This window comes from Sphingomonas turrisvirgatae, assembly GCF_001721295.1.
In the GTDB taxonomy this organism is placed as follows: Bacteria; Pseudomonadota; Alphaproteobacteria; order Sphingomonadales; family Sphingomonadaceae; genus Sphingomonas; species Sphingomonas turrisvirgatae.
On the sequence record NZ_MDDS01000011.1, the window covers coordinates 1 to 56,475 of the forward strand.

The 56,475-nt window shown below is 63.7% G+C and carries 55 protein-coding genes and 1 tRNA gene; 35 read left to right on the forward strand and 21 right to left on the reverse strand.

What is annotated here, in order from left to right:
• The first annotated feature begins 25 nt into the window (after window positions 1–25).
• From BFL28_RS04585 to BFL28_RS04600, 5 genes are all read left to right on the forward strand, one after another.
• Window positions 26–112: transfer RNA gene (locus BFL28_RS04585), tRNA-Leu, on the forward strand.
• Window positions 113–277: 165 nt separating this feature from the next.
• The gene (locus tag BFL28_RS04590) at window positions 278–1,252 is read left to right on the forward strand and encodes a tyrosine-type recombinase/integrase (protein ID WP_338152235.1); all 975 of its coding nucleotides are present in this window, start codon (window positions 278–280) and stop codon (window positions 1,250–1,252) included.
• The gene (locus tag BFL28_RS21770; RefSeq protein ID WP_338152236.1) at window positions 1,206–1,466 is read left to right on the forward strand and encodes a tyrosine-type recombinase/integrase; all 261 of its coding nucleotides are present in this window, start codon (window positions 1,206–1,208) and stop codon (window positions 1,464–1,466) included. Before BFL28_RS04590 ends, BFL28_RS21770 begins: the two co-directional genes overlap by 47 nt.
• Window positions 1,467–1,725: 259 nt before the next feature.
• A complete protein-coding gene (locus BFL28_RS04595; protein WP_069319439.1) occupies window positions 1,726–2,031 on the forward strand; it encodes a hypothetical protein in 306 nt (101 codons plus the stop codon).
• 85 nt (window positions 2,032–2,116) lie between these two features.
• Complete coding sequence (locus BFL28_RS04600; RefSeq protein WP_131818595.1) at window positions 2,117–2,491, forward strand: hypothetical protein; 375 nt, start codon at window positions 2,117–2,119, stop codon at window positions 2,489–2,491.
• On the opposite strand, the gene BFL28_RS04605 is transcribed toward BFL28_RS04600, so the two are convergent.
• From BFL28_RS04605 to BFL28_RS04615, 3 genes are read right to left on the reverse strand one after another with little or no spacing between them, the layout of a single operon-like run.
• Window positions 2,488–3,447 (reverse strand): alpha/beta fold hydrolase, encoded by a 960-nt coding sequence (locus BFL28_RS04605; RefSeq protein ID WP_158011623.1) that lies wholly within the window; start codon window positions 3,445–3,447, stop codon window positions 2,488–2,490. The genes BFL28_RS04600 and BFL28_RS04605 overlap by 4 nt on opposite strands.
• Window positions 3,444–4,187 carry a LytR/AlgR family response regulator transcription factor gene (locus BFL28_RS04610; RefSeq protein WP_069319441.1) on the reverse strand — a complete coding sequence of 248 codons (744 nt, stop codon included), beginning with the start codon at window positions 4,185–4,187 and terminating at the stop codon, window positions 3,444–3,446. The genes BFL28_RS04605 and BFL28_RS04610 overlap by 4 nt, the downstream gene beginning before the upstream one ends.
• Complete coding sequence (locus tag BFL28_RS04615) at window positions 4,184–5,251, reverse strand: sensor histidine kinase (RefSeq protein WP_069319442.1); 1,068 nt, start codon at window positions 5,249–5,251, stop codon at window positions 4,184–4,186. Before BFL28_RS04615 ends, BFL28_RS04610 begins: the two co-directional genes overlap by 4 nt.
• Window positions 5,252–5,467: 216 nt before the next feature.
• Between BFL28_RS04615 and BFL28_RS04620 the strand changes: the two genes are divergently transcribed.
• From BFL28_RS04620 to BFL28_RS04640, 5 genes are all read left to right on the forward strand, one after another.
• Window positions 5,468–6,376 (forward strand): hypothetical protein, encoded by a 909-nt coding sequence (locus BFL28_RS04620; protein WP_069319443.1) that lies wholly within the window; start codon window positions 5,468–5,470, stop codon window positions 6,374–6,376.
• A gap of 16 nt (window positions 6,377–6,392) precedes the next feature.
• Window positions 6,393–6,878, forward strand: coding sequence for a DUF3592 domain-containing protein (locus BFL28_RS04625; RefSeq protein WP_069319444.1), 486 nt, complete (start codon window positions 6,393–6,395; stop codon window positions 6,876–6,878).
• Between the two features lie 71 nt (window positions 6,879–6,949).
• A complete protein-coding gene (locus BFL28_RS04630) occupies window positions 6,950–7,873 on the forward strand; it encodes an ankyrin repeat domain-containing protein (RefSeq protein ID WP_069319445.1) in 924 nt (307 codons plus the stop codon).
• A 797-nt stretch (window positions 7,874–8,670) separates the two neighbouring features.
• Entirely contained in the window at window positions 8,671–11,298 is a 2,628-nt protein-coding gene (locus tag BFL28_RS04635) for a PAS domain S-box protein (RefSeq protein WP_420911753.1), read from the forward strand.
• Window positions 11,299–11,367: 69 nt separating this feature from the next.
• On the forward strand, window positions 11,368–13,125 hold the full coding sequence (locus tag BFL28_RS04640) for a histidine kinase famiy protein (RefSeq protein WP_069319487.1): 1,758 nt from the start codon (window positions 11,368–11,370) through the stop codon (window positions 13,123–13,125).
• 519 nt (window positions 13,126–13,644) lie between these two features.
• Here the strand turns inward: BFL28_RS04640 and BFL28_RS21285 are convergent.
• From BFL28_RS21285 to BFL28_RS04660, 5 genes are read right to left on the reverse strand one after another with little or no spacing between them, the layout of a single operon-like run.
• Window positions 13,645–14,178 (reverse strand): sulfatase/phosphatase domain-containing protein, encoded by a 534-nt coding sequence (locus BFL28_RS21285; protein ID WP_206599076.1) that lies wholly within the window; start codon window positions 14,176–14,178, stop codon window positions 13,645–13,647.
• Between the two features lie 8 nt (window positions 14,179–14,186).
• Window positions 14,187–15,305, reverse strand: coding sequence for a sulfatase-like hydrolase/transferase (locus BFL28_RS04645; protein ID WP_206599077.1), 1,119 nt, complete (start codon window positions 15,303–15,305; stop codon window positions 14,187–14,189).
• Window positions 15,295–15,939, reverse strand: coding sequence for a 2-dehydro-3-deoxy-6-phosphogalactonate aldolase (locus BFL28_RS04650; RefSeq protein WP_069319447.1), 645 nt, complete (start codon window positions 15,937–15,939; stop codon window positions 15,295–15,297). The genes BFL28_RS04645 and BFL28_RS04650 overlap by 11 nt, the downstream gene beginning before the upstream one ends.
• A complete protein-coding gene (locus tag BFL28_RS04655) occupies window positions 15,936–16,790 on the reverse strand; it encodes a 2-dehydro-3-deoxygalactonokinase (RefSeq protein ID WP_119184542.1) in 855 nt (284 codons plus the stop codon). The genes BFL28_RS04650 and BFL28_RS04655 overlap by 4 nt, the downstream gene beginning before the upstream one ends.
• 2 nt (window positions 16,791–16,792) lie before the next feature.
• A complete protein-coding gene (locus BFL28_RS04660) occupies window positions 16,793–18,427 on the reverse strand; it encodes a sodium/sugar symporter (RefSeq protein WP_241527214.1) in 1,635 nt (544 codons plus the stop codon).
• A 131-nt stretch (window positions 18,428–18,558) separates the two neighbouring features.
• Between BFL28_RS04660 and BFL28_RS04665 the strand changes: the two genes are divergently transcribed.
• Window positions 18,559–19,293, forward strand: coding sequence for a FadR/GntR family transcriptional regulator (locus BFL28_RS04665; RefSeq protein WP_241527215.1), 735 nt, complete (start codon window positions 18,559–18,561; stop codon window positions 19,291–19,293).
• 19 nt (window positions 19,294–19,312) lie between these two features.
• Here the strand turns inward: BFL28_RS04665 and BFL28_RS04670 are convergent, their stop codons facing one another.
• The 3 genes from BFL28_RS04670 to BFL28_RS04680 are packed head-to-tail and all read right to left on the reverse strand — an operon-like array spanning window position 19,313 to window position 23,071.
• Entirely contained in the window at window positions 19,313–20,470 is a 1,158-nt protein-coding gene (locus BFL28_RS04670; RefSeq protein WP_069319449.1) for an aldose epimerase family protein, read from the reverse strand.
• Window positions 20,471–20,489: 19 nt separating this feature from the next.
• Complete coding sequence (locus tag BFL28_RS04675; RefSeq protein ID WP_069319450.1) at window positions 20,490–21,344, reverse strand: SMP-30/gluconolactonase/LRE family protein; 855 nt, start codon at window positions 21,342–21,344, stop codon at window positions 20,490–20,492.
• A complete protein-coding gene (locus tag BFL28_RS04680) occupies window positions 21,344–23,071 on the reverse strand; it encodes an IlvD/Edd family dehydratase (protein ID WP_241527220.1) in 1,728 nt (575 codons plus the stop codon). Before BFL28_RS04680 ends, BFL28_RS04675 begins: the two co-directional genes overlap by 1 nt.
• 195 nt (window positions 23,072–23,266) lie before the next feature.
• Here BFL28_RS04680 and BFL28_RS04685 point away from each other — a divergent pair, with 195 nt between their 5' ends.
• Window positions 23,267–24,190: a Gfo/Idh/MocA family protein gene (locus BFL28_RS04685; protein WP_069319452.1), complete on the forward strand. Its 924-nt coding sequence runs from the start codon at window positions 23,267–23,269 to the stop codon at window positions 24,188–24,190.
• A gap of 3 nt (window positions 24,191–24,193) precedes the next feature.
• Window positions 24,194–25,624: a sulfatase family protein gene (locus BFL28_RS04690; protein ID WP_069319453.1), complete on the forward strand. Its 1,431-nt coding sequence runs from the start codon at window positions 24,194–24,196 to the stop codon at window positions 25,622–25,624.
• Between the two features lie 6 nt (window positions 25,625–25,630).
• On the opposite strand, the gene BFL28_RS04695 is transcribed toward BFL28_RS04690, so the two are convergent.
• The 5 genes from BFL28_RS04695 to BFL28_RS04710 all read right to left on the reverse strand — a co-directional run bounded on the left by BFL28_RS04695 (window position 25,631) and on the right by BFL28_RS04710 (window position 31,790).
• Window positions 25,631–26,530, reverse strand: a complete 900-nt coding sequence (locus BFL28_RS04695) for a formylglycine-generating enzyme family protein (protein ID WP_069319454.1) — start codon at window positions 26,528–26,530, stop codon at window positions 25,631–25,633.
• 68 nt (window positions 26,531–26,598) lie between these two features.
• On the reverse strand, window positions 26,599–26,754 hold the full coding sequence (locus tag BFL28_RS21050) for a hypothetical protein (RefSeq protein ID WP_173655677.1): 156 nt from the start codon (window positions 26,752–26,754) through the stop codon (window positions 26,599–26,601).
• Complete coding sequence (locus tag BFL28_RS04700) at window positions 26,738–27,871, reverse strand: endo-1,4-beta-xylanase (protein ID WP_069319455.1); 1,134 nt, start codon at window positions 27,869–27,871, stop codon at window positions 26,738–26,740. The genes BFL28_RS21050 and BFL28_RS04700 overlap by 17 nt, the downstream gene beginning before the upstream one ends.
• Window positions 27,872–27,903: 32 nt before the next feature.
• A complete protein-coding gene (locus BFL28_RS04705; protein ID WP_069319456.1) occupies window positions 27,904–30,645 on the reverse strand; it encodes a TonB-dependent receptor in 2,742 nt (913 codons plus the stop codon).
• A 92-nt stretch (window positions 30,646–30,737) separates the two neighbouring features.
• Window positions 30,738–31,790 carry a glycoside hydrolase family 43 protein gene (locus BFL28_RS04710; protein ID WP_173655679.1) on the reverse strand — a complete coding sequence of 351 codons (1,053 nt, stop codon included), beginning with the start codon at window positions 31,788–31,790 and terminating at the stop codon, window positions 30,738–30,740.
• An 87-nt stretch (window positions 31,791–31,877) separates the two neighbouring features.
• Here BFL28_RS04710 and BFL28_RS04715 point away from each other — a divergent pair, with 87 nt between their 5' ends.
• The 6 genes from BFL28_RS04715 (at window position 31,878) to BFL28_RS21055 (ending at window position 40,356) form a co-directional block, all read left to right on the forward strand.
• The gene (locus BFL28_RS04715) at window positions 31,878–33,443 is read left to right on the forward strand and encodes a sulfatase family protein (RefSeq protein WP_069319457.1); all 1,566 of its coding nucleotides are present in this window, start codon (window positions 31,878–31,880) and stop codon (window positions 33,441–33,443) included.
• Between the two features lie 77 nt (window positions 33,444–33,520).
• Entirely contained in the window at window positions 33,521–35,122 is a 1,602-nt protein-coding gene (locus tag BFL28_RS04720; RefSeq protein ID WP_241527216.1) for a sulfatase, read from the forward strand.
• A 23-nt stretch (window positions 35,123–35,145) separates the two neighbouring features.
• Window positions 35,146–36,267 (forward strand): hypothetical protein, encoded by a 1,122-nt coding sequence (locus BFL28_RS04725; protein ID WP_079246932.1) that lies wholly within the window; start codon window positions 35,146–35,148, stop codon window positions 36,265–36,267.
• A 5-nt stretch (window positions 36,268–36,272) separates the two neighbouring features.
• Complete coding sequence (locus BFL28_RS04730) at window positions 36,273–38,165, forward strand: family 43 glycosylhydrolase (RefSeq protein WP_069319458.1); 1,893 nt, start codon at window positions 36,273–36,275, stop codon at window positions 38,163–38,165.
• Window positions 38,162–39,595 (forward strand): sulfatase-like hydrolase/transferase, encoded by a 1,434-nt coding sequence (locus BFL28_RS04735; RefSeq protein ID WP_079246933.1) that lies wholly within the window; start codon window positions 38,162–38,164, stop codon window positions 39,593–39,595. Before BFL28_RS04730 ends, BFL28_RS04735 begins: the two co-directional genes overlap by 4 nt.
• Window positions 39,596–40,227: 632 nt before the next feature.
• Window positions 40,228–40,356 (forward strand): Arm DNA-binding domain-containing protein, encoded by a 129-nt coding sequence (locus BFL28_RS21055; RefSeq protein WP_131818596.1) that lies wholly within the window; start codon window positions 40,228–40,230, stop codon window positions 40,354–40,356.
• A 194-nt stretch (window positions 40,357–40,550) separates the two neighbouring features.
• Here the strand turns inward: BFL28_RS21055 and BFL28_RS04740 are convergent, their stop codons facing one another.
• Entirely contained in the window at window positions 40,551–41,459 is a 909-nt protein-coding gene (locus tag BFL28_RS04740; RefSeq protein WP_079246934.1) for a sigma-70 family RNA polymerase sigma factor, read from the reverse strand.
• Window positions 41,460–41,624: 165 nt separating this feature from the next.
• Between BFL28_RS04740 and BFL28_RS04745 the strand changes: the two genes are divergently transcribed.
• Genes BFL28_RS04745 through BFL28_RS04755 form a run of 3 tightly spaced genes read left to right on the forward strand, consistent with a single transcriptional unit; the run spans window position 41,625 to window position 43,029 of the window.
• Window positions 41,625–42,080: a carboxymuconolactone decarboxylase family protein gene (locus BFL28_RS04745; RefSeq protein WP_069319459.1), complete on the forward strand. Its 456-nt coding sequence runs from the start codon at window positions 41,625–41,627 to the stop codon at window positions 42,078–42,080.
• A 29-nt stretch (window positions 42,081–42,109) separates the two neighbouring features.
• Window positions 42,110–42,589, forward strand: coding sequence for a carboxymuconolactone decarboxylase family protein (locus BFL28_RS04750; protein WP_069319495.1), 480 nt, complete (start codon window positions 42,110–42,112; stop codon window positions 42,587–42,589).
• A 53-nt stretch (window positions 42,590–42,642) separates the two neighbouring features.
• A complete protein-coding gene (locus BFL28_RS04755) occupies window positions 42,643–43,029 on the forward strand; it encodes a nuclear transport factor 2 family protein (protein ID WP_069319460.1) in 387 nt (128 codons plus the stop codon).
• Window positions 43,030–43,066: 37 nt separating this feature from the next.
• On the opposite strand, the gene BFL28_RS04760 is transcribed toward BFL28_RS04755, so the two are convergent.
• Both BFL28_RS04760 and BFL28_RS04765 read right to left on the reverse strand, forming a co-directional pair.
• Entirely contained in the window at window positions 43,067–43,516 is a 450-nt protein-coding gene (locus BFL28_RS04760) for a globin domain-containing protein (RefSeq protein WP_069319461.1), read from the reverse strand.
• 51 nt (window positions 43,517–43,567) lie between these two features.
• Window positions 43,568–44,257 (reverse strand): alternative oxidase, encoded by a 690-nt coding sequence (locus tag BFL28_RS04765; protein ID WP_069319462.1) that lies wholly within the window; start codon window positions 44,255–44,257, stop codon window positions 43,568–43,570.
• Window positions 44,258–44,320: 63 nt separating this feature from the next.
• Here BFL28_RS04765 and BFL28_RS04770 point away from each other — a divergent pair, with 63 nt between their 5' ends.
• From BFL28_RS04770 to BFL28_RS04785, 4 genes are all read left to right on the forward strand, one after another.
• Window positions 44,321–45,889 carry a PAS domain S-box protein gene (locus BFL28_RS04770; protein WP_079246935.1) on the forward strand — a complete coding sequence of 523 codons (1,569 nt, stop codon included), beginning with the start codon at window positions 44,321–44,323 and terminating at the stop codon, window positions 45,887–45,889.
• Window positions 45,879–46,490 (forward strand): response regulator FixJ, encoded by a 612-nt coding sequence (gene fixJ / locus BFL28_RS04775; RefSeq protein ID WP_069319463.1) that lies wholly within the window; start codon window positions 45,879–45,881, stop codon window positions 46,488–46,490. The genes BFL28_RS04770 and fixJ overlap by 11 nt, the downstream gene beginning before the upstream one ends.
• Window positions 46,491–46,952: 462 nt before the next feature.
• Window positions 46,953–48,056: an isopenicillin N synthase family dioxygenase gene (locus BFL28_RS04780; RefSeq protein ID WP_206599078.1), complete on the forward strand. Its 1,104-nt coding sequence runs from the start codon at window positions 46,953–46,955 to the stop codon at window positions 48,054–48,056.
• A gap of 87 nt (window positions 48,057–48,143) precedes the next feature.
• Window positions 48,144–49,256 (forward strand): S-(hydroxymethyl)glutathione dehydrogenase/class III alcohol dehydrogenase, encoded by a 1,113-nt coding sequence (locus BFL28_RS04785; RefSeq protein WP_069319465.1) that lies wholly within the window; start codon window positions 48,144–48,146, stop codon window positions 49,254–49,256.
• 170 nt (window positions 49,257–49,426) lie between these two features.
• On the opposite strand, the gene BFL28_RS04790 is transcribed toward BFL28_RS04785, so the two are convergent.
• The gene (locus BFL28_RS04790; protein WP_338152237.1) at window positions 49,427–50,614 is read right to left on the reverse strand and encodes an extracellular catalytic domain type 1 short-chain-length polyhydroxyalkanoate depolymerase; all 1,188 of its coding nucleotides are present in this window, start codon (window positions 50,612–50,614) and stop codon (window positions 49,427–49,429) included.
• A gap of 299 nt (window positions 50,615–50,913) precedes the next feature.
• Here BFL28_RS04790 and BFL28_RS20670 point away from each other — a divergent pair, with 299 nt between their 5' ends.
• The 7 genes from BFL28_RS20670 to BFL28_RS20675 all read left to right on the forward strand — a co-directional run bounded on the left by BFL28_RS20670 (window position 50,914) and on the right by BFL28_RS20675 (window position 54,874).
• Window positions 50,914–51,111: a hypothetical protein gene (locus tag BFL28_RS20670; RefSeq protein ID WP_131818597.1), complete on the forward strand. Its 198-nt coding sequence runs from the start codon at window positions 50,914–50,916 to the stop codon at window positions 51,109–51,111.
• Window positions 51,112–51,224: 113 nt separating this feature from the next.
• A complete protein-coding gene (locus BFL28_RS04795; protein WP_241527218.1) occupies window positions 51,225–51,404 on the forward strand; it encodes a hypothetical protein in 180 nt (59 codons plus the stop codon).
• 36 nt (window positions 51,405–51,440) lie between these two features.
• On the forward strand, window positions 51,441–52,316 hold the full coding sequence (locus BFL28_RS04800; RefSeq protein WP_069319467.1) for a transglutaminase family protein: 876 nt from the start codon (window positions 51,441–51,443) through the stop codon (window positions 52,314–52,316).
• A 131-nt stretch (window positions 52,317–52,447) separates the two neighbouring features.
• Window positions 52,448–53,479 (forward strand): rod shape-determining protein, encoded by a 1,032-nt coding sequence (locus BFL28_RS04805; protein ID WP_069319498.1) that lies wholly within the window; start codon window positions 52,448–52,450, stop codon window positions 53,477–53,479.
• 519 nt (window positions 53,480–53,998) lie between these two features.
• Window positions 53,999–54,253, forward strand: a complete 255-nt coding sequence (locus BFL28_RS04810; RefSeq protein ID WP_131818598.1) for a hypothetical protein — start codon at window positions 53,999–54,001, stop codon at window positions 54,251–54,253.
• A gap of 198 nt (window positions 54,254–54,451) precedes the next feature.
• Complete coding sequence (locus BFL28_RS04815) at window positions 54,452–54,670, forward strand: hypothetical protein (protein ID WP_069319469.1); 219 nt, start codon at window positions 54,452–54,454, stop codon at window positions 54,668–54,670.
• Window positions 54,671–54,679: 9 nt separating this feature from the next.
• Window positions 54,680–54,874 carry a hypothetical protein gene (locus tag BFL28_RS20675; protein WP_131818599.1) on the forward strand — a complete coding sequence of 65 codons (195 nt, stop codon included), beginning with the start codon at window positions 54,680–54,682 and terminating at the stop codon, window positions 54,872–54,874.
• A 64-nt stretch (window positions 54,875–54,938) separates the two neighbouring features.
• Here the strand turns inward: BFL28_RS20675 and BFL28_RS20680 are convergent, their stop codons facing one another.
• Window positions 54,939–55,127: a hypothetical protein gene (locus BFL28_RS20680; RefSeq protein ID WP_131818600.1), complete on the reverse strand. Its 189-nt coding sequence runs from the start codon at window positions 55,125–55,127 to the stop codon at window positions 54,939–54,941.
• A 247-nt stretch (window positions 55,128–55,374) separates the two neighbouring features.
• Here BFL28_RS20680 and BFL28_RS04820 point away from each other — a divergent pair, with 247 nt between their 5' ends.
• Window positions 55,375–55,581, forward strand: coding sequence for a cold-shock protein (locus BFL28_RS04820; RefSeq protein WP_069319470.1), 207 nt, complete (start codon window positions 55,375–55,377; stop codon window positions 55,579–55,581).
• Between the two features lie 278 nt (window positions 55,582–55,859).
• A complete protein-coding gene (locus BFL28_RS04825; RefSeq protein ID WP_241527219.1) occupies window positions 55,860–56,423 on the forward strand; it encodes a spermidine synthase family protein in 564 nt (187 codons plus the stop codon).
• The last annotated feature ends 52 nt before the right edge of the window (window positions 56,424–56,475 follow it).

Consider the following 56,475-nt stretch of genomic DNA (forward strand, 5'->3'; position numbering starts at 1 on the left):
CCGTAGAGGCGCTCGCCTACCCCGTGCCCAGATGGCGGAATTGGTAGACGCACCAGCTTCAGGTGCTGGCGGTCGCAAGGCCGTGGAGGTTCGAGTCCTCTTCTGGGCACCATTTTCCTGTTCGCAAACGTTCGCGACGGTTGAAAAACCCCCAGAAATCCGCCAAAAACAAGCGTCGAGCTGACCGGGGTCGTTCGCCTCAATTCGCCCAAATTCGGGGGCCTTTGGGGGCTTTTCCTGGGGGCCCCGGCCAAGCCCCTTTAGAAAGGCCCCCAACGTGCCGCTGTCTGACTTGGCTATCAAAGCTCTGAAGCCCGGCCCCAAGGCTGTAAAAGTAAGTGATGAGAAGGGCTTATTTCTACTGCTCACGCCCAGCGGAAGCAGGCTTTGGCGGTTCAAGTACCGATTCAATGGCAAGGAGAAGAAGCTCGCTTTTGGCAGCTATCCTGAGATTCCGCTAAAAGAGGCGCGTCGACGTAGGGACGAAGCACGATCACAGATTGCTCATGGCATTGACCCGTCAGAAGCCAAGCGCGCCCTAGCGGATGCTGAGGCCGAGAGCGCTCGCAACTCGTTCTCCGTGATCGCTGAGGAGTATCTCGAGTTGATGGAGAAGGACGGCCGGGAGGCGGTCACGATCAAGAAATCTCGGTGGCTACTCAGTTTGATGGAGAAGGATCTCGGCGCCCGACCGATCACCGGGATCAAGCCCCCTGAGCTTCTTGCTGTCCTGCGGAAGACCTCTGACAAAGGGCATTACGAAACTGCGCGCCGGATGCGGTCGCTGGCGAGCAGGGTGTTTCGCTATGCGGTCGCTACGTCCCGGGCCGATGGTGATCCTACCAGCCTCCTGCGCGGCGCACTACCAGTGCCCAAAGTTAAGCATCACAGCGCCATCATCGATCCGAAAAAAGTCGGTGCTCTGCTACGCGCGATCGATGGCTTCGACGGGCAGCCACTGACCAAGATCGCCTTGCAGCTGACCCCACACCTTTTCGTTCGCCCAGGCGAGCTTCGCCGGGCGGAGTGGCCAGAATTCGATCTGGAAAAGGCGGTCTGGACGATCCCGGCGGAAAAGATGAAAATGAGGCGGGCGCACATGGTGCCGCTGTCGCGCCAAGCGCTTGAACCTCATACAAAACGCCCATGCGCTGAGCGCTCGACAGAGGTACGTGTTTTCGTCGCTTTACCCGGGCAATCGCCCCATGTCCGAAAATACGATCAACGCTGCTCTACGTCGACTGGGGTTTAGTGGCGACGAGATGACTGCTCACGGTTTCAGGGCAATGGCAGGTACCCTGCTTAACGAGTCGGGCCGATGGAACGCGGACGCAATCGAACGCGCACTTGCACATCAAGAGGTAAACGCTGTGAGGGCAGCCTATTTGCGCGGTCAGCATTGGGAAGAGCGGGTAGCTATGGCCCAATGGTGGAGTGACTATCTCTCAGATTTGGCGGCAGCTTAGCGCCTCAATACTCGCCATTCAGCCTGCGCGGGCATTATCCAGAAAGCAGCCGTCTGTTAATTCAGAGTTGAGTGACGGCTGGATGGTTTTTGAGTTCAAGGCTCAGGACCCCGGTGCGCTTCCATGCTGGGGAAAAGCGGCGCTGAAGTCCCCGTGCACCTTCATCTCGATTCAGGGCGGTTTCGTCGTTTCGTGCGGAATCCGTCCGCAGTGGTGACGAACAGCTGGTGCCGGTTGCAGTGCGTGGCATCGAACGACGATGACGATCTCATCCAAGGCATTTGTATTGCGCCGGTCCGCAAAGCTGGCCGGCTGGATCGGCTTCGCGTCGTTCGAACTTCTGGTTGTCGCGCTCGTCAGCCTCGTGGCTTCGGTCCGTTGTTGCGGCGCCCACAGTCCGGCCGGTCCTCAATCGCCGGGCGAGTGGCTCGCGCTCGCGCTGTTTGCCCCTGTCATGCTGCTGCTCGGCGCAGCAGTGGGCGGCGGGATCGCGTGCGCGTTGGAAGGCCTGCTGCGTCTTTTCGCCCGCATAGCCGAATCACGTCCGGACGGATCTTCGTCGTAAGCGCGGGCATTGCCGTCGCGGCCTGCTGGCCAAAACAGCGACCAGCGACCGACAAGGCATCCCTCACTTCAGCGAGGAAACCATCATGACTTCAACGCCTGTCAAGCTTGCCCTGGCCGGACTGGCCACAGCTGCCGCCATCGGCCTTTCCTCTCCCGCTCACGCGGGCACCGGGTGCAACGGCGTGGTCAACATTCTCGTGTGGGGCTGTGCCCCCTGGGACAACAACAACGGGCCGCAATACCCCTACTACAAGAAGAAGCAGGTCACGATCCAGGCACCGCGGGGCAGCCGGATCACGATCAAGGACGGACATGCAGTCGTGAACGTGAACGGCCGCGACTATCCGGTGGTGAATGGCGCCAGCGGCGTCATTGCGGCGGGCGGTGGCAATGTCGTGTCGGCAGGCGGTGGCAACGTCATTTCAGCGGGGGGGCTGAACCTGCGGGTCTGGACTTAGAACTGACGCGCAGGGGCGGCGATCGCGGCGAGAAAGTCGTCGATCGCCGCCATTGCCGCGCTCCGCACCGGCTCTCGCTCGCGCAGCAATTCGTGCGCCACGCCCTTGCCGAACCGACACAGGGTGACGTTCGGAAGCTGCCCGATCAGGCGTAGCGCGGCACCGCTGTGAGTCAGGCGGTCGCGATCGGCGACCATCAGCAGCAAAGGGATATGCAGGCTCCCGACCTCCGGGTTTGCGCGCAGCTTTCTGCTTGAGGAAAACGCTTCCGCCAACCAGCTCCAGCTCGGCGGCCCCAGGCGAAATGCCGGGTTCTCGTCCAGCCAGAACTGCTCGTCGAGATACCGCTCGAGGTCCCCCGTCATCATCGACATGCTGTCGATCTGATTCGCCGCGCTCGCGCTTTCCCTCCACGGCCCGCGCGCTCCATTGCCGCGACGGACTTGCCAGGAAGCAATGGCCTCGCTCAGACGGACGCCGAGCGGTGTACGGATACGGATCATCGGCGACAGCAACACCGCCGCATCGGGCACGACCTTACGTTCGACGAGCGCGCGCAGCAGCAGATGCCCGCCCATCGAATGGCCCATCACGACATGTGGCCCTGCTGTGCGGTCCCGCCATGCCGCGGCGACGTCGGCCAGGTCGGCAACAAGGCGCGCGAAACTTCCGCTGTGCCCAATCAGCGGGTCTGCGGTCAGCCGGGGCGACCCTCCATGCCCACGCCAGTCGAATGCATCGACATTCCAGCCGCACTCGCGCCAATGCCCGAACGCTTCGAGATACTTCTCGAAAAAGTCGCCGCGGCCGCCCAGGAACAAGATCGATCCGCGCGGCGCGTCCGTCTCCCACCGGAATGTACGCAGCGGGTAGGCATCGTCGGTTTCGTACCATCCGACCGACGCATCGTCATGCACTCGCCGCCGCAGCAGCGCCCCGATCTGCGCTCCGCTCACTCTTCGATCGCCCCGGTGACTGCGGCCAGCACCTGGGACCTGTACAGCGGTCCGACGGGGACCACGCTGTTGTCTGCCAAGGTCAGCTTGAGGACCTTCCCTCTCCGATTGATTCCCCGGACCGCGGATGGCCTGACAAAGGCCGAGCGATGCGCGCGGATCAGTCCGCCGGCGATCATTCGCGATTCGAGCTCTGCCATGGTGATCCGGTAGAGATAGGCCCGGTCGGCGGTATGAAAATAGACATGGTCGCGCGCCGCTTCCACACGCTGGATGCTCTCGACGCTGACGCGTGCGAGTCCGGTGCGCACCGGCACCCAGAACACATCCTCTTCCTGGCTTTCAACTGGCGTGGCGATCGGCGCCGGCGCTCCGGCGCGTCGGGCGGCCTGGCGCTCGCGTAGCCGCGTCAGCATCTTGGCGAGGCGCAGGCGGCGGAGCGGCTTTAGCACATAATCTGCAGCACCCAGTTCGAAGGCATCGACCGCATATTCCTCGTGCGCGGTCAGAAACACGATGTCGATGTCCTGCGGCACCAACTCGATCGCGGTTTGAATGCCGGTCTTGCCGGGCATGCTGATGTCGAGGATGACCGCATCGGGAGCCGCGTCGGCGATCAGCGCGAGGGCGGCAAGGCCGTTGTCGGCCTCCCCGACAATCTCGATGCCGCCGTCTTCGCCGAGCAATGCGCGCGTCAGCTCGCGCGAGAGCGGTTCGTCATCGACGATCGCGATCCTCATGCCACCTTCTCTCGCTCAAGTGACGCGATCGGAAGGTCGATCGCGACCCGATAGCCGTTAGCGACAGGGCCATGCTCAATCGCTGCGCGGTCCCCATAATGCAGCTGGAGCCGGCGCCGGCTGTTGTCGATACCGATACCGTGACCCCGTCCTGCGCCACCGGAGCCATCGCTGGTATTGAAGAGCTCAATGCGAGCCACCCGGCCATCGCCGGTCACGCTGATGCGAATGCTTCCCGGTCCCTGGATCTCGGCCACGCCATGGCGCACCGCATTCTCGACCAGAGGCTGGAGCAGGAAATTCGGAAGTAGCAGTTCCTGCAGATCGGGATCGAGTTCGATCGCCAGGCTAAGCCGGTCGCCGAAGCGGGCGCGCTCGATTTCCAGATAGGCGCGGATCGTCGCCAGTTCCTGCGCGATCGGCACCATCGCATCAGGTCGCGAGACCAACGCCGCACGCAGAAAGTCGGCAAGGCGGCCGAGCATGTCTTCCGCCTCGTCATCGCGCCCCCGCACAACCAGGCTGGAGATGCCGTTGAGGGTGTTGAACAGAAAATGCGGGTTGAGCTGAAGCCGCAGCGCCGCCGCCTCCGCACGGCTCGCCGCGGCGGCAAAGCTTATCGCGCGCGCCTCGTTCAGCCGAGCCATATCGGTCGCGCGCGCAGCCCAGACGAGCGCGATCGACAGATACATGGTCCAGCAATAGAGGATCAGCATCAGCACCAGACGCTGCGGCTGCATACCGACCGCCCAGTCTTGCCAGCTCGGCACTATGGTGAGGGCAAGCAGCTGAAGCAGCGCCTGGTCGGCTAGAGTCTGGATCATCGCCGCTACCAGTCCGGCAATTGCCATGAGCAGCCATTTTACGTGTCCCGCCCGTTCCGCCAGATGGTCGAGCAACAGGCTCAGCGCCACGGCCTGCGCGATGCCGAGCAGCAGCAGCGGGACATTGGCAACCACCATCATGCCGCCCGCAAAACGCCCTTGAGCTATCGCGCCGCCGATCACCAGGGCATATCCGAACAGCCACAGGACTGCGCAAAGCCGGATGGCCGTCCCACGCATGATGCTACGCAAGATACGCTGCACGCAAACCTCTGTACGCTATAGAAAATGCGCCCCCAACCCCCCTCGGAAATGCGGCAATTCGGTCGTGCTGCCAAGCGCTTTTGTCGCATTGAGGTCCGCCGGGCGGTGCCAGTGCCCCGCTGGTCGCGCGCCGCTCGTGCCGGCACCGCCGGACTGCAAGCAGGATCAGCAATATCGTCGCACGAGAGGCATATGATCCGCTTTCCGATTATTCTGCTTGTTTCCGCTTCGTTGCTGGCGTCTGGCTGCGGAGCGCAGGACTTTGGCGACCTGCCCGAGGATCCCAAGGAACGCGCCCTGCTGTGCACCCGCGCAGGGGTAATGCTCATCGGGGCGACGCCGTCGAAGGACAAGGAACGCTTCGATCGGGTGTCGGCGAAGGGCCGCGAACTGGCGAATGCGAACGGCTTTTACTCGCTTTTCCCGGGAAGCAACGAGGATCCAGGCAAAGCGCTGGGAGCCGAAGCGACGATCCAGTCGGCGGTAGGGTCGCACTGGGCGACGACGATCAACACCTGCTTCAAGGCCTATGGCATCGAGGAGGAACCGGTCCCTGAGCTGCCACGCGAACCCTATGAACGCACGGTCGTTTGCGCGGCGGCGATCGCTTACGACAATCTCGGCGGCCGGGACATGGATGCCGAGGCACGCATCATCTATGATCCGCAGGCCGGATATCTGCTGCACAAGGCGGCGATTCTTGCAGGTGGCGCCGACAAGCTGGCCACCGCCAATGACGACGCCACCGCGCTACTCGGGCAGGTGATGACCGCCGGGACGGCGCGGGCATGGGCGGCGGAGTGCCGCAGGAGCGACCCGAAGATCGACAAGGCGGCGGCCGCGTTGCCCACGGACGACGCGGCCGCGCTGACGATCTGCGACGATGTCCTGAGCTTCGCGGAAGAAGGCGGGCTGGCGAAGGGCGCGAAGGAGAGCGCGCCCGCCAAGCGCTACGCCGCGGTCTATCGCACTGTGCACGCGCAGTTCTCGGCGATGCCCACTCCTGCTTCCGAGGCGATAGAGGCCGCGATCAAGGCGGTCGCCGAGTCCGGACGGCTCGACCAGATCGGCGACCGGTGCGTCGCGCGGTTCGGCAGTTGAGTTTGGGGGTGTAGAAATGGACGTCTTTACCGCAGTTTCGTTGGGCCTGATCCTGCTCGGCATTCCGATCGCCTGGTTCGGTATCCACCGCTATCGCAAGCAAGGACGGCGTTTCGCCAGCGCAAGGGCGCACTGGAAGCGGACGGATGCGGAGGTGATCGATGCGCAACTGGTCGATCGCGAGAGTACCGATAGCGACGGCGATTCGACGACCTGGTATGAGCCAAAACTTCGTTATCGCTACGCGGTGGCCGGGCAGGTGTTCGAGGGGGATCGAACCGCCCTTTGCACGGCGCTTCGATTCTCGCTGTTTCCACCGGCGCAGCAGTGGCTGCTGGCGCATCCGCCGGGCACGGTGATCGACCTCTGGTACGACCCCGCTCAACCTCAAGACAGCGCGCCGCTTCTCGACAAGCCGAGCCTTTTCGCTGCGGCGGCACTGGTGATCGTCGGCGGTGGCTTTGCGGGATTGGGCGCGGCGCTGCTTGCAGGCTTTGCCTGACCGCACCCTGAATTCGTTGCGACAGGTACGGGCGATCCCGTCCCTGTCGACGCCAAGTGTGGGAGCCCTTCATGCAAAAGACCTTCACGATGATTTCCGTCGCGGCACTGATCGCGCTCGGACTGGTTGCAGGCGCTAGCGCCGCATGGACGGGTAGCATTCGCGTCCTTCAGGTGGATCCATGGGACAACGCACGCTACCTCATCGGCGTGAAATCGAGCGCTGAAGCGCTCAGGATCATCGACAGCGGTCAGTTCGACATCAATCTGGAGAATGAGGAGGGTTACACACTCCTTCACTTTGCGGCAGAGGCAGGCGATCTCGAGCTGGTCAAGGCCATGCTTGCCCGAGGTGCCAACCCTAACGCCAAGAACAATTCGGTGGGGTACACACCCTATCAGATGGCCTATTCAACGTCGGTCAAAGCCGAACTCCGCAAGGCGATGAGCGCCGCGCAGGCCCCCACCCGCGAGGCCGGCGGCGCAGCATCGCCTAAGGGTGCGTCTAAGGCCGCCCCCGTCAAGTCGAATGGCATGTGCGAGATGGCGCGCAACGACCCTGCGAGCAGCAGCCGGTCGCCGGCATTGCGGCCGTTCCTCGCAGCGAAGGACGCGATCTGGTATAACAAGCCTGACGAGCTGACCGGTCTGCTCGAAGATTGCGTAGGGGTGAACCAGCAGGACGAATATGGTTGGTCTCTGCTCCATCAGGCAGCGCAGCGTGACCGGGTCGAACTGGCAAAGATTCTGCTGAACAAGGGCGCTAGCAATGCCCTTCGCAACAAGGATGGCCAGACTCCGGGGCAACTCGCCACCTCGCCTGAAATGAAGGCGCTGCTCGGCGGATCCGTCGCGACGGCGAAGCCAGCAACCTCGCGCGATATCGGATGCCAGCAGAAATATCGGGCCGATTCAGCACTTTGCTCCGATTCCACCTGCCGGATGCGTTCGATGCGCAAATGGCAGCAATGTCTAAAGACTGGCAATTACTGGTAGCAGCGGACCCAGTTGCACCGGGATTGGAAACACTGCGGGCTTGCCCAGTGGGCAGAGCATGCCGAACTCTTGTTGCGCTTCGCCGGCCACCGCTTCCAGGAGACGAGACAGACGTCCGACCGACGCGATTAGTGGGCGTTGGAGTCCGACGATCAGCAGCGAAATCAACCTCGCCGCCCTTCGGTCGGAATCTGATCGTCGGCTTTACCCGCCGCCTGAGTTGAGAGTGAGCATTCCGCTCCCCGCCCACATTCGACCGACTGATCAACGGTCGAGTACTCGATTTTTGCGCATGGCAGCTTTCGCACATTCTAAGCCAAGAGCTGACTGTCAGCTACCGGCCCAGTAGCGGCCATTTTTGTCCCATCGAGGAGTTTATCCACAGCGTTCTGAAAAGAAGTGTAGCCTTATCGAACCTGCTCAGTACCAGCTGACCCGCCGGATGAACATAAGAAGAACGGAAGCGGATCGTTCCTGATATTTCGTGGTCACCTGCGGAGGAGGCAGGCGCTATGCCGATGCTATCTAAGTTGGCAGCAATTCGCCTTAGTTGCGGTCGTTCCACCTGTTGCCGGACGATCCCGAAAGCTGCCGCTCGTCAGAGCCTGCATAAGTGTTGCGAGCGTAAAATGCTCGACGGGCACGCAGCGCTTCCAATTAGAGGGTTGGAGTAGCTGCACTCAGATTTGGTGCTACAAGGTCGCGACATCTAATTGAAAGGCGAGAGCGGACCCGTGAAATCCTTCGAACGCCGCCTCAACGCCATTGTGAACAACTCGACCATGGCGATCTTCCTGATGGATGATCGGCAGCATTGCATCTTCATGAACCATGCCGCCGAGGAGCTGACTGGCTATCGGTTGGAGGAAACGCTGGGTCGTCCGCTGCACGATGTCGTTCACCACCAGCGACCCGACGGCAGCCCCTATCCACTCGCGGAGTGCCCGATCGACCAAGCCTTTCCAGAGCGCGATCGAATGCAGGGTGAAGAGGTCTTCGTTCACAAGGACGGACACTTCTACCCCGTCGCGTTCACGGCATCTCCAATCCTCGGCGATGACGGCCTCCCTGTCGGCACGATCATCGAAGCGCGTGATCTCACCGCAGAGAAAGCGCGCGAGTCAGCGCTTAAGGAGAGCGAAAGCCGGTTCCGCAACATGGCGGATCATTCACCCGTCATGATGTGGGTCACCGACCCTGACGGCTATTGCATTCACCTCAATGCGCGTTGGTACGAATTCACGGGTCAGGCGCCGGGAACGGGCGAGGGTTACGGCTGGCTCGACGCGGTGCATCCAGACGACCGACTGCTAGCGGAGCAGGCGTTCGTCGCAGCCAATGCGGCCCGACGCGACTACCGCGTCGATTTCCGTTTGCGGCGCGCGGACGGCATGTATCGCTGGACGATCGACGCGGCAGCAGCAAGGTTCGATCAGGACGGTCGCTATCTCGGCTATGTCGGCTCGGTGATCGACATCGATGAACGTCGCGAGGCTGAGGACAAGCTCGCACTGAGCGAGGAGCAGCTGCGCCTGGCCACCGAGGTAGGCGAGATCGGCCAGTGGGACGTCGATCAGGCAACCGGCAGCATGTTCTGGCCGCCACGCGTCAAGGCGATGTTCGGCATCTCGCCCCATGTGCCGGTAACGTTGGAGGACTTTCATAACGGCGTTCATCCCGATGACCGCGAGAAGACCCGCGCCGCCTATGAGGCCGCGAGCGATCCCGACCGTCGTGCGCTCTATGACGTCGAATATCGCACGGTCGGCAAGGAAGATGGGATCATCCGCTGGGTGGCCGCGAAAGGCCGCGGCTTGTTCAATGCCGATGGCGTCTGCTTCCGGGTGATCGGCACGGCGATCGACATCACCGCCCGTAAGGCGGACGAAGCTCGCCTGCGCGAGCTCAACGAGCGGCTGGAGCAGGAAGTTACGGCGCGGATCGCCGAGCGCAACCGGGTGTGGGAGATGAGCCGCGACCTGTTCGCGATCATGGGCTTTGACGGTCACCTCAAGGCGATCAACCCGGCCTGGGAAGTCACCTTGGGCCGCGACGTTGAAGCGCTCCTCGCGCTGTCGTTCCGGGACCAGGTGCATCCGGATGACCATTCCGCCGTTGAATCGATGATGGAGCAGCTGCTTCGCGGCGAAACCGTTGAGCGCTTCGAAGACCGCCTACGCCACGCGGATGGATCGTGGCGCTGGATCTCGTGGACACTCGTGCCTGAGGGTGATGTGTTCTATGCCGTGGGTCGCGACGTAACCCCCGAAAAGGCAGCCGCAGCAGAGCTGGAGCACGCGCAGGAAGCGCTGCGCCAAAGCCAGAAAATGGAAGCAATGGGTCAACTGACCGGCGGCGTCGCTCATGATTTCAACAATCTTTTGACGCCCATCGTGGGCTCGCTAGACCTGCTGCAGCGAAAGGGCCTTGGCGGCGAGCGCGAGCAGCGGCTAATCGAAGGCGCGATCCAGTCTGCCGAGCGTGCCAGGACATTGGTTCAGCGTCTGCTTGCCTTCGCACGACGCCAGCCGCTTCAACCTACCGCAGTCGATGTCGGCCAACTTGTGAATGGTATGGCTGACTTGCTTGCTAGCACGACTGGCCCTCAGGTTCGTGTTGTTGTTGACGCGGCCGACGGACTGCCGCCTGCCAATGCCGATCCCAACCAGCTGGAGATGGCGCTACTTAATCTGGGCGTGAATGCTCGCGACGCCATGCCAAAGGGCGGCACATTGAAGATCATCACGACCCGTGAAGTGGTGGATTCCGAGACCGGTCCGTTGCAAGCAGGTCAGTATGTCAAGCTGTCGGTAGCCGATACGGGCGTCGGGATGGACGACGCAACGCGCGCGCGCGCCATCGAGCCCTTTTTCTCAACGAAAGGCATTGGCAAGGGCACTGGCCTTGGGCTTTCGATGGCGCACGGCTTAGCGGCGCAATTGGGAGGCGCCCTCATCATCCAAAGCGAACAGGGCGTCGGCACGAACGTAGATCTGTGGCTTCCCGTCAGTGGAACGTCGGCAAGCAGCGGGGAAGTCTATGATGTCGGCGCGATGATCGGTGATGCTCGCGGAATAGCGCTGCTCGTGGATGACGAGCAGGCAGTTCGGGCGAGCACCGCCGACATGCTGGCCGAGTTTGGCTTCCAGGTGCAGGAAGCCACCTCCGGAGAGACGGCGCTGGCGCTGGTCGCTGATGGGCTGATGCCTGATCTGCTCGTCACCGACCATCTTATGCCGGGCATGACCGGAGTGGAACTCGCCCAGACGCTTCGAGAGACGTTCCCGCAGCTGCCCGTGCTGATCGTTTCGGGCTATGCGGAGGTCGAGGGAATTGCACCAAGCTTGCCACGGCTGGCAAAGCCTTTCAAACGTGCCGAGCTCGCAGCAAGCCTTGCCGTGCTTATGGCGCGTACCGAGCCTTAATTAGCAACGCTGGCACTACAGCTAATCTTGATCGTTGCGATTGCGAATATCAATTGGCAGCTGAAGAGCATGATCGGACCAGACGATTTGCAACGCTTCAATCCCCGAGAGAACTCCGACGTAGACCCCACGGGTCTGGCAGCCGGCACGCCAGCAGCTGGCAGTGCCGACACGGAGCACGAAGACATTATGGGGCGTCCGGGGCTCAAGCACTGGCGCGAGAGCACGATCACCGATCCCGATCTTCAGGCACGTGGCGGCGTTTTCTTCGCCGCGATCGAGATGACTCGGATGCCGATGATCCTGACCGATCCCAACCTTTCGGACAATCCGATCGTCTTTGCGAACAAGGCGTTTCTCGACCTGACAGGGTATGAGGAAGAGGAGGTGCTCGGTCGCAACTGCCGGTTTCTTCAGGGTGCGCAGACCGATCGCAACTCAGTCGCCGAACTGCGCGAAGCGGTCGATGCGAAGTCGTCCATCGCCTTGGAGATCCTCAACTATCGACGCGATGGGTCGGCCTTCTGGAACGCCGTGTTCATCGGCCCGGTGTACGATACTGAGGGCAAGCTGCTCTACTTCTTCGCCAGCCAACTGGACGTCACGCGCCGCCGCAATACCGAGCAGTCGTATCGACAAGCGCAGAAGATGGAATCGATCGGCCAGCTCACGGCCGGATTGGCGCATGATTTCAACAACCTCCTTCAAGTCGTCAACGGCAATCTGGAAATGCTCGCGGCTGCCAAGGACCCGGATCGGATCCAGCGCCACATCGCGGCTGCGCAGTCGGCGGCCGAGCGCGGCGCGAAGCTGACCCGGCAACTGCTTGCGTTCGCACGCAAGACGCGGCTCGAGCCGCGGCCGGTCGACCTTTCGCAGCTCATGAGCGAGTTCAGCGATCTGATCGAAACGTCGATCAACAAGCAAGTCGACCTGCATTTGAGCCTTCGGCGCGGACTCCCTCACGTCGTGGTCGATCCCGACCAAATCGAAATGGCGCTGTTGAACATCGTCAACAATGCGCGCGATGCGATGCCCGCTGGCGGGATGATCACCATTTCGACAGTGCCGGTACACCTCAATGGCGATGCTGAAGCGCGCGACTTGCCGTCGGGAGACTATGTCGCGCTCGAAGTGCGGGACACCGGTACTGGCATGCCGCCCGAGGTCGTCGAGCGGGCGACCGAGCCCTTTTTCACGACCAAGGGCGTGGGCAAGGGAACGGGCTTGGGCCTGGCGATGGCGAGTGGCTTCGTGCGGCAATCCGGTGGGCGTCTCGAAATCGAGAGTGAGCCGGGCGTTGGCTCGGTCATCCGCATTTTGCTGCCCATCATGGCAGCAAACGTTGCATCGGCTGACACGCGTCCGCGAGAGGCCGCGGACGCAGTTGCCGCGGGTGGCGCACAGCATATTCTGGTCGTCGAGGATAATGACGAGGTCTTGGCGCTCGCGCGTGAGATACTGGAAAGTGCCGGCTACACGGTCTCGACGGCCATCAGCGGCGAGCAGGGGCTCGATCGTTTCCAGGAACTCCATGCGAGCAATCGCATCGACTTGCTATTTACCGACCTCGTCATGCCGGGCGGCATGAACGGGCTGATGCTGGCCGATGCGATTTATGAGCGCGATCCCAGCGTCTCGGTCCTGATGACCACGGGCTATAACGAGGAGCTCGTCGTCAACGGCCCGCGCGCCCGCTCGACCGACGTTCTCAGCAAGCCATACCGTCGTGCCGAGCTTCTCGATCGAGTACGGCAGGCGCTCAATCGCAGGGGCGAGGGGATACAGCGAAGGAACCGCTCCGAGTTCGGCGCAGCGCAGGCTTAGTTGAGACACTTGGCGCAGGTAGCAAAGCGCCCCAATCTCGGCCGTTTAGCCTGATCTCACGCCACCCGAAAGCCTGCCGTCCGTTCATTTCGCACTGAGCAACAGCGAGAACGACTGGTTCGGGAACATCACCGTGATTGCCAAGCCAACGTCGAAAAGGCAGCTTTCAACCGACTCCGGGGTGACAGCAAGCGGCGGCAGGGAACCAGAGGTGGCCGCTAAGCGGCCCGGCGAACATTCAGCTGACCTACCTGCCTCGATTGAGATCGACGGCAGCTATGCGCCCTATAAGCGGTCATTCGACCAGCAGACCAGAGAACCCTAAAGCGGTCATTGGTTCAGCCTAGGCGAAAGCAGCAGATGCCGAGTGGGAAGTCTTCGAGGAAAGGTTAGAACGCTATCCGTGCTGCCATGAACGGGTACCCGCTCTACCCCTATCCGGTCTGCAGCCCTTGCAGCGTTTGCTCGATCGAACGAAACTCGCCACCCCTGATCGTGTCCTACCCGAGTGGCTGGCGACTAGTCGTCGGAGCCCATAGATGCACCCCAGTCGGTTCGCGCGGCTTTTTCATGCCATTCATCGACAAAGGTGCGCGCGGCCCAATCATCCCACGCCGCGATCATCGCCTTCAACCGCGCGGGTTCGTGTTTGGCGAGATCGCGCAGTTCGGTGCGGTCGGCGGCCATGTCGTACAGCTCCCAGGGGCCAGCGAGCCGCTGGACCGCCTTCCATTGGCCGTCGCGAACCGCCTTGTTGCCCTCATGCTCCCAAAACAGCGGCTGGCGGCGCTCGATTTTGCCGCCGGTAAAGGCCGGGACCAGGCTGACCCCCTCCATCGGCAGGATCGCATGGCCGCCGAAGCGCGCCGGATAGCGGGCACCAGCGAGCTGCACCAGGCTGGGCATCACGTCTATGACATGACCCGGTGTGCGCTCGAAGCTGCCCCGCAGCTTTGCCGCAATGCCACGTGGCCAGTGCGCGATCAGCGGGGTGGCGATGCCCCCCTCCGCTGTGAAATGCTTGAACGAGCGAAAGGGCGTATTCTGGAGCATCGCCCAATTCATCCCGACGAACACATTGCTCTGCGGCCCGCCCCACGGCGCCGGGCCGGTACGACCACGCGGTCCCGATTCGGCGTTGCCCCATTGTCGGACATGATCAGGATCAGCGTGTTGTCGAGCATCTTGCGTTCGCGCAGATGCGCGACGAGGTCGCCGACCGACTTGTCCACGCGCGCGACGGCAGCGGCATAAACCGCCATCATCGCGTCGAACCGCTCGCGCTGGGCGGGGGCCAGACTGTCCCATTCGGTCGCGCTTTGCGGGCGCGGGGTGAGCCCCTTGTGCGGGCCGATCAGCCCCATCTGCTGCTGGCGGGCATAGCGCTCCCGGCGCAGCTGGTCCCACCCGGCCATATATTTGCCCCGGAAACGGGCGATATCCGCCTCCGGCGCCATCAGCGGAAAATGCGGCGCGACATGGGCGAGGTATAGAAAGAAGGGCTTCTTCTTCGCCTGCGCCTCATCGGCAAACTTCATCCCCCATTGGGTCCAAAGGTCGGTGCCGTACCAATCCTTGCCAAGCATCGGATCGTCGGTGCGGATCGGGCGGCCATCAACCAGCAGCGTGCGCGTACCCGCGTCGGAGCGTGCCGCCTGTTTCGGATAGTAGATGCCGCCCGCGATCGCGCTCAGCGAGCGATCGAAACCACGCGCGACCGGGGTGGTCCCTGGCGTGTTGCCGAGGTGCCATTTGCCCGCCATCGCCGTGAAATAGCCCGCCTCCCGCAACACTTGCGGAATGGTCACCGCGCGCGGGTGCAACTGGCCATGCGTCCCCCGCGACTGTGGCAAGCGTAGGCCGCTGAGGTAGCCCATTCCCGCCTGATGCGGATTGAGTCCGGTAAGCAACGCGGCGCGGGTCGGGCTGCATCGGGCGTTGTTGTAGAATTGGGTGAAGCGCAGCCCGTCTTTCGCCAGCGCGTCGATATTGGGCGTCGGGATTTCGCCGCCATAACTGCCGAAGTCGGAGAAACCCATGTCGTCAACGAGGATGACGATGATGTTGGGACGCGGCGGTGCCTCGGCTGGCGGGGTCGGCTTGGCCGGAGTGCGTGCCAACAGCGGGGTGGCAGCGGTGGTTGCCGCCAGCGCGGCGAGCAGGAGTGTTCTACGCAACATGGGAATGCTCTCCGATAGCGGCGATAAAGGTAGCGGCGCGATCGCCGACTTCGGCGGCGGACAGGCCCGGCCTGTACAGTGCCGAACCGAGACCGAAGCCCGCAGCTCCGGCGTCGAGCCAAGGCTTCATATTGCCCGGCTCGATCCCGCCGACCGGCAGCACCCGCGCGCTTTTGGGCAGTACCGCACGCATCGCCCTGAGCACTGCCGGCGACGCCGCTTCGGCCGGAAACAGCTTGAGCGCGGTCGCGCCCGCGTCGAGCGCGGCGAACGCTTCGGTCGGGGTAGCGATGCCGGGCAGCGAGACCAACCCGCGCGCGGCGGTCGCGGCGATCACTAGCGGATTGGCGTTGGGCGAGATGACCAGCGTACCCCCCGCCCCCGCCACAGCGGCGACATCAGCCTCGCGCAGCACCGTTCCTGCGCCGACCATCGCGCGGTCGCCCGCCGCAGCGGCGAGCCGCGCGATGCTCTCGATCGGGTCGGGCGAATTGAGCGGCACCTCAATCAGGGCGAAACCCGCGCCGATCAGCGCCTCGCCGATCGGAACAACTTCGTCGGGGGTCACGCCGCGCAGGATTGCGATCAACGGACAGGCGGCAAAGGCGGCATCGAACTGGGCGAGGTGGCTCATGCTATGGCGGCTCCGACGGCGAGGATGCCGGCGACGAACGCGGCGTGGCTGTCGATCAATGCGGCGCTGCGGCCGTTTGCGGCGATCGCAGCGGTGTAGAGATTGCCCAGCTCGGGACCGGACAGGATGAAGATCGGCGCGTCAGGTGCCGCGGCGAGCCGCGCGGCGACATCGCTGCCGATCAGCAGCCCGCTGGCATAGGCGGCGGCATCGGCATCATCGCGCGTGCCGAGCATCTTTGCCGCGCGAATGCCAAACAGAGATGCGGCAAGGTCGCGACGCTTGCCGTCGACAACGCCCTCGAGAAAGGCTGAACTGGTGGTGACCTCACCGTGAAGCTGCGCGGCGAGCAGGCCATGGGCGCGCAGCAATGCGAACAGCTCACCGGTCATCGCGGTGGTAAAGTCGGCGATGCGCCCCTCCACCATTACCGCCCATTTGCAATGCGTCCCCGGCTGAACGAGCAGCGCGTCGCCGGGGACCAGCCCCGCCGTGACCGCGCCGAGCAATTGCACTTCCTCGCCGCGCATCACGTCCGTCGATGTCGAAACACCAGGGACGATCATCGTACGGTCGTCAATCCGCAACAGAGTGGCAGCCAGGTCCGATACCCCGGCGGGTGCCGGGACATAGGGTGCGACCCGCCAGCCGATGTTCGACCCGACCATCCCCGCCAGCAGCATCGGCAGATCGCCGAACCGCGCGCGGATCGCCGCCGCCTCCCCCGCGAAATCGGTGACGGCCGTGACACCGCGTTCGTCGCGTTCGGTGCGCACGACCGCTCCGTTCTCGATCCGGTAAACCCGGCGGTTGGTGGTTCCCCAGTCAACCGCCAGAAAAGCGTCGTCCATCCTCACCACCATGCGGTGTAAAGCGCGATCAGGATCACGACGACAATCGCGCCCGCAATGTTGAACCCGGCGGTGGTGCCGAACGATACGCCCTGCATGGTGATACGGTTACTGCCCTCACGCGCCGGGCGGACCAGTGAAACCACGACAGCCAGTGCGAGGCTGACGAAGAACACGATCATCATCCGGTTCATGAACGGCACCGCGTTGAGCGCAGCAACGCCGCCCCAGTCGGCGGGGAACCAGAACAGGAAGCTCAGCAGCACCGACGCCACCGCGCCGATCAGCGCCCCCGCCTCGGTCGCGCCCTTCCAGAACAAGCCGAGCAGGAAGATGACGGTGATGCCCGGTGTCACGAAGCCGGAGAATTCCTGGATATACTGGAACGCCTGGTCGAGGCTGCCGAGCAACGGTCGCGCGGTCGCAATCGCCAGCAGCGTGGCGACCACCGCGCTGATCCGGCCAACCAGCACCAGTTGCTTTTCATGCGCGGTGGTAAGGTCGGCTTTGCCGCTTGCGTCCTGCGCGCGGTTCTGAACGCCCTTTGCCTTTGCGTAAAGATCGAGCGTGAAGATGGTCGCGATCGAATTGATCTTCGACGCGGTCGACGCGATGATCGCCGCGACCAACGCCGCAAAGACCAGGCCGAGCAGGCCCACCGGCAACAGCCCCATCATCGTGGGATAGGCCTGATCCGGCTTGGCAAGATCGGGCGCCAGCAGCACGGCCGCGATGCCCGGCAGCACGATGATCACCGGCATCAGTAGCTTGAGGAACGCCGCGAACACCACGCCCTTTTGCGCCTCCGACAGGCTCTTCGCCGCCAACGCGCGCTGAATGATATACTGGTTGAACCCCCAATAGCTGAGGTTTGCGATCCACATGCCGCCGATCAGCACCGACAGCCCCGGCAAATCCTTGTAGAAAGGATTGTCGGGCGACAGGATCATGTCGAACTTCTCGGGCAGCTCGGTGGTCAGGCGGCTGAACCCGCCGAGCACGCCGGCGTCGCCGCCGATCTTGCTGAGCGTCAGATACGAGATGACGAGACCGCCGAGCACCAGCAAGGTAACCTGCACTATATCGGTCAGCGCCACCGCCTTGAGACCGCCCCGCAGCTGATAGACGAGCGCGAACACGCCAAGGCCGATCAGCGCTACATCCTGATTGACGCCTGCAACCTGAGTCACCGCGATCGAGCCGAGCCACAGGATCGAGGTCAGGTTCACGAACACGTAGAGTGCCAGCCAGAAGATCGCCATCACGGTGCGGATCGTCGGCCCGAACCGCTGTTCGAGGAACTGCGGCATCGTGTAGATTTCGTTCTTGAGAAAGATCGGCAGGAACCATTTGCCGACGATCAGCAAGGTCAGCGCCGCCATCCATTCATAGGATGCGATGGCAAGGCCGATGGCATAGCCCGATCCCGACATGCCGACGATCTGTTCCGCCGAGATATTCGCCGCGATCAGCGAGGCGCCGATGGCCCACCAGGGGAGCGATTTGGACGCAAGGAAATAGTCCGACGTGTCCTTGGTGTGCCCCGCCTTTTCGCGGCTGACCCATTGGGCCAGGCCGAATATTCCGATGGCGTATGCGATTACGACGATCAAATCGATTTGCGACAGGCTTGTCACCCCGTATCCCCTCCAGCTACGCACATGCAGCGTCTGGCGCGTACATTTATCTGATTAATTAGTCTTGTCTAGCGACGCGATCGGCATAATGTGGATTCCGGACGGACCACCAGCAGGGGAAGGTGAGGATTTTGGCGAGCGAATTGACGCTGGACGGGGCGGGACGGCCCGAACTCGGCCGAAACCTCACTTATGGGCTACTCGACAATCTGGGGCGCGCGATCGTCACCGGGCGGTTTGAAACGGAGCCCTTCCCGACCGAAGCTGAACTGGCAAAGCAGCATAACGTCAGCCGGTCGGTGACGCGCGAGGCGGTCAAGATGCTGACCGCCAAGGGGCTGCTGAGCGCGCGCCCGCGGCAGGGGACGGTGGTGCAGCCGACGACGTCGTGGAATTTGTTCGACACCGATGTGCTGCGTTGGCTGCTCGAACGGCAATTCTCGGTCGATCTGCTCAAGCAGTTCAACCAGCTGCGTATCGCGATCGAGCCCGAGGCAGCGGCGCTCGCCGCGCGTTTCGGCGACGAGGCCGAGCTTCGCCGGATCACCGACGGACTTGAGCGCATGGAGGCCGCCGAAAAGGGGCTGGACGACACGCTCGACGCCGACATCGCGTTCCACGTCGCGATCCTGCGTGCGTCGAGCAACCCGTTCTACTTCCAGTTTCGCGATGTGGTGACGACCGCGTTGCGCACCTCGATCCGCTTCACCAACCGGATCAAGGGCCGCACCGCGAGCGTCGCCGACCATGCTGCGGTGCGCGACGCGATCCTCGCTCGCAATCCCGACGCGGCGCGCACCGCGATGCGCGACCTGATCGGCGATGTGCTGGAGCTGATCGACGAGGCAGAGGGGGCGAAGGCCTGACGGCCTGCGCCCCTACTGTTCAACGCTTCCTCTTCGCGACCTGTCCCGTGCTCAGACGATAGGTCATGACGTTGCGGTAGGTCTGGCCTGGGTCGAGCCGTGCGCTGGGAAAGCCCTTCTGGTTCGGCGCATCGGGAAAGTTCTGCGGCTCCATCACGATCGCATCGCCCATGCGGTAGATCTTGCCGGCCTTCCCACTACTGGTCGCGTCGAAGAAATTGCCCGAGTAGAATTGCAGACCCGGCTGGTTCGACCAGAGTTCGAAACTGCGCCCCGACAGCGGGTCCTGCACCCGCGCCATGAGCTGCTGGCCGGGAATGACGCGGCGCCCGATCACCCAATTATGGTCGTAGCCGCGGCCCCACACGATCTGCTGGTCGCTGGCGTCGCGCACGCGGTCGCCGACCGCGCGCGGGATGCGGAAGTCGAACACCGTACCAGCGACCGATTTGAACTCGCCGGTTGGGATCGCGCCGTCGTCGGTCGGCAGATAGGTCTGCGCCGGGATCGTCACGACATGGCCCATCGCGCCGTTCGCCGATCCTTCACCCGACAGGTTCCAGTAATTATGGTTGGTCAGGTTCACCACCGTCGCCTTGTTGGTCGTCGCGCGATATTCGATCGTCAGATGGTTCTTTTCGTCGAGCGAGTGGATCGCATCCACCGTCAGCGTGCCGGGATAGCCCATTTCGCCGTCGCGGCTGACATAGCGGAAGGTGACCGACGCGGTCGGGCCGCTCTTCACCGACACCACGTCCCACAGCACCTTGTCGAAGCCCTTGGTGCCGCCGTGCAGCGCGTTCTTCCCGTTGTTGACGGGCGTCTGGTAGGTCCTGCCGTCGAGCTTGAACTTGCCCTCCGCCAACCGGTTGCCGAAGCGACCGACGATCCCGCCGAAATATTGCGGCTTGGTCTCGTACAGGCCGATATTGTCATAGCCGAGCGCGACGTCCGCCTTGCGCCCGTTGCGGTCGGGCATCACCAGCGACTGTATCGTCGCGCCATAGGCGAGCAAGGTCACCGATACACCGCGACCGTTGGCAAGCGTGACCGACGCCACCTCGCGCCCGTCAGACAGCTTGCCGAAACTGCCCCGCTTGGCGGTCGCTGCTTCGGCAGTCCCGCCCAGGACACAGGCGGCGGCAGCGGCCACCAGATATGCGCTCTTCGTTGGCATGATGAGTCTCTCTCCTGCTTTATCCGGCATACATATTGGGTAACCGGCCGCGACAGCCGGGATCGACTTCGAACAATGCGCCGCCATGCGCCTCGTCCACGCCGTCGGCCGCCGAGGTGACGAACATGCGATCGAGATCGGGACCGGCAAAAGCGCAGCTCGTGATCTGGCTGGCGGGCAAGTCGATCGACCGCTCGCGCAAACCGGCGGGGTCGAAGCGGGTCACGCACGCTGCGCCCCAGCACGCGACCCACAGCCCGCCATTAGCATCGAAGGTCATGCCGTCGGGATTGCCCCAATCGGGTTCGAACGTGACGAACGGCGTACGCGGACCGAGACTGCCATCGTCATGAATGTCGAACCGGAAGATCGTGCCCAGCGCGGTATCGGTGTGGAGCAGAAAGCGACCTTCGGGGTCGATCGCAGGACCATTGGCGATCGTATAGGGACTGTCGACATGGACGATCAGCCCGTCGTGATCGATCCGGTAGAAGGCACCGCTCGGCTGATCGCAGCTAGCGGGCATCGTCCCCGCCCAGATGCGGCCGATATGGTCCGCCTTGGCATCGTTGAGGCGATTGCCGGCGACCCCGCGATCGACTTTGCCGATCGGTACACGCGTGTTCGCGGGGAGGTCGAACAGCACCACATCGCGCCCGATACCCGCGACAAAGCCGCCGCGCGCGCGCTCGATGATCCAGGCGGCATAATCGGGCTGTTCGAAGCTCGTCACCGCGCCGTCGGCGAGAGAGAGGCGGTTGATCCGATGGTCGAGGATGTCGACCCAATAGAGCGCATCCTCGCGCGCCGACCAAAGCGGGCCTTCGCCCAGCCGATCGGCACGGTCGCGGTCGATCACATGGACCTGCGCCATCAATGACTGTCCCGGGGAAGCCCGCGCGTCTGGGCGATCCGCTGATACTTCACCGCCAGCTCGATCACTGCGCCGCCCTCGAACTGGCCGGTGACGTTGCGGTGGATTTCCTGCCAGGGGGTTTGGGACTGCGGGACATAGTCCAGCTCGGCGGCCAGCGCCGCGCGGCGCGCCTCCAGTTCCTCGGGCGCGACCAGCATGTTGGCGGTGCGCTTGCCAAGATCAATCCGCACCCGGTCGCCGCTGCGGATCAACGCGAGGCCGCCGCCCACCGCCGCTTCGGGCGCAGCGTTGAGGATCGACGGGCTGCCGCTCGTCCCCGACTGACGCCCGTCGCCGAGGCACGGCAGCGCGTGAACCCCGGCCTGAATTAGCGCGGCGGGAGGCCGCATGTTCACCACCTCCGCGCCGCCGGGATAGCCGATCGGCCCCGCACCGCGCATGATCAGGATCGAGCGGTCGTCCGCGCCGAGCGCCGGATCGTCGATCCGCGCATGATAATCCTCCGGCCCGTCAAACACGATCGCCGTCCCCTCGAACGCTTCGGGGTCGTCCGGGTCGGACAGGTAACGCGCCCGAAACTCGGGCGAGATCACGCTCAATTTCATCACCGCGCTGTCGAACAAATTGCCCGACAGCACGGTCAGGCCGGCGGCGGGCTTGAGCGGGTCGGACAGCGGGCGGATGACGTCCGTGTCGCCAGCCTGCGCATTGCCGACATTCTCCGCGACCGTGCGGCCATTGGCACCGACCACGTCGCCGTCGATCATCCCGGCGCGCAGCAATTGCCCCATCACCGCCGGAACGCCACCGGCGCGGTAGAAATCCTCGCCCAGATAGGTGCCGGCGGGTTGGAGGTTGACCACCAGCGGCACTTCGGCCCCGTGCGCTTCCCAATCCTCCAAGCTCAGCTCGACTCCGACATGGCGGGCGATGGCGTTCAAATGGATCGGCGCGTTGGTCGATCCGCCGATCGCGCTGTTGACGCGGATCGCATTGAGGAACGCCTCGCGCGTCAGGATGTCGCTCGGCTTGCGGTCGGCCTCGACCATCTCGACGATCTGGAGGCCTGTGAGGTACGCATTCTCCTGCCGGTCGCGATAGGGCGCGGGGATCGCAGCGGAACCGGGCAGCGACATGCCGAGCGCCTCGCATAGCGAGTTCATCGTCGTCGCGGTGCCCATCGTGTTGCACCAGCCAGTCGAGGGGGCCGACGATGCGACCAGCTCGATGAACCCCTTATAGTCAATCTCGCCCGCCGCCATCATCTCGCGCGCCTTCCACACGATCGTGCCGGAACCCGTGCGCTCGCCCTTGAACCAGCCGTTGAGCATCGGGCCGACCGACAGCGCGATGGCGGGAATGTTCACCGTGGCCGCGGCCATCAGGCAGGCCGGCGTGGTCTTGTCGCAGCCGATGGTCAGCACGACGCCGTCCATCGGATAGCCATAAATCGATTCGACAAGGCTCAAATAGGCAAGGTTGCGGTCGAGCCCGGCGGTGGGGCGCTTGCCGGTTTCCTGAATCGGATGCGCGGGAAACTCGATCGCAATCCCGCCCGCGTCGCGAATCCCCTCGCGCACGCGCTTGGCCAGTTCGATATGGTGGCGGTTACAGGGAACGAGGTCGCTGCCCGTCTGCGCGATCCCGATGATCGGACGGCCGGACTGAAGCTCGGCCAGGCTGATCCCATAGTTGAGATACCGCTCGACATAGAGCGCGGTCATGTCCGGATTGTCCGGATTGTCGAACCATGCGCGCGACCGCAATTTTCGCGCGTCGTTCTTCCCTTGCCCCACTCGAAATCCTCTCCGTTCACCGATGGTCGCGCGCAATTGGCGGCGGACCGATCGTCACATCGGCTTGATATCGCCGTTCGCGCCGGATAGGAAGCATATATATCGTATAAAAGAGCGGAGAGCATGGACAGGATCAGAATCGGCCTCGTCGGCATCGGGAAAATCGCCCGCGACCAGCATCTCCCCGCGCTGAACCAGGGCGGCGATTTCGACCTTGCCGCCACCGCCAGCCGCAATGGCCGGGTCGATGGCGTCGAGGCGCATGAGACAGTCGATGCACTGATCGCCGCACGGCCCGATATCGCCGCAATCTCGCTCTGCACCCCGCCCGCCGGCCGCTTCGAACAGGCGATGGCCGCAATCGCTGCCGGTCGCCATGTCATGCTCGAAAAGCCTCCTGCAGCTACCGTGTCGGAAGCCGAAGCGCTGGCCGAAGCCGCGCGGGCGAAGGGCGTGACGCTGTTCGCCACCTGGCATTCGCGCGAAGCGGCGGAGGTCGATGCGGCGCGCGGCTGGCTGGCCGACAAGGCGATTCGTGCCGTGCGGATTATGTGGCGCGAGGATATCCGCCAATGGCATCCGGGACAGGACTGGATCCTAGCCCCCGGCGGGTTCGGCGTGTTCGATCCCGGCATCAACGCACTCTCGATTGCCACCCGCATCCTGCCCGATCCGCTGGTGGTGCTCAGTGCCGAACTGGCAATCCCCGAGAACCGCGCCTGCCCGATCGCCGCGACGATCGCGATGCGATGCGGCACGGCTCCGGTCGCGGTCGATTTCGACTTCCTCCAGACCGGCGATCAGACCTGGGATATCGAGGTCGATACCGATGCCGGCACGCTTTACCTGCGCAACGGCGGCAGCCGGTTGGAACTGCCCGGCGCGGAGCCGATGCAGGGACCCAATGCCGAATATCCGCGGCTCTATGCCCGGTTCGCCGAGCTCATCCGTAACGGCGAGAGCGATGTCGATTTGCGCCCGCTCCGCCTCGTCGCCGATGCCTTCCTCACCGGGCAGCCGACCCCTGCCCCCGCATTCGAGTTCTGAGCCATGACCCGTTTCACGCGCCGAATCGTACTCGCCCTTGGCGTCGCACTTATCGTCACGCCGCCCGCACTGGCTCGCGACACCGCGCCCGGGCGGCGTGCTCCCGCGACGAAACCACAGCCAAACATCGTCGTCTTTCTCGCCGACGATCTCGGCTATCGCGACACCACGCCTGGCGGTGACCGCGACGCGCGCACGCCCAACCTCGCTAAACTCGCGGCGGATGGGCTGAGCTTCGATCAGGCGTTCGTCGCTTCCCCGGCCTGCGCACCGAGCCGCGCGGCGATGCTCACCGGTCTGATGCCTGCCCGCAACGGGGCCGAGGCGAACCATGACAAGGCGCGCGATGATCTGCGCAAGCTGCCCGCTTACCTTCAGGCGCAGGGCTATCAGGTCGTCGCGTTCGGCAAGGTAGCGCATTACAAGCACACCAAGGATTATGGCTTCGACCATTTCGCGCACGACACCTTCCACGACCATGACGGTGTCCCCGCCGCGATCAGCTGGCTGAAGGCGCGCACCGACAAGCGGCCGCTGGCGATCTTTGTCGGCAGCAACTGGCCGCACGTTCCCTGGCCGGAGAGCAGCGAGGGGTTCGACCCGGCGGCGATCAAGCTGCCGCCCAAGTCGATCGACACGCCCCAGACCCGCGAGGCTCGCGCCCGTTACCACGCCGCTGTCGCGCGGATGGACAAGGAACTGGGCGAGACGCTGACGGCGGTCGACGCGACATTGGGCAAGGACAGCCTTGTGCTGTTCTCCTCCGACCACGGCGCGCAATGGCCGTTCGGCAAGTGGAACCTCTACGACACCGGTACGCGCACGCCGCTGATCGTACGCTGGCCCGGGCAGGTAAAGCCGGGCAGCCAAACGCAGGCGATGGTCAGCTGGGTCGATATCCTGCCGACCCTGGTCGAGGTCGCGGGAGGCAAGCCGTCCGCAGAACTCGACGGTCGCTCCTTCGCCGCCGCGCTGCGTTCCCAAAACCGGTTCAAGGGCCGCCCGGAAATATTCACGACCCACAATAACGACGTCAGCATCAATGTCTTCCCGATGCGTAGCGTGCGCACCGCGCGCTGGAAATATATCGTCAATCTGCGACCCGAGACGCTGTTCACAACGCATATCGATCAATGGGCGGGGCGATTGGGATCGGGTGCCTATTTCCCGTCGTGGCGGCGTGCGGCGGAGGGCGACGCCCGCGCAAAAGCGATCGTCGATGCCTATTACACCCGCCCCCCCGAGGAACTGTACGACCTGACGACTGACCCAGACGAGACCCGCAACCTCGCTGCCGATCCGCGCCATCAGAAAGTGATGGTCAAGCTGCGCGCCAAGCTCGCCGACTGGCGGCGCGACCAGGGCGACGATCATCCGGTCAGGGGGAAACCGCATTTCGAGCGCGGTCCGATCGACGGACGCCCGGAAGACTGAGCGCCCTCAATCCCGGACAATGCAGCGAAAGCCGATATGGCTGGTCGGGCTGTCGATCGCCTGCGCGTGCCGCGCGGCGGGGCGATAGCGCTGGCAGTAATTGGGGGCGCAAAGATGCGACCCGCCCTTCATCACCTTGCGCCCGGTCCGCATAGGATCGCCCGGCTCGAAGCTTTCGCGCAACTGCGCACCGCGCGGGTTGTCGATCGCACAGCATGCCTTGCCCGGTTGGCCCGTCGGCGCGCCATACCAGTCGCGCGTCCATTCCCAGACATTGCCGATGATGTCGAACAGGCCATAACCATTGGGTGGATAGCTGCCGACGGGCGTGGTGCGGAACCGGCCGTCCGATCTTGTCGTTTCGAACGGGAACTGCCCCTGCCAGAAATTTGCGAGCACCGCGCCGCCGGGGGACAGCTCGTTGCCCCAGGCATATTCGGCGCCGTCCAGCCCGCCACGCGCGGCAAATTCCCATTCGGCTTCGGTCGGCAGCGCCTTGCCCGCCCATTTGGCATACGCTTCGGCATCCTTGTACGCGATCTGGACCACCGGATGATCGGGGTGCGCGGCGCTCTCCGGTCCCGCCGGATGCCGCCAGTCCGCCCCGGGGACGAACGCCCACCACTGGCTGTAATCGTCGAGCGGCACCGGCGTCGCGGTGCGCTGAAACACCGCCGATCCCGCCACCGCCAATGCCGGATCTAGGCCGGGATAGAGCTTCGGGTCGGGCGGCAGCTCGGCAAAGGTGCGATAGCCGGTCGCATTGACGAATGCCGCGAACTGGGCATTGGTCACCGGGGTCGGGTCGATCCGGAAGCCGCCGACGCGCACCATGCGGTGCGGCGCTTCTTCTGGGTAGAAGGCTTCCGACCCCATCCGAAAAATGCCACCGGCGATATGGATCATGTCGCGGTGCCGGTCGGGGGTACTGGACGGTGAAACGGGCACAGACGACTCCGGAAACGGCGGGACGTTCAGCAGATATCGCCCATCAGCTCGCGCGCGCAAATCGCTTCGAACCGCCGCTGTTCCCGTGCCTCGGTCGCAGCGACGCGCAACCGCGCCGCTGCCGGAGCACAGGCGCGTGGGACGCCGGGCCCCGGCACGCGACCGTCAGCGACGCGGGCCATTCGCCTCGGTTGTCAGCCGCTTGATCAGATCAACCTCGGCCTGGCGATAGGGCTTGCCGTTCGCGCGCAGCACTTCGTGGAACCAGATCGTCGGCTCCTCATGCGTGTACGGCCGTTTCCAGCTGTCCCACGGCATCCGCGTCTGCGACTTACCGTCGACAAAGCCCCAGTTGATCATCGCGATCTTGTACTTCTTGCCCAGCGGGAGCGATCCGTCGAAGGTCGATCCGTTGCCGCGCGCCATATATTCGGTCGCGAGAACGGGGCGGCCATAGCTCAACATCTGCTTGGCACGCTTCTCAAACGTTTCCGGCCAGCTGTAATCGTGGAAACTCATCACGTCCGACTGGGCGACCTGAATCTTCTCGACCGCATCGAGCTTGTCGGCCTGATCCCAATTCTGGCCGATCCACAGCCCGCTGGTCAGCGGCTGCGAAGGATTTGCGCTGCGCGCCCATTCGAATACCGGTCCGAGCAGGCCTGCGACCAGCTGCTTCTTCTGCGGCGTGGGCTTGTATGACCCGCCACCGCCGCCCTCGTTATTGGGCTCGTTCCACACGTCCCAGACCGCGATCCGCTTGTCGTTGGCGAAATGGCCGACGACATCCTTCACATAGGCCTCAAGCTCGCCATAACGGCTCTTGTCCGCCAGCCGCGCCGCGCCCGGCGCCTGCATCCATCCGGAATTGTGGACGCCGGGGATCGGCGGCCGCTGGGGCCCGGAGACGGGGTTCGGGTCCCAGCAGCTGTCGAACAGCACGAACATGATGCGGATCTTGTGTTTGTCCGCGATCTGCAGGAACGTTTCCATCCGCTGCTTGAGACCCTTGGCGTCCTCCTCCCACAGCATGTTGTGGAGATAGACGCGCATGATGTTCATGCCCATCGCCGACGCCCAGCCCAGTTCCTCGTCGATCTCCTTCGGATTGAAGGTCGCCGCCTGCCACATCTCAAACTGATTGATCGCGCTGCGGTTATTGTAATTGGCGCCGACCATCCAGGGCTGATTGGCGTACCAGGCGTTGGCCTGCTCCTTGGTCCACATGTCGCGCGCGTCGGCGGGCAACGCGGCAGTCATCGCGAACCCGGCGGCGGCGATCATCAGCAGGTGTTTCATCTTTCAGGTCCTGAATTTGAAGCGACAGAGGATCAGAAGCGGAAGCGGACGCCCACGCGGTAGACGCTCTCGAGGAAGCGCGTCTGCCAGTCATAGGACTGGCCGAGCGCGTTGAACTGGCGCGAGTTGCTGACCGCCGCACCCAACAGGTTGGTGGCATTGAAGGTCAGCGTGATATTCTCGATCGGGCTCAGCGTCGCCGCGAAATCGAGCGTACCGCGCCCGCGTTCGATGATCGGCAGCGCCGGACCGAGTACGCCGGCCCCCAATGCCGGATCGGCGACCTGACCGTAGCTGACCACGAAGTCCGAGCGGTAATTGTACGACAGCCGCGTCGAGACCCAGCGGTTCTCGTAGAAGCCCGATACATTCGCGACATGCTTTGACAGGCCCGCGATGCGCTGCTGACCCGGCAGCGTCGCAGCCAGCCCCGGCGCCAGCTCCGAAGTGCCGTCGACATAGGTGTAGTTCACCAGCGCGCCGAAGTTCGACATCCAGTCGGGCAGCCAGGGCGCACGGAAGAAGGTGCGCGCAGCAGCCTCGACGCCGTTGATCCGGCCCGCACCGCCATTTTCGGGGCGGTTGATCCGCAGGCGCCCGAACTCGGCATCCGCGATATCGGTGGTGAAATTGTTGACGAAGCCCTGCAGCTCCTTGCGGAATACGCCAACCGTGATCGATCCGCTGCGCGTGAAATAATATTCGAGCGACGCATCAAAATTGGTGGACTCGATCGGCTTCAGATCGGGATTGCCGCCCGACGCGGTGCGGATGCAATCCGGATTATTCGGCCCGCTGTCCGGCACCGTCGGATCGACCGTGCAGATCGGCGGCGGCGAATTGATCGTCAGCGACGGGTTGAGCTGCCCGAAGCCCGGGCGCGTGCGCGTCATCGTGAAGGCAAGGCGCAGCTGGAGGTTCGGATCGAACCGGATACGCGCGCTGACATTGGGGAGATAATCGTCATAGCGGCTGAACCGGGTGATCGGCGTGACCGTGGTGACGGCACCCGCGCCGGTACCCGTCGTCGAACGGGCGAAGCCGTTGATCGTATCCTCGGTCCGGGTCGCACGCAGACCGATCAGACCGTCAATTGGCACCCCAATATCGAAATCGTAGCGTGCCTGAACATAGGCCGTGTAGGTCTTTTCATTGCTTACATAGTTCGGGTCGCCGAACGATGGGCGGCCGGAGGGTTGGCCCGCCAGGTTACGCAGCACATCGACATTCTCCGCGATGCTTTCGCGCGTCGGGACAAGGAACCTGCGGAGCGAATCGACATCGTCGCCGCGGAAGCCAGGATTGGCGCTCTCGTAGGACAGCGGCAGCAGCGAGAACAGACGCCCCGCCGGGGCGGTGCCGACACGGGTGTAGGTGTAATTGTCGGCATTGCGGTCTGCAAAGCGGATCCCGGCCTGAAGGTTGGTGATGCCCCAGCGCTCGACGCGGTAATCGAGGTCAAGACGGGCCTGAAGTGCGTCACCGTGGCCGCGGTTGCCGGTTTCGTTGATCTGGGTCCAGCGGAACAGCGCCGGATTGAACTGGTCATAGTTGATCAGCGTCACCGTGCCGCCACCGACGCCTTGGTCGGTGTCGAAATCGAAATGGCGAACCGGCTGGGTCTGGCTGGTGAAGTTGAAGACGTAATTATGGTTGGTGAAGGTCGAGTCGGTATAGGCGACATCGCCTGTGATCCGCATCGGCCCGTTCTTCCAGATGAAGCCGGCACCGCCCTGATAGGTGTCGGTCCACTGGTTGTTCGCCACCTGACCGCCGACGACCTGGCCGCCGGCCGACGCATCCATGCTCTTGATCAGGTTGGTGCCGGGGAACAGCACGATGTTGCTGAGCACCGCAGCATCGCCCGAATTGACCTGGAAATTGCGCCCGCCACCGTTGGAGCGATACCCCTGATACAGCCCGTCGAGATAGATTTCGAGGTCGGGACTGGGCCGCCACTGAAATGCCGCAGCCGCGTTTGGCCGCCAGCGATCGGCGGTGGTGTAATCGATGTTGACGAACGAGGGATAGCGCAGCGCAGTGCCGACATAGCCGGGCACATTGGTGCGGTTGAGGATCGTCTGGCTGACATTGCGGGCCGAATCCTGGAACTTGATGTCGGCATAGGATCCCTCGATCAGGAAGCCCATGTCGCCGATCCCGGTCGACCAACGCGTGCTGAGCAGCAGGTTCGCCTCGACACCAGTCTTTTGCGACTGGTGCCAGTGCAGCCCGGTCACCGATCCGACGACGCGGCTGCCCTTGAAGTCGAGCGGCTTGCGCGACCGCACATCGATCAGGCCGGCAAGGCCCGGTTCGAGCAGATTGGCGCTTGCCGCCTTGTACACATCGATCCGCGCGACCGAGTTGGACGGGAAGTCCTGCAGCTGGACATAGCGCCCCTCGGCCGTGAAAACCTCACGCCCGTTATAGGTGGTCGACAGGTCGGGAAGACCGCGCACGCGCACCGCCTGAGCCGTGCCGCCATTGCGCTCCACCTGCACGCCGGTGATGCGCGCCAGCGATTCGGAGGCGGTGACGTCCGGAAGGCGGCCGATATCCTCGGCGACGACCGAATCCACGATTTCGTCCGATTCCTGCTTGAGCGCCTGCGCGGTCTCAAGGCTCTGGCGAATTGCCGAGACGATGATCTCGTCGGGCTCAGCGCCCGGCGCCGCAGCGGCCTGTTCGTCCTGCGCGCGTGCCATGGCCGGCACTGCCAGTGCCAGCACCGATGCCGTTCCGATCAGCATGCGGAAATTGCGGTTGATCACGTAACCTCCCCCTTGAACCATTTTATGACCTTTATCCCGTCCTATTGCGTCCTAATTATCATATCAATAGGCGAATTAAAATTTCTGGCCGATCACGGCACACGGCTGCCGGGCTTGCGCAACGCCTCGCCGGCACCGGCAGGCGGTGCGAATACCGGCACGCCGTCGCGCCAATCGATGCGCGAGATATGCGGCGCGCGACGCTGGGTGCAGCCCATGCCGGCCCCGGAATTGGCGTGATAGATGATCCATTGCTCGCGCCCGTCGGGCGAGGTGAAGAAGCCGTTATGTCCGGTCGCGAACACGCCATTGGCGCTCTTCAGCACCGGGTCGGAATGCTTGGTCCAATTGGCGCGGGCCAGCGGATTGGCCCCCTTGCGTAGCTCAAGCAACCCCAATGCATAATCGTCGGACCAGCAGGCACCCGCCGAATAGCTCATGAAGATGCGACCATCGGGTCCTTTGAGGAACTCAGGCCCTTCTAGAATGCGGCGCCCCCCGCGATCCTCCCACACCTTATCCGGCTCGGCGATCACCACCTCCTCGCCGGCGATCGTCCATGGATTGGCGAGACGGGAAATCGCGATCCCGCTGCCGGTGGAGAGATAGGGTGAATAGGCGAACCAAATCGTGCCGTGATCCTGAAAGACGGTGCCATCGATCCCGGGACGCGCGGTATTGACCCGCCCGCGATCGACCCACTCCCCCTGCATCGGATCGGCGGAGGCATTCTCCAGCACGAACACGCCGCGATGCCGGTCGTCCCGGAACCCCGATTCGGTCGCGGTGTAATAGATGTACCATCTGCCGTTGAGGCGATGCAGTTCGGGCGCCCAGATCGAGTGCGCGTTGCGGCCGGTGGTGGGTGGCGTCCAGATCGTCTTTTGCTCGGCATTGGCAAGATCGGCGATGTCGCGCGTCCGCCACAATGCGATCCGCCGGCCCAGCGTATGCGTATAATAATAGACACCGTCATGGGCGGTCACCCACGGATCGGGACCAGACGGGAGAATGGGATTGGTGAAGGACGCATCGGATTGCGCCCGATGCGGATATGGCCCTGCGGTTACCGCGCACCCCGCGACCGCAAGGGACGCCATCAGAGCCACGCCGTGCGTCGCACCCCTTACCAGTTTATGCGCCATCTTCCCCTCCAGTCACCGCCTCTTTTAAATCCGATAAATATCATATAACAAGATGCCAAGATTAGACACGGAGCGATTGTGGAGCGGATGCTGACCCGGCGTGGGCTGTTGACGGCGGGGACCGCGATGCTGGCAGCACCCCGTTCCTTCGCCGCCAGCGCCCGGCGCAAGCCCAATATCATCGTCATCTATGCCGACGATCTCGGCATCGGCGACCTCAGCTGCTACGGCGCGACGCGCTTCCGCACCCCGAACCTCGATGCGCTCGCCGCGCGGGGCGTCCGGTTCGAATCGGGCTACGCGACCTCCGCCACCTGCACCCCGTCGCGCTATGCCCTGCTGACCGGCGACTATCCGTGGCGCGCATCGGGCACGCAAATCCTGCCCGGCGATGCGCCGGCGATCATCCGACCCGGGCGCTTCACTCTGCCATCGATGCTGAAGCGCGCGGGCTATGCCACAGGCGTCGTGGGCAAATGGCATCTCGGCCTGGGCGACGGCAAGGTCGATTGGAATGGCGAGATTGCCCCCGGCCCGCTCGATATCGGCTTCGACTACGGCTTCTACATGCCCGCGACGCTCGATCGCGTGCCGACCGTGCTGATCGAGAATCGCCGCGTCGTCGGGCTCGACCCCGCTGATCCGATCCGGGTCGATTACAAGGCGAAGATCGGCGACGAGCCGACCGGCTTCGACAATCCCGGACTGCTCAAGTTTCGCGGCGATCCGGAACATTCGAACACGATCCACAACGGCATCAGCCGTATCGGTTACATGGCCGGCGGCAAGGCGGCGCGCTGGGTCGACGAGGAGCTGACCGATGTCCTGCTCGGCAAGGCGGTCGACTTCATTACCGCGCGCAAGGACAATCCCTTTTTCCTCTATTTCGCGATGAACGAACCGCACGTGCCGCGCGCTCCGCACACACGCTTCGTCGGCAAGTCCGGTCGGGGGCCGCGCGGGGACACCATCATCCAGCTCGACTGGACGGTGGGCGAGCTGGTCAGCAAGCTTGAGGCGCTGGGTATCGCCGACGACACGATGATCATCTTCAGCAGCGACAATGGCCCGATCCTGTTCGACGGATATGAGGACCGTGCGGTGTCGCTGAACGGCGCGCATCGCATGTCGGGCCGCTTTCGCAGCGGCAAATACAGCATCTTTGAAGGCGGCACGCGCGTACCGATGATCGTGATCTGGCCGGGCAACGCGCGCGCCGGGCATGTATCGCAGGCGATGGTCAGCCATGTCGACCTCATCGCGTCGATTGCCGGACTGGTCGGAGAGAAGCTGCCACGCGATCAGGCGGTCGACAGCCTCGACTTGCTCCCTGTTTTGCTCGGACGCAGCGACCATGGGCGCGACCATGTCGTGCAGGATACCAAGCTGATGGTCACCACCGGCACCACCGTCGCCAGCAGCGGCGCGCGCATCCTGGCGCTGCGTCATGGCGACTGGAAGTTCATCCGCGCCAGCGTCGAACCGCACGAGTTCCACGGCAACCAGATCGGCACCCTGCCCCGGCACCAGCTCTACAATCTCGCCAGCGATCCCGGCGAGCGCGACGACCTTGCCGCGAAGGACCCGAAGCGTGTTGCGCAGAAGGCGGCGATGCTCGACCGGATCGAGCGAAGCGGACGCACCCGCCCCTGACTCGACGGTTCGTCGCAGCGCAGGGCAATCAGTGCTTGCCTTCACCGCGATGAATTATATGATTTATAGGAAATAGGATGAGAGGGGTCGAAATGCGCGTGTGGGGATGGGCCAGCCGGGTCGTGATGCTGATGGCGGCACCCGCGATGGCTGGTGGCGCGCAGACCGCCACAACCGGTGCTTCCGTGCCCGCCCCGGCTCGACAGGCGGTCGCAGCCAAGCGCCCCAATGTTCTGCTCATTCTGGTTGACGACCTAAAGCCCAGCCTGCGTTCGTTCGGCGACGCGCATGCGATCAGCCCCAATATCGACCGACTGGCGGCGCGCGGCACGCGGTTCGAGCGCGCCTATGCCAATCAGGCGGTGTGCGCGCCGAGCCGGATCAACCTGATGACCGGTCGCCGCTCGACCTCCACCGGCATCTATAATTTCGGGCAGAATCTGCGCGATTACATGCCCGACGCGGTGACCCTGCCGCAGGCGTTCATGCGTGCGGGCTATCGCGCCGAAAGCTATGGCAAGGTGTTCCATATCGGTCATGGCACGACCGGTGATCCGCAAAGCTGGTCGGCCCCGGCGGTCAAGGACCACGTCATCGAATATGTCGACCCCGCCAATGCAGGTAAATCGACGCGCGAAGAGGCGCTGTTCAACGAGATCACCGTCCCCGAGGAGGCGGATGTCTTCAAATTTGCCGCGACGCTGGCACGTGGTGCGGCGTGGGAAGACCCCGATGTCGCCGACGACGCTTATGCCGATGGTCGCATCGCGATGCGCGCGTCCAAGCGGCTGGCGGAGCTGAAGACCGGCCAGCAGCCCTTCTTCCTCGCGGTTGGCTTTGCCCGCCCGCATCTTCCCTTTTCCGTCCCCAAAAAATACTGGGAGATGTACGATCCGGCCAGGCTGCCGATGCCCGAGTTCGAGCAGCTTCCCGACGGCGCACCTGCTTTCGCGGGCAAGATGGGGGGCGAGATTGCCGCCTACACCCCCGTCCCGGAAGGTCAGGTTCCGGGCAAGCGATTCTCCGACGCGCTCAAGCGCAAGCTGATCCACGGCTATTATGCCGGGGTCAGCTATGTCGACGCGCAGATCGGCAAGGTGCTGGATGCGCTGGAGCGCGAGGGGCTGGCCGAGGATACGATCGTCGTGCTGTGGGGCGACCATGGCTATCACCTTGGCGACCACGGCATCTGGACCAAGCACACCAATTACGAACAGGCGGTCCACCTGCCGATCATCTTCGCGGGGCCGGGCACCGGCAAGGCGGGCAGCGCGCCGCGCCAGCTCGCCGAGACGGTGGATATCTACCCGACGCTGGCGCAGCTTGCCGGCGTGAAGCTCGCACCGGGGACGCAGCCGATCGATGGCGCCGACCTCACCCCGGTGCTGCGCGATCCGGGGAGGCAGATCCGCCCCTATGCCTATCACGCCTTCAACCGTCCCGGTCGCATCGGCCAGGCGATCCGCACGGACCGTTATCGCCTGATCCGCTGGACGCAGGAAGCGAGCGGGCAGCGCGTCTATGAACTGTACGACATGACCGCCGACCCGGGCGAGACGAAGAACATCGCCGATGCCCAGCCCAAGCTGCGCGCGAAGCTCGACGCGATGCTCGACGCCCAGCCCAAGCCGGCGTCGGTGAACCTCAAGGCCCAGCGCGACGCAGCAGCGCGCGACTAGACACAACCAAAGGGGAGAGACCCATGCGACTGATATTCGCGGCCGCCGCCGCATTGATCACCCTGTCCGGCCCGGCGCTGGCGCAGGGCGCGCTCGGCGCCAATTACAACGAGCATTATGAGGATGTGGACTATCGCGAGCTGGACCAGGCCGGCGCGAAATGGGTTCGCATCTTCCTGCCCATGCGTCAGCTCGACAGCAAGCCCACGGTCGAACATGGCGCGGTGAAGACGATCCTTGAGGCCAAGGCGAAGGGATACAAGACGATCCTGACCTTCAAATATCACTATAATCGCATGCCCTTCCCCAAGGCTGGCGGGGAGGAATATCAGCGCCAGATCGCGCGCACCGATGCGGTGCTGCCGCTGGTGATGGGCAAGGTCGATATTCTCATGATCGGCAACGAGCCCTTCATCGAAAGTCGCCAGCAGGACTGGAACCCCAACTTCAACGCCTTTTACGAAGGGCTGGCAAAGCGCGTCATCGACTATCGCAAGCAGCATTGCGCAACAGCGTGCCCGACTCGGCTGTATATGGGGGCGCTGAACCAGCTGCCCAACCCGGAATGGCGCAATGCCACGACCGAGCGCTGGATGGCGTTCGTCAAGGCGACGCCGGAATTGGACGGGGTCAGCATCCATCCGCACATCAACGGTATCGAGAAGTCGAAGATTTTCCTCGACTATATCCTGCCGCGGATGCGCCCGGAGCAGACCTTCATCGTCACCGAATTCTCGCTGATCTGGTGGTGGCAGGAGAATATGGAAAAGCCGGTCGCGCCGGCCTTTGCCGACAAATATGGCGCGCCGCGCACCGCGCAGAACTGGCAGATCGTGCAGGCCGCGCTGGAAACGCCCTTCCCCAAGGCGCAATGGGACGATTTCCTCAAGATGAGCCCGTGGTTCGAGGGGCGGAAACATTATCTGCGCAACCAGATGAAGATGTTCCGCGACACCGGTCGCCTCGCCGTCGCCACCTATGGCTTCAAGCAGGGCAGCTCGATGAAGGCCGAATGGGGTCCCAAAAAGACACCCTGGCTGATCAACAGCGTGTTCGCCCCGGCGACGATCCGCAAGAATGCCGATGGCACGTCCCAGCCCAACTATGCCTGGATCGACGATTTCCGGGCGTTGCAGCAGAATTGAGAGCGATGAAACACCCTGCCCTGCTCGCCGGCATCGCGTTGGCAACCCTGGCCGCGACGCCGGTCTGCGCTCAGGTCCAGCCGCTCAAAAAGGCGGTGGCCGACGATATCTTTGCCGACCATCCGTCGATGGATCGCAATGCGACGGTGATGCCCGCTGCGGACGCGAAGCCGGTCACTGCGATCTTCGCCGAACGCCCGATCGGGGACGCATCGATGGCGCGGCTGCCCGGCGGGGGCTGGGCGCTGACCGGTACCACGCTGCGCAGCGGTCCGCGTCACGGGGTCGAACTGTGGACCTCGACCGACGCGAAAAAATGGACGCGCGTGGGTCCGGCGAAGATTTCGGGCAGCGGGATCGCGGTCGGCGATGCGTCCGAACGTTACCTCGCGCCGTCGGTGACGGTGGCGGGCGACGCGCTCTACCTCGCCTTTGCCGACAAGACCGGGTGCGCGCGCATTGCGACCGGCAAGGCGGCGGCACCGAGCGGTGCCTTCGCCGCCTCGCCCTGTCTGGTCGAGGATGCGAGCGACGTGTCGCTGTTCGTCGACACTGACGGCAAGGGCTATCTGATCTGGGGCGGCGGCATGATCGCGCGGCTCGCTCCCGGGTTCCAGAAGCTCGCTGAAACTCCGCGCCTGCTCAAGCCCGACCAGAAATTGTTCGCCAAGCACCCGCCGGTCGGCAAGGACTGGCCGGTGCGCACCCGCATCGGCACGCGCGGCGCGACGATGGCGCGTGACGGCGACAAATACGTCCTCGCCGCGAGCGAGACGACGGGGCGGATGCGCACCGCGACCGAGGATCTGTTCGTCGCCGACGCCCCCACCCCCTATGGCCCCTTCACGATGCGCGCGCTCGCCGTGCCGCATGCCGGGCGCGGGTCGCTGGTGCGCACCGACGACGGCAAGCTCGCAGCGGTGTACAACCCGCGCTGCGACGATGGCTTTGCCTTGTTCTGCGAGCAGGTCGGCCTCGCCCCGCTCGAACGCGCGCCCGACGGGCGGCTGCGCCAGGCGGCATCGGTGATCACCGAGGACAGCGCGGTCGCGGCGCGCAAGCCGCTGGTGACCACGGAATCGATGCGCGACCCTTCCGTCACCTTGGGCGGGGACGGCTTCTACTATCTCGTCGGTACGCTCGACGGCTATGGCTATCACCGGCCCGAAGGCGGGGTGAAACTGTGGCGTTCGGCCGATCTGGAGAAATGGGACGAGGTTGGCTTCGTCTGGAAATGGGAAGGGTTGGGCTATGATTTCGGCGGGAATATCGCCGAACTCTGGGCACCCGAAATCATGTGGTCGGCGCGCGACAAAACCTATTATCTCGCTTTCTCGGTGATGGAGCGCGGGGTCGGCGGCAAGACCTGGCTGTACCGGTCGACCAGCGGCAAGGCGGACGGGCCGTATGAGAATGTCACCAAAAGCTATTTCGTGAAGGGTATCGACGGCTTTCCCTTCGAGGATGACGACGGCCTCTATTTCCTGTGGGGCGGCGGCAGCATCGGGAAACTGAACGCGAAGCGCGACGGGTTCGATGGGCCAGTGCGAACATTGGTCGATGCAGATGGCGATCATGTCGGGTACGAAGGCAACGGGTTGATCAAGGTCAACGGCGTCTACTTTCTGACGGGTGCGGAGTGGCATGGTCCACTGCGTACTCACGGTACGTACGACATGATGTACGGCACAGCGAAGACATTGTTCGGCCCGTACAGCCAGCGCCGCATGGGCGCGCCGCATGGCGGGCACGGCACGGCGTTCAGGGACAAGGAAGGCCGCTACTGGTACACGATGTTCGGCAACGACCCGACCGCGCCGTGGCGGATGCAGTTCGGGCTGGTGCCGATCGACATCGGCGACCCCGCATCGATCGGCGTGCCGCGGATCGCGAAATGAGCTGGGGGTATCTCCGCTGGCATCGCGCGTTCGGTATCGGCGCGGCGGGGCTGCTCGCCGTCACCGGTGCACCGTCGAGCGCCTTGCCCGCCCCGGTTGGAGCCGCGGCTAAGCAGGCGGCGCGCCAGCCCAACATTCTGTTCATCCTGGTCGACGACATGGGCTATGGCGACCTGTCGATCACCGGCAACCGGCTTGTAGCGACGCCTAACATCGATGCGCTTGCCCGCGACGGCATGTTGATGACGCAATTCTACGACGCCGCGCCGATCTGCTCGCCATCGCGCGCCGGGTTCCTGACCGGACAGTTTCCGGCGCGAAACCGCTTCGTCACCTTCATCGCCGACCGCAAGCGCAACCGCGAGTTCGGGCAGGCCGACTGGCTCGATCCAAAACTACCCAACCTCGCGCGGTCGCTGAAGCAGGCGGGCTATGCCACCGCGCATATCGGCAAATGGCATTTGGGCGGCGGCCGGGACGTTGGCGATGCGCCGCTGCCAACTGCCTATGGCTTCGACGAAAGCTACGTTCAGTTCGAGGGGCTGGGGCCGCGCGTCCTGCCCAGCGATATCGCGAATAATTTGGCACAGCAGAGCGCAGCGCTGGGACAGGGGCCGATCGACTGGCTACCGCGCGCGCAGACCACCGGACGTTATGTCGATCGCGTGCTCGACTTCGTAGGCCGCAAGCGGGCGGCGCCATGGTTCGCCCAGCTGTGGCTGGACGATGTCCACACGCCTTGGCAGCCCGATGACGCGCAGGCCGCTGCGGTGAAGGGCAAGGGCCGCGACGCGCGGGAGGACAAGTTCCTGGCGGTGCTGGTCGCGATGGACGCCGAAATCGGACGGCTGGTCGCCGGGCTGCGCGCCGCCGGCGAGCTGGACGACACGCTGATCGTGTTCACGTCGGACAATGGTCCGACCATTGGGGCCGATACGCCCGGATCGGCGGGTCCCTATCGCGGACGCAAGGCGAGTCTGTACGAAGGCGGCATCCGTCAGCCGCTGATCATCCGCTGGCCCGGACAGGTGCGACCGGGCAGCCGCGACATGCGCAGTCTGGTGCAGGCGGTCGACCTTTATCCGACCCTCGCCAGCATCGCCGGCGCCGCCCGTCCCGTCGGTATGGACGGGATCGACGTCAGTGCGGCGTGGCGTGGCCGGGTGCTGACCATGCGCCCCGACCTCTACACCCATATCGCCCGCCCCGCCGCCGAACGTGCGTTCGGCCCGCATTATTCGATTCGGTCCGGGCCGTGGAAGCTGTTGATGGATGCCGATGGGTCGGCGGTCGAACTCTATGATATCGCGCGCGATCCGGAGGAGAAGCACGATCGCACGGCCACCGCGCCGCAAGCGGCCGAGCGTCTCAAGGCGAAACTGTCGGCGTGGATCGGTCGGCTGCCGCCCCGCCCGACTGCCGCCAACTGATCCCGGCCTCTGACACATTGTGAGAGACGCTCGCGATTGCGGCTATGTTTCAGTCCGGTTTTGCGGTCTGTAGCTCCAAAGCCGCCGGTCTTTCTTCGGCCCAAAACCAGTCGAACTCAAGGCCTCTTGCCCTAGTACAACTAACCTGCCTGAAGTCAGGGAAGAGGGTCGTGGTTAGACGAGGGGCAAGTTTACGTGCGCAACGGCGTAAGGTAAGGCGGCCGTAGCCGGACCGAAGCGGACAGACGCGAACAAAAATATGGCAAATCAACACTCTAACCATCCTAGATGCTGACTTTTGGGGGCCGTTCTGGGGCTTATCCCGCATTTTCGGCCAAATTGTATATATATGTCAGTCGCTTGTGCAGAAACTTCTAGTCCTCTTCTGGCACCATTTACCCGTTCGCGAATGGTCGCGACGGGTTGCCTTCCCACAAAGCCGCCAAAAACGAGCGTCGAGCTGACCGGGTCCGTTCGCCTCAATTCGCCCAAATTCGGAGCCCCTTGGGGGCCTTTTCCGGGGGCCTCGGCTAAGTCCCCTGGGAAAGCCGCCTAAACGTGCCGCTGTCCGACTTGGCTATCAAAGCTCTGAAGTCCGGCCCCAAGGCCGTAAAGTAAGCGAAGAGAAGGGCTTGATTCTGCTGCTCACGCCCAGCGGAAGCCGGCTTTGGCGGTTCAAGTACCGGTTCAACGGCAAGGAGAAGAAGCTAGCTTTTGACAGCTATCTTGAAATTCCGATCAAAGGAAGCGCGACGGCGTAGGGACGAAGCCCGGTCACAGATCACTCATGGCATTGACCCGTCAGAAGCGAACCGCGCCCGGCAGATGCCGAGGCTGAGAGCGCCCGCAACTAATTCTCCGTGATCGCCGAGGGTATCTCCAGTTAATGGAAAAAGACGGCCGGAAGGCAATCACGATTGCCACTGGTTCAGCGGCGGAGCTCTGATTCCTCGATCTACCCGATCATGTCGCTTGCCAGATGCCTCAACTTGTCAGGATTGCGAACGATGTAGATCGACGCGATCTTGCCGCCGCGTATATCAAGCGCGGTGGTCTGCACGATGCCGCGGTCGATGCTGATGTAGCCAGGCAGACCATCGATCTGCGCAGTGCGCAGCAGTTGGGCGGTCGGGGCGTTCTTGCGCCGCAGTCCTGCGAACAGTCGAAGCGCGCGATCGACGCCGTGAATGACGTTGCGGAAAGCCAAGACCTTGCCGCCGCCGTCAGAATGAATCTCGACCTCATGAGCAAGGAGCGAGGCGAGCGAAGAAGTATCGCCATCGCGCGCCGCAACGAAAAACGCCTGCGTGATCCGGTCCGCTTCGGCTGCCCCCACGCTGAAGCGCGGCCGAGCGTCCTGGACATGCCTCCGCGCGCGCGAAGCCAGTTGGCGTACCGCCGCCGGTTCGCGGCTGAGCGTCACCGCGACATCGCTCAAGGCCATTTCGAAAACGTCGTGGAGCAGAAATGCCGCACGTTCCAGTGGCGACAGGCGTTCCATGGCAAGCATCAGCGTGACCGTGATATCGTCCGCTATGGCCTCCTCCGGGTCTACCGAACCCACCAATGGATCAGGCAGCCACGGTCCGATATAGGTCTCGCGGCGCGAGCGAGCGGATTTGAGGCGGTCAAGGCATAGGCGGGGGACGATGCGCGGCAGGGAAGCGGCTGGGGAATCGATCCCATCATCGACCTGCTCCCATCTGAGCCACGCATCCTGCAGCACATCCTCGGCCTCGCTGAACGAACCGAGCATCCGATATCCCAAGCGTACAAGTCGCTTACGTTCGTTCTGGAAATCCGCCAGGCGCGACGCGGGGCTTAGCGTCGCTCCGGACGTCTCTACGCCATGGACACTCGTCATCGCGCGTCGCTCCCGTTGTTTCATCCTGATCTGACGAGCCAGCCGGGCGCAGTGTGACATGATCGGCGGGGATGCGAAAATTTCGGACGGCGTGTCACATCGCGGCAGCCCGCCTCGTCAGTGCAGCAAGCGTCGGCTGGACGCTGTTGGAACAGGACGAATGACATGGATGAAATCAAGCGGCTGGTCTGGCACGAAGTGGCCCCGAAAGGCGCGCAGGCGCTATTCGGCGTGCACCACTACATCACCACCGGCACCAATCTGCCCGAAGAGATGATCCACCTCGTGTTCTTGCGCGTATCGCAGATCAATGGCTGCGCGCACTGCATCGATCTGCATACGCGAGACCTCCTAAAGACGATGGCGCTCGACAAGGTGGTGCTGCTGCCGGTCTGGGCTGAAGTGCCTCACCTGTTCAATCCGCAATATCGCGCAGCGTTGGCTTGGGCCGAGGAAGTCACGCGGGTTAGCGAGACCCGTGCTTCGGATGACGCCTATGCCGTCGCAGCAGCAGCTTTCGATCCGCGCGACCTTGTCGACCTGACGATCGCGATCGCGGCGATGAACGCATTCAACCGCCTTGGCGCGCCATTCCGTTTGCCGGTGAAAGCCAGGCCCTGACACGCTCCAACAGATTGGATCTCAAGGTCATGACCGAACGACTCGACCACATGCGCCAAGTTCCGGCGTTGACGCAAAAGCTGACCGAGCTCACCTTCGCAATCAAGCAGGGGACGGTCGAGCAGACGATCCTGAGCTTCGTCGAGATTCGCGCTTCGCAGCTCAATGGCTGCGCCTTCTGCCTCGACATGCACATCAAGCAGGCCAAACTGCACGGCGAGCGCGATCTTCGCCTCCACCACGTCGCGATCTGGCGTGAATCGACCCTGTTCAGCGATCGCGAGCGTGCGGCATTAGCCTGGACCGAAGCGCTTACCCAGCTCTCCCCTAAAGGTGTGCACGACGACCTCTATGCGGCAGCGCGTGCGCAGTTCTCGCAGGACGAGCTGGTCTATCTCACTTACATGATCATGGTGATCAATGCCTGGAACCGTGCATCGATCGCGTTCCGATCGGTGCCAGGGTCGCGGGACAAGGCGTTCGGCTTGGACAAGGCACGCCTGTCCTGATCGACAACTGCCGCCGCCTTTGTGGTCTGGATCGTGTGTAGTAGCTGGCTCTGATGCATACTGGAGCCGAACTCGAAATCCGCTTGAAGCGCGCTGCGTTCAACCGCGCGCTGGCAGCAGGCGACCTTTCCGCGATCGGGCCGATCCTTTGGCCGAGCGCGATACTGGTCACCGGCACCGACAGCGCACTCCTTGCAGGACGCAACGCTCAACTTGCGGCCTGGAAGAGAGAGTTCGCGGTGCCGGATCGCGCGATCTATGTCCGTACGACGAATATGATTACGGTCTCCCCGGTCGAAGCGATCGCCTTCGAGCAGGGAGATTGGACCGCGACCTCGCTGAGTGGCGTTCATCAGGCCGGCGGCATCTATACGGCTAAGTGGCGGAAGCGGGATGCAGTATGGCGCATCGAGGCCGAGCTGTTCCTGACGCTTTCGTGAAATCGAGCAGTGGCTTCGCGCCGCATGCGCAATCGCGTCATGCGGCAGTGGCTGCCTCATAAGCCTGCGCCTCGGCTGCGATAAGGATGTCGGCGAGCATCCAATAGGCTTCGCCCCAGGCCGCCAGCACGGTGTCGGGCGCGGCGTCTTCGCCCAGTACCTCGCGGATTGCCGGCAGCAGCGCGGCGGCCACATGCGGATAATGTTCGGGCTTCACGCCGGTCTGCACATGCCGCAGCACCATCCGTTCGACCGCGCTCCCCAGGTTTTGCAGTTTGTCGATGTTCCTGGCGTAGGCGAGGATCGCACCGGCCAGCCGCCGCGGCTGCTCGCCGCTCGTCTGGGCGGCGCGGTCGAACATCGCCGCGATCTCGGCATTCTCGAATAGGCGCCGGTACATGGCGGTGGTGATGGCAACGCCGTGCTTTTCGAGCGCGGGGGCAGTGGCTTTGACGATTGCCATGGTGTCTGGCGAGAGCGGGCGCATCGGGATACTCCTGTAAGAGGCGGGGCGCGGCCGGCCCGCGCCCCGGATGGATCAGGCCGCCTTCTTCCAGATCGGCTCGAGCGCAACGTGCGGCGGGCAGGCGGCGACCGGGCCGCTCGGCAGGCCGGCAAGTTCGTTGGCGAAGCCGTGGTTGACGTCGCGGTGGTGAGCTTCGTCGGCGCGGACCACCAGCACCACGTCGCGCAGCGTCGCGTCGTCGGGCAGGTTCCAGTAATCCTTGGCGATCTGCGGTGCGGGGACGTTGGCGCTGCGGCCCTCGTCGATCTCGGCGAGATAGTGGGTGTAGCTGATCACCGCCTCTTCCTCGAAATAGCCGACAACGCGGTGCGCGGTCTTCGAACTGACGAGATAGAGGCCGAAGAAGAACAGGTAGAACACCCATTGCACGCCAATGATCACCGCGCGCTCGAACCAGGTCGGCTTCGAAATCTCGATGAACGTCATGAGGTGCATGCGCTCATTCTCGGCCTCGTCCATCAGCGTCCTGATCCAGCCCTTGTCGTCGCAGATGCGCCGCAGGCACGACAGGTGCGTGATGGTCGCGCCGACCATGCCGGGCACAGCGGCGACCGTTTCCAGCACTACGGCGCGATGGCCATAGCGCTCGGCGAAGAACGTATCAGCGGTCCAGCGCAGCAGCTTGGTGAAGCCATAGGCGATGCGGTCCGACAGCCCCTTGGGCTGATGATGGACACCAAGGTCGATATAGGGTGGGGTCATCGGTCGTCTCCGTTTTCGTTGGCGAAGACCTAGGCCGGTGCGCGAGGCCAAAAAATTCGGATCATGTCCCTACGTAGTTTCCCGGAGGTGGCGCTTGGCTCGGCGACGCGGCATGACAGCGGCGTGACCGAGAAGCGCCTGACCCTCCGCCACACGATCATTCCGGCGCCGCCGCTGCTGGTGACGCTGGCGCTAGCGGCGCTCGCCGTCGCGCTGGGTGCGGGGGTGCGGATCGCCTTCGCCGCCGAACTGGGGCAGCGCGCGACCTATATCTTCTTCGTGCCCGCCGTGGTGCTGGCCAGTGCTTTGAGCGGCCTGCGCGCGGGCGTGGCGGCGAGCATCGCCGGCTCCGTCGTCGGCCTGTGGTGCGATCGCATGATTGGGCCGGTCGCCGCAGGCAGCTGGATCGCGGCCGGCGCATTCGTCGCGATTGGTGGCGCCATCGCGCTGGGCGGCGAGTGGTTCCAGCGCGCCCGGGCCGAGGCCGAGCGCGTGACCGAGGGGCTGGCGCGGCGCGAGGCGCATCTGCGCTCGCTGCTCGACACCGTGCCCGACGCGATCGTGGTGATCGACGAAGCCGGGCTGATCCGCGATTTCAGTCCGGCAGCAACGCGGATGTTCGGTTGGGACGCGGACGAAGTGAATGGCCGAAACGTCAGCGTGTTGATGCCCGATCCCTACCGCAGCGCGCACGACGATTATCTCCAGCGCTATTACCGGACCGGAGAGCGGCGTATCATCGGCAAGGGGCGGGTCGTGGTCGGGGTGCGCAAGGACGGGTCCACCTTCCCGCTGGAGCTGGCAGTGGGTGAGATGCGGGTCAGCGGGCAGCGCCACTTCACCGGCTTCATCCGTGACCTGACCGAACGTCAGCAGGCGGAGGCCCGGCTGCAGGAACTGCAGGCCGAACTCGTGCACGTTTCACGCCTTACCGCCCTGGGCGAGATGGCTTCGGCCCTCGCACACGAACTCAATCAGCCGCTCTCGGCAATCGCCAACTACCTCAAGGGCAGCCGCATGCTGCTGAAGCGGGACGACGTGCCGCTGGATCGCGTCGGTGACGCGGTCGAACGTGCATCCGAGCAGGCGCTGCGCGCGGGCGACATCATCCGCCGGCTGCGCGAGTTCGTGGCGCGCGGCGAGACCGAGCGCGCGGTGGAGAGCCTGCCCAAGCTGGTCGAGGAAGCAAGCGCGTTGGCGCTGGTCGGGGTCAAGGAACATGGCATCCGCGTGCGCTACGAATTCGACCCCGCGATCGACCTGGTGCTGGCGGACAAGGTGCAGGTCCAGCAGGTGCTGCTCAACCTCGTGCGCAATGCGATCGATGCGATGACGCAAGCCGAATCATCGGTTCGCGACCTGACCATCACCCTCGCGCCGGCTGAGGATGACATGGCGCAGGTGACCGTCGCGGACACCGGGTCCGGCATCGATCCGGAAGTGGCAGATCGGCTGTTCCAGCCCTTCGTTACCACCAAGCGCACCGGCATGGGCGTCGGCCTCTCGATCTCGCGCACCATCATCGAGGCGCATGGTGGTCGCATCTGGGCACAGCCGCGCGCCGGCGGCGGCGCGGGGTTCGGGCTGACGCTGCGCCGCGTCGGCCAAGAGGAGCTGTATGATGGCGAGTGACGGAATCGTCTATGTGATCGACGACGACGAGGCGGCGCGGCACTCGCTCGAATTCCTGCTCGATTGCTCGGAAATTCGCGTACGCGCCTTTCCTTCGGCGGACGCATTCCTGGTTGCGGCGCCGCCGCTTGGCGGCGCGTGCATCGTTACGGACGTCCGCATGCCCGGCAGCAGCGGGATCGAACTGGTCGAAGAAATGAAACGTCGCGGCGCCAGCGTGCCCGTCATCGTCATCACCGGCCACGCCGATGTCCCGCTCGCGATCCAGGCAATGCATGCCGGCGTGGCCGACTTCATCGAAAAGCCGTTCGATGACGAGATGATACTCGCCGCGATCCGCAAGGCGCTGGCTGCGCAGGCCGGCGACGATGCGGCGCGCGCCGAACGCCAGGCGGTAGTCGACCGCATCGCATCGTTGAGCGGGCGCGAGCGCGAGGTGATGGAGGGTCTTGCCCGAGGCGACGCGAACAAGGCAATCGCCTTCGACCTTGGCATCAGTGCGCGCACGGTCGAGGTATACCGGGCGAATGTGATGCTCAAGATGCAGGCGAAGACGCTGTCCGACCTGGTGCGGATGGTTACGGTCGCTCGCTTGCCCTAGCAACGGCGAACCTGACACGTGGTGGCTAAAGCGGCCCAATCTCGGTCATTCACTGGTCCGGCGCTTCGTCCCGAAAGCCATCGCTAGCCGAACCTGGGAACGCACGGGCAAGATCGAGTGAAAGGCCGGTTCGCTCACAAGGCTCGGAAAGCTGCCCACAACACGCTCGGCTACCCGTCGTGAGCTTTGCCCATCGCCGAGTGGGATGCGCTTTAGGCCGCTGGGCCTCCTCCAGACTCAGGCGCGAAAGGCTAATTATCGCGAACGGAAAGGCATTCGCGCCGCGCCGCGTCGTTGATGCGCAACACCGTTCGATTGGGCTGACGCCCACGGTCTGGTGGGAACGAATGTGGTTTACCCATCGGCCACCGCCTCCGATTTGACCTGCCAAGGCGGCAAGCCCGGCACCCGTCAGGGCCGTCGAAGAAGCTGCCACGCCAAATGGTAGGTCTGGAGAGCGAGATGTTGACTGCAGCAGAGCGTATCGATGCGAGATCATCGAATGTCATGAACGATCCTCGTGACAATACGGCCGTTCCAAATGGCAACGTCTCGCCGTCAACACCGGCGCATCTTCCTACCGTTGACATTTCTCGGTTGAATGGATCGCCACAGGATCGTGCGCTCTTCATCGCAGAACTGCGCCGCATTCTGCATGAGCATGGTTTCTTCTACCTCACCGGCCACGGCGTACCACCGTCGCTGGTTGATGGCATGCTGGCTGCCTCCAAGCAGTTCTTCGCTTTGCCCGAAGCGGCCAAGCTCGAAATCAGCATGCTGAAGTCACCTCATTTTCGCGGCTATAACCGCGCCGGGCTGGAGATGACCGGCGGCAAGCAGGATTGGCGCGAGCAGGTTGATTTCGACTGCGAGGAAGCAGCCCTTACGATCGGTCCGGACACGCCGGCCTGGAAGCGGACGATCGGCCCGAACTTGTGGCCCTCCGCACTGCCGGAATTCAAGTCCGTGGTGCTTGGGTATCAGGCACAGATGACTCGCGTCGCGATCGACGTTTTGAAAGCGATCGCACTGGCGCTGGGACAGAGCGAAGACGTTTTCGCACCGATGTACGAACCGATGCCCCGCCAGCACCTGAAAATCCTGCGATATCCTGGTCGCGATGCCGCAGGGTCAGAGCAGGGCGTCGGCGCGCATAAGGATGGCGGGCTGATCACCATCTTGCTGCAGGATACGGTCGCCGGATTGAGCGTTCAGGCCGAAGATGGCAGCTGGATCGATGCGCCACCGGTTCCAGGAACGTTCGTGGTCAATACCGGCGAATTGCTGGAGTTGGCGACCAATGGCTTCGTCCGGGCCGACGTTCACGCCGCAGCTGTCCCGCCGGCCGGTGTTGAGCGCTTCTCAATACCGTTCTTCCTGGGTGCCAGCCATGAAAACACGGTACCCGTCATCGATTTGCCGCCTGAATTGAAAAAGATAGAGCGTGGGGTGAGCACGGACCCGCACAATCCGATCTTCCGCGAAGTGGGCGCCAATCACTTGAAGGCGCGTCTGCGCTCACATCCCGACGTAGCGGCGCTCCATTACCCTGATCTATCTGCGTAGCAGCGCCCGCCTAAAGCCGCGGCGCGCGCGATTACGCGCTCCGCGCACTTAGACTTACGTCTGACGACCCAACTGGAAAGTGCATCCATGAAGACTCGCGCCGCAGTGGCATTCGAAGCGAAGAAGCCGCTGGAAATCGTCGAGCTCGACCTCGAAGGGCCAAAGGCTGGCGAAGTGCTGGTCGAGATCATGGCCACGGGCATCTGCCATACCGACGCCTACACGCTCGACGGCTTCGATTCCGAAGGCATCTTCCCCAGCGTGCTCGGCCATGAAGGCGCGGGCATCGTGCGCGAGGTGGGTGCCGGCGTCACCTCAGTCGTGCCGGGCGATCATGTCATCCCGCTCTACACGCCGGAATGCCGCCAGTGTAAGTCGTGCCTCAGCGGCAAGACCAATTTGTGCACCGCGATCCGCTCAACCCAGGGCAAGGGCCTGATGCCTGACGGCACCACACGCTTCAGCTACAAGGGTCAGCCCATCTATCATTATATGGGCTGCTCGACCTTCTCGAACTTCACCGTCCTGCCCGAGATCGCGGTGGCGAGTATCCGCAAGGACGCGCCATTCCAGTCGAGCTGCTATATCGGCTGCGGCGTCACCACCGGGGTCGGCGCCGTGGTGAATACGGCCAAGGTGCAGGTTGGCGACAATGTCGTCGTGTTCGGCCTTGGCGGCATCGGCCTCAACGTCATCCAGGGTGCGCGGCTTGCCGGCGCGAACAGGATCATCGGCGTCGACATCAACCCCGATCGCGAGGAATGGGGCCGCAAGTTCGGCATGACAGATTTCCTCAATTCCAGGGGCATGAGCCGCGAGGACGTGGTCGCGCGGATCGTCGCGATGACGGATGGCGGCGCGGACTATACCTTCGACGCGACCGGCAATACCGAAGTGATGCGCATCGCGCTCGAGGCTTGCCACCGCGGCTGGGGCACCAGCATCATCATCGGCGTGGCCGAGGCGGGCAAGGAGATCGCGACGCGTCCGTTCCAGCTCGTCACTGGCCGCAACTGGCGCGGCACCGCATTTGGCGGCGCCAAGGGCCGCACCGATGTGCCGAAGATCGTCGACATGTACATGCAGGGCAAGATCGAGATCGACCCGATGATCACCCATGTCATGGGGCTGGAGGACATCAACAAGGGCTTCGACCTGATGCATGCGGGCGAAAGCATCCGCAGCGTCGTCGTCTACTGACCGCCCGATCTAGAGTGTCTCCTGGAGGAAGCGGGAACGGTCAAAACTCGGTAGTCGCCGAGGCAAGACGCGTACGATCAAATTATCGGCCCCAGGTCCCTGCAAACTGGGTTTCATTTGAGCCAGGCCACAGCGGCTGAAAGCCGGAGCGCAGTCCCGCTCAGCGGAACTCAACGCATCAAACCGGCCGCGCGGAGGGCATCTTCAATCACTCGCCCCACGCCGTCGGCAGGCGGCTTGGCATGCGCCGCCTGGCTGACATCTTCATGCGACGCTCCTTCGGTCGCTGAATGGAAGCGGGTCGCATTTGGCTGAGGTGTGCGGACAGGTGCGCCTCGAGGCAAGCGATCCTGCCCAGCTATCCCCCAAAAGTCGGCAACCCGACGGGTCGATGAAATGCCCGCCTCCAGCATATAGGGTCCGGCAGACCCGCAGGCTTCCGGACCAGCGGTGCTCAGGGGCGTGCCATGCGGGAGGCCGGCGATCCGATATTCCTCGATGACCTCGCGCCCGTGCGCGTCGCGCCACGCGCGTCGGCGATGCCCGCACACTGTTTCGACTACTGCCGGTCCGCTTTTCACGCCGTGGACGGCACGCCATTGCTCGACGATCAGCGCCGAATTCGCATGGCTCACCGTGGCATCGCGATCGCCATGCCATACCGAAATTTTGGGCCAGGGACCTGGGTGAGGCGATGCGGCGGTCACCAGCGAGCCGAGCGCTTCCACAGGCGGCCCGCCCTGCGCACGCATGCGGTCGAATGCTTCGGGGACCGTCGCAGCCGTTCCATAGGGAAGTCCGGCGATGATCGCGCCGCCGGCAAATACATCCGGATAAGCGGCGAGCATCACCGACGCCATCGCACCCCCAGCTGACAGACCAGTCACATAGACGCGAGCGGGATCGAGCGCATGCGTCGCGATCATCGCGGCGATCATCTGACGGACTGAAAGCGCCTCGCCCGCATCTCGGCGCGTGTCGCCTAGGTTGAACCAGTTGAAGCAGAGATTTGGATTATTGCCGCGCTGCTGTTCGGGGTAAAGAAGCGCAAAGCCCTGCTCGTCGGCGAGTTGCGACCAGCCAGAGCCGTGGTCATAGCTGGCGGCATCCTGCATACAGCCGTGAAGCACGACCACCAGTGGCGGCGAAGCAGCGAGACACGCCGGTAGGTAGAAGCGGCCTCGCAATGCCCCAGGGTTCGAGCCAAAGGGCGGCAGGTCAGCGAGCCGGTCCGCGCCCGCCGGCTTGGGGCCAGCATGTTTCCGAAATGCCGAGAGGCGGCTGAGCGTATCGTTGAGGTTTCGAATGCGGCTTCTCCTGCCATGGCGGAAGCCCTGACCCAGAACAACCTTACCAATGCTGCAGCGCACAATGTCGTGGTGTAATGCGGAGGCCGCAAGAGCGCTGACCGATATTTGCTTGCTCGATGGGGGTGGCGGCCGGCCAATGCGATCCCCATATACTGTCTATCGCGCCGTCTGTTTCGAGCTTGGCCGCGACTGAGAGTTGCAATGCTCCCGCTCTGATGCGGGGCTTTCTCATGCCACCACCTGCAACGGTGAACTGCTTTTCCCCGCTGGGTACCCTACCGGACGGTTCAATCGCGCGCGCACGATGTCAGCCGCAACCGCATCCGCCGCGGCCGGGCGCAAGGCGCTTGTCCGGCAATTTTGCGGCGCTCACGGCACGCCGGGTCGGTCACACCCTTATCGAAGGAATTCAAGACATGGCTAAAGGCGAACAACGTGGCAATCGCGAAGCGCGCAAGCCGAAGAAGCCGGCTCCGCCAAAGCAGAATGCGTCCAATCCTTCGTTGAAGGGCGCGCCACAGACAGCGCCGTCGAAAAAAGGCTGAGCGATCCTCATTTGAAAGGCCAGTTTATGCAGCCGACCTCTACCCTCTGCCGCGCCCAGGAGGCGCGTCACCATGCGCTTGCCAGCGCCGCTGTCCTCGATAACGTCAGGCAGGTGGCAACCACGGCTGCCGCTGCCTGGGCCAAGGAGGGCGTGGCGGCCGCTCTGCGCGAGGGCCGCAAGTTGCGCGCCAGCGCGGCTGCAGCGGCACATGCCGCGCTTGCCGAACCGCCGCACGACGAATTCCGCGCGCTGAGCGAAAACCCCGACCGGGGCCATGCCGACGCCGCATGACGTGCGGCTCGGCTTTCCGCTTGGTGTGGTGAGCGGATGCGACTGAACATCCGCCACGTCACCACCTATGCCTACAGCCAGCCGGTCGGGCTCCTCGCGCATCGCATGATGCTGACGCCGCGGGGTTCGCATGCGCTGCGGCTCATCTCCGCGGAACTGACATGCGAACCTGCGGCGGCGCTGGAATGGACGCAGGATGTCTGGGGCAATCTGATTGCCACCGCCAGCTTTCCTGCAGCGACGCAGCAACTGGTGGTCACCAATAGCGTAACGGTCGAACAGACCGCCTCCCTCTGGCCCATCCTCAAGATCGCACCGCATGCGCACCGCTACCCATTTGCATATTCGCCGGGCGAGCGAGCTGACCTCGGCGCGCTGCTCGTGCCCGAATATGCCGATCCCGGCGATCGGCTGGCGGCATGGGCCCGCGCGATCGTGCTGGGCCACGACACCGACACGCTCTCGCTGCTGCAGGATGTGAACGCCGCTGCGCGTCAGGGCATGGCTTATGTCACGCGGGAAGCGGTCGGTACCCAGTCACCCCACGAAACGCTCGACCTTGCATCCGGGTCGTGCCGCGACCTCGCGACGCTGTTCATCGATGCGGTGCGCCATCTCGGCTTCGGTGCTCGCGCGGTTTCCGGTTATCTGTTCGATCCGCCAGCCCCGGGCGGCCTGGTCGAGCAGGACAATCAGCATGGCGCGACCCATGCCTGGGCGGAAGTCTATTTGCCGTGCGCTGGCTGGATCGCCTTCGATCCGACCAACGGCCGCATGGGCGAGGCGCATCTCGTGCCCGTCGCAGTTGGTCGAAGCATTGCGCAACTGAGTCCGATCGACGGGCGGTATATCGGGCCGAGCGACGCTTTCCGCGCCATGACCGTCGAAGTGACCGTTACGGCGGTAGGATGAATGGGTTCTATCCTGAAAGTACGCCACCAATCACATACTGGCTAACCGGATATCGGCCTGCGCTCAGCCCATCCATGCCGACCATGACCGTGAGCCGAACGGCCGACCACCATTTCAAAGAAGCGAGCAAGATGCCATTTCTTCGCCTGGTGCCGGGTTCGGCGCACGATCTCGCCATGGATCTCGGCACCGTGAATACGGTCGTGTTCGCGCGTGGCCGGGGAATCGTGCTGAGCGAACCGTCGGTGGTCGCAATGGAGACTGTCGGGGGGATGCAGCGTGTCAGGGCGGTCGGCGCCGAAGCCAAGCTGATGCTGGGGAAGACACCGGACAACGTCACCACGGTCCGCCCCATGCGTGGCGGCGTCATCGCCGACATCGACGTCGCCGAACAGATGATCAAGTATTTCATCGACAAGGTTCGCGGTGGTGCCTCGCGCTTCGGCCGCGGTCCGGAGATGGTGATCAGCATTCCGAGCAGCGCCACGCAGGTCGAGCGGCGCGCGATCCGTCAGGCGGCAACCAATGCCGGCGCGCGCAAGGTTTCGCTGATCGAGGAATCGATGGCTGCGGCCATCGGGGCGGGGTTACCAATTGCCGAACCGCGCGGCGCGATGGTCGTTGATATCGGCGGCGGCACGACCGAAGTCGCCATCCTCTCGCTGCGTGGCTTGGCCTATAGCGCTTCGGTCCGCCTCGGCGGTGATCGCATGGACGAGGCGATCGCGTCGGGCATCCGTCGCAAGCACAATCTGCTGATCGGGGAAGCCACTGCCGAGCGCATCAAGGTGGCTATCGGCACCGCACAGTGTCCGATCGCCGGCGACGGAGCGGTGACGAACGTCCGCGGGCGGGATCTCGTCAGGGGAATGCCGGCTGAAGTCGAGGTGAGTCAGCGCGAGATCGCCAACTGGCTTTCGGATCTCACCGCGCAAATCGTAGAGGCCACGCTGACCGCGCTTGAGAAGACCGAACCTGAATTGGCCTCGGACATCCATGATTACGGGATCGTGATGACGGGCGGCGGTAGTCTCCTGGCGCAGCTTGACGACGTGCTTTCGAAAGCAACCGGCTTATCGGTCGTCGTCGCCGACGACGCGCTGATGTGCGTGGCGAACGGAGCGGGCGCAGCGCTTGAGGACCCAAGTTTGGCGGCGTTGTAGCGGCAGGCTGAGCGCAATTTGCAGGGACGTCAGCGTAGCATAGGATTGATTAGACCCGCGTTGCCAGCTCCCACCGGCAACGATCGCCCAACCCGGCGATCGTCGACATCGTAGCGAGGCCAGCGATCACCTCAACCGAGCAAGGCTGCGCCGGCGCATAGATGAAGCGCCAGCACCACCTGCACTCTGTCGCGCCGAGATTAGAAGGTGGGGTGGCCCATGGCAGCGGCTGTCCCGCGCCGGGCGCAGGTTCTCGATCGTCCAAAAACATGCGTGATTCCAGAACCGAACAATTCGGCTGACGCATCAACGCACGCGCCCCGCAAAGGGGCCGACAAGCACAGCGAATAAGGCATCGACCATCCGACACGCTCCTTCGCACCCATCCTGCGTCGCCCAGCCAAACGACCCCTATCATTCAGCCGGCACACTCCCCATCTAGGAGACATCGCGGCACATCGCCTGAGCGCTGCTGTGACTGAGAGATGCTTGTGCTCCCGCTCGGTCGAGGAGCACGCTATGAACACACACAACGTAAGGCCGCCACATGGTGGGTCGCAATCGATGCCGGTCCATGCGGGAACGACGCCCGGACTCGCCCGCGCGGCCCTGACCATCGCGCTGAGGGATGCGACGGCCAGCTTTGCCGATGATCTCTCCCGGGGCACGATCGGCCGGCACCACAACACTTATCAACATCGTACGCGCATCCTCCGTCAAATGGCTGCCGAACTGTCTGGCTCGCGCGCAGACGCCACCGGGTCGGGCACATGACGCCGCGCGACGATCGGGCATCTGCTAAGCAAGGCGCTCATTGGAGAGCAGGCCTGGAAGGCGCGACATGGCGTCGCACCGGCGTGGACTGATACATTTCATTGCCGCGAGTACCGCGACGCCAAGCTCAGCGACGCGATCGTTTAGGCCAAGCGTGTCGCTGCCCGCGGCAATGTAAGGATCCAAGGAGACCAAAAGATGCCGTTGTTCAAGACAATGGGAGCCGGCGGCAATCCGACATGGATTGACGCCGCCGAGATCGTCGCGCTTGAAAGCATGTACAGCGATCGCACGCTGCATGGAGAGGCGGAGAACGCCAAGCTGCTGACACGAGCTTATCTGCGGTCGGGGGCAACGATCGAGCTTGATGCCGAGATAGAGGCGCTCGCTCAACGGATCGGCGTGCCGGGCCTTTAAGTCGCTGAAATGCCCGTCACCGCATTATCGAAGGGATTTGTCATAGAAAATCGAGAGTTGGTCGCTTACGCGCTCATCATGTTGATGGCGATCGCAACGATCGTCTTGGCGCTTTTCATGCGTCATAATTCCCGCGACGAGCAACTTAAGCGCGACGCGCGGCGCGTTCGCGAAGAGCGCGAAGCCAAGCATCTCGATCATTAATCCGGCGCCGGAAAGCGAACAAGCGCTGGGCGTTTTTTTAGCGTTATGGGAAAGCGAAAAGCGTTCAGCGAGCCCAGCAACGTTGCGGCTGAAAAAAGGCGAAGTGATCGTCGATGGCCCCGATGGTGTAGCGGTCTCCCTGACGCCCGAGGCTGCTGTCGAGACTTCGCATCGACTGCTTGAGCGTGACCGCACAAGGGCAGCGAGTAGCGGCGAAGAAGCGCTGACCTGCTTCGTTCAGCGCCTTCGGCAACGGACGCGCGGACGGACAGGAGCGGCATCTTCCATCCGGTTTGTGTCTCAACGGCTGGGCGTTTGGACCCACTCCGCCGGAAATCATGCGTGTATTGCGCCTGCACTTGCTATATGGCGGCGAGGCTGACGTCGCCTGCGACGGATATCGGGCCGCCCAGGCTCTCCCTTTGTCCCTTTCTAGCCTCACGACGCCGGGATGCGACCGCGAGGCGCATGCCTGTCACGCATGGACAAAGGAAACGAATATGATCACCGGAACCGTCAAATTCTTCAATACCGACAAGGGCTACGGCTTCATCTCCCCCGAAGACGGCAGCGGCGACGCCTTCGTGCATATCAGTGCGGTGGAGCGTGCCGGAATGCGAACGCTCGATAAAGATCAGCGCCTGACCTACGACCTCGAGAAGGATAACCGCGGGAAGACTTCCGCCGTGAACCTGCAGGCAGCCTGATGGCTTGCCGGCGCGGGTTCCAATCGATCCCGTGTCGGCATCCATGGCAGTAACCGCCAGACCTGGCCGGTTCGCAGAGACCGATCGTAAGGATCAACAGCATTTCCCAAGCAATTGATGCGACAGCACGCAGCCCTGACGCGGACTCGGGCAATGCTGACGACGGCTGGCCTTGGGGCGTACTGATCGACACAGCCACCATTCCTGGCGGCGGTGGGCGTCTGCATCTGGTTCGTCACGAGGAGGATTATGAAATCCTGTATGGTGACGAACAGTTGATGGGCAGTTGGGCGTTCCGGTCCGAGGAGGCGCTCGCAACGCTCGTGCTGGATCGATTGGGCAGGGTCGCCGACCGGGTGTTGATCGGCGGCCTAGGCATGGGCTTCACCCTCGCCGCGGCGCGTTCCGGATTGCCGGCGAGCTCAGCGATCGTCGTGGCGGAACTCGTGCCGCAAGTCGTCGCCTGGGCACAAGGGCCGCTCGCACACATTGTCGGCAATTCACTGTCCGACCCGCGCGTCAGTGTCGAGCTACGCGACGTTCACGACGTCATTGTCGAGCAGCCGGGGGGATACGATGCGATCCTGCTGGACGTGGATAATGGCCCTGATGGCCTGATCCATGTTTCAAACGAGCGATTGTACAGCGCCTGGGGATTGCGGGCAGCGCGGACCGCCCTGCGCGTCGGCGGCATTCTCGCGATCTGGTCTGCATATCCCGATGACGAATTCGCCGAGCGGCTGCGCGAGGCCGGGTTCGCGGTCGAGGAACTGGTGATCGATAGCGGTGGCCATGCCGACGACCCGCCGCACGTGATATGGCTCTCCAGACGCATAGATTGATGCGCTGCCTGGTCACAGGTCAGGATCGTCCTGCCGGCACCGGCGCCGACAA

Coding starts and splice junctions, on each gene's coding strand:
- BFL28_RS04725 (WP_079246932.1), top strand. CDS start 35,146: ATGCGACTGATATTCGCGGCCGCCGCCGCATTGATCACCCTGTCCGGC.
- BFL28_RS04735 (WP_079246933.1), top strand. CDS start 38,162: ATGAGCTGGGGGTATCTCCGCTGGCATCGCGCGTTCGGTATCGGCGCG.
- BFL28_RS04780 (WP_206599078.1), top strand. CDS start 46,953: ATGTTGACTGCAGCAGAGCGTATCGATGCGAGATCATCGAATGTCATG.
- BFL28_RS04670 (WP_069319449.1), bottom strand. CDS start 20,470: ATGCCAACGAAGAGCGCATATCTGGTGGCCGCTGCCGCCGCCTGTGTC.
- fixJ (WP_069319463.1), top strand. CDS start 45,879: ATGGCGAGTGACGGAATCGTCTATGTGATCGACGACGACGAGGCGGCG.
- BFL28_RS04820 (WP_069319470.1), top strand. CDS start 55,375: ATGATCACCGGAACCGTCAAATTCTTCAATACCGACAAGGGCTACGGC.
- BFL28_RS04630 (WP_069319445.1), top strand. CDS start 6,950: ATGCAAAAGACCTTCACGATGATTTCCGTCGCGGCACTGATCGCGCTC.
- BFL28_RS21050 (WP_173655677.1), bottom strand. CDS start 26,754: ATGGCCCGCGTCGCTGACGGTCGCGTGCCGGGGCCCGGCGTCCCACGC.
- BFL28_RS04655 (WP_119184542.1), bottom strand. CDS start 16,790: ATGGACGACGCTTTTCTGGCGGTTGACTGGGGAACCACCAACCGCCGG.
- BFL28_RS04640 (WP_069319487.1), top strand. CDS start 11,368: ATGATCGGACCAGACGATTTGCAACGCTTCAATCCCCGAGAGAACTCC.
- BFL28_RS04600 (WP_131818595.1), top strand. CDS start 2,117: ATGACTTCAACGCCTGTCAAGCTTGCCCTGGCCGGACTGGCCACAGCT.
- BFL28_RS04785 (WP_069319465.1), top strand. CDS start 48,144: ATGAAGACTCGCGCCGCAGTGGCATTCGAAGCGAAGAAGCCGCTGGAA.
- BFL28_RS04700 (WP_069319455.1), bottom strand. CDS start 27,871: ATGAAACACCTGCTGATGATCGCCGCCGCCGGGTTCGCGATGACTGCC.
- BFL28_RS04740 (WP_079246934.1), bottom strand. CDS start 41,459: ATGACGAGTGTCCATGGCGTAGAGACGTCCGGAGCGACGCTAAGCCCC.
- BFL28_RS04625 (WP_069319444.1), top strand. CDS start 6,393: ATGGACGTCTTTACCGCAGTTTCGTTGGGCCTGATCCTGCTCGGCATT.
- BFL28_RS04715 (WP_069319457.1), top strand. CDS start 31,878: ATGCTGACCCGGCGTGGGCTGTTGACGGCGGGGACCGCGATGCTGGCA.
- BFL28_RS04800 (WP_069319467.1), top strand. CDS start 51,441: ATGCGACTGAACATCCGCCACGTCACCACCTATGCCTACAGCCAGCCG.
- BFL28_RS04675 (WP_069319450.1), bottom strand. CDS start 21,344: ATGGCGCAGGTCCATGTGATCGACCGCGACCGTGCCGATCGGCTGGGC.
- BFL28_RS04805 (WP_069319498.1), top strand. CDS start 52,448: ATGCCATTTCTTCGCCTGGTGCCGGGTTCGGCGCACGATCTCGCCATG.
- BFL28_RS04595 (WP_069319439.1), top strand. CDS start 1,726: ATGACGATCTCATCCAAGGCATTTGTATTGCGCCGGTCCGCAAAGCTG.
- BFL28_RS04745 (WP_069319459.1), top strand. CDS start 41,625: ATGGATGAAATCAAGCGGCTGGTCTGGCACGAAGTGGCCCCGAAAGGC.
- BFL28_RS04615 (WP_069319442.1), bottom strand. CDS start 5,251: ATGCGTGGGACGGCCATCCGGCTTTGCGCAGTCCTGTGGCTGTTCGGA.
- BFL28_RS04680 (WP_241527220.1), bottom strand. CDS start 23,071: ATGACCGCGCTCTATGTCGAGCGGTATCTCAACTATGGGATCAGCCTG.
- BFL28_RS04645 (WP_206599077.1), bottom strand. CDS start 15,305: ATGTTGCGTAGAACACTCCTGCTCGCCGCGCTGGCGGCAACCACCGCT.
- BFL28_RS04810 (WP_131818598.1), top strand. CDS start 53,999: ATGAACACACACAACGTAAGGCCGCCACATGGTGGGTCGCAATCGATG.
- BFL28_RS04750 (WP_069319495.1), top strand. CDS start 42,110: ATGACCGAACGACTCGACCACATGCGCCAAGTTCCGGCGTTGACGCAA.
- BFL28_RS04760 (WP_069319461.1), bottom strand. CDS start 43,516: ATGCGCCCGCTCTCGCCAGACACCATGGCAATCGTCAAAGCCACTGCC.
- BFL28_RS04815 (WP_069319469.1), top strand. CDS start 54,452: ATGCCGTTGTTCAAGACAATGGGAGCCGGCGGCAATCCGACATGGATT.
- BFL28_RS04825 (WP_241527219.1), top strand. CDS start 55,860: ATGGGCAGTTGGGCGTTCCGGTCCGAGGAGGCGCTCGCAACGCTCGTG.
- BFL28_RS04770 (WP_079246935.1), top strand. CDS start 44,321: ATGTCCCTACGTAGTTTCCCGGAGGTGGCGCTTGGCTCGGCGACGCGG.
- BFL28_RS21285 (WP_206599076.1), bottom strand. CDS start 14,178: ATGCTCCAGAATACGCCCTTTCGCTCGTTCAAGCATTTCACAGCGGAG.
- BFL28_RS04620 (WP_069319443.1), top strand. CDS start 5,468: ATGATCCGCTTTCCGATTATTCTGCTTGTTTCCGCTTCGTTGCTGGCG.
- BFL28_RS04690 (WP_069319453.1), top strand. CDS start 24,194: ATGACCCGTTTCACGCGCCGAATCGTACTCGCCCTTGGCGTCGCACTT.
- BFL28_RS04695 (WP_069319454.1), bottom strand. CDS start 26,530: ATGATCCATATCGCCGGTGGCATTTTTCGGATGGGGTCGGAAGCCTTC.
- BFL28_RS04710 (WP_173655679.1), bottom strand. CDS start 31,790: ATGGCGCATAAACTGGTAAGGGGTGCGACGCACGGCGTGGCTCTGATG.
- BFL28_RS04755 (WP_069319460.1), top strand. CDS start 42,643: ATGCATACTGGAGCCGAACTCGAAATCCGCTTGAAGCGCGCTGCGTTC.
- BFL28_RS04730 (WP_069319458.1), top strand. CDS start 36,273: ATGAAACACCCTGCCCTGCTCGCCGGCATCGCGTTGGCAACCCTGGCC.
- BFL28_RS04685 (WP_069319452.1), top strand. CDS start 23,267: ATGGACAGGATCAGAATCGGCCTCGTCGGCATCGGGAAAATCGCCCGC.
- BFL28_RS04765 (WP_069319462.1), bottom strand. CDS start 44,257: ATGACCCCACCCTATATCGACCTTGGTGTCCATCATCAGCCCAAGGGG.
- BFL28_RS04720 (WP_241527216.1), top strand. CDS start 33,521: ATGAGAGGGGTCGAAATGCGCGTGTGGGGATGGGCCAGCCGGGTCGTG.
- BFL28_RS04650 (WP_069319447.1), bottom strand. CDS start 15,939: ATGAGCCACCTCGCCCAGTTCGATGCCGCCTTTGCCGCCTGTCCGTTG.
- BFL28_RS20675 (WP_131818599.1), top strand. CDS start 54,680: ATGCCCGTCACCGCATTATCGAAGGGATTTGTCATAGAAAATCGAGAG.
- BFL28_RS21770 (WP_338152236.1), top strand. CDS start 1,206: ATGTCCGAAAATACGATCAACGCTGCTCTACGTCGACTGGGGTTTAGT.
- BFL28_RS04635 (WP_420911753.1), top strand. CDS start 8,671: ATGGATGATCGGCAGCATTGCATCTTCATGAACCATGCCGCCGAGGAG.
- BFL28_RS04610 (WP_069319441.1), bottom strand. CDS start 4,187: ATGAGGATCGCGATCGTCGATGACGAACCGCTCTCGCGCGAGCTGACG.